We start from the raw sequence: 55,559 nt of genomic DNA, 5'->3' as shown, positions 1-55,559 counted from the left end.
TCCCTTGGAGCAGCTTCCGGCACGCCTGGAAGAGCTTGACCCCGACGTTGACTTGAATGTCATCTGCCGGACCGGCGGACGTTCCTTCCGGGCCACCACGTGGTTGAATCAAAACGGTTACAGTGCCTTCAACGTCGTTGGCGGCATGGGTGCCTGGTTTGAGGCCGAAAAGCCCATGGTTTCCGCCACCACGGAAGCTCCGCGCGTCCTCTGATTCCGCGGGCCTTGATTCATTGTTCGCATCAACTTCTCAGACAGGTCATCGATGATTTCCGTGCCCAATGACGACGCCCTGCCCCTGACGTTTCTTGGGCCCGAGGGGACGTTTACGGAGGCTGCCCTGCTGCAGGTTCCAGGCGCCGTGGACATGGCACGGGTTCCCTCGACCAACGCAGCCGCCGCGCTGGCCAAGGTGCGTTCCGGGGAAGCGTTTGCGGCCATGCTGCCCATCGAGAACTCCATTGAGGGCGGCGTGCCGGCAACCCTGGATGCCATTTCCAAGGGGATGGAGCTGCGCATCCTGCATGAAGTGGTGGTGCCGGTGAGCTTTGTGCTCGTGGCGCCCGCCGGTGTCGGGCTGGCAGACATCACCGCCGTGGGCACCCACCCGCACGCCTGGGCGCAAACACGCGACTGGTTTGGCGGACACCTGCCCCTGGCCAGCCATGTGCCGGCAAATTCCACGGCGGCCGCCGCCCACGCCCTGCTGGCCGGCACCGACGCGTTCCAAGCCGCAGTGTGCGCCCCCCTGGTTGCCGAGCAAACCGGACTGAACATCTTGGCCGCAGGCATCGAGGACAACCTCGGTGCCGTCACCCGGTTTGTGCTGGTGGGCCGGCCCGGCTCCCTGCCCGAACCGACGGGTGCCGACAAGACCACCCTGGCCATTCCCCTGCCGGAGGACCACCCCGGGGCGCTGATGGCCATTTTGGAGCAATTTGCCAGCCGCGGCGTGAACCTGAGCCGCATTGAATCCCGGCCCACCGGACAGTTCCTGGGCCACTACATTTTCAGTGTCGATGTGGACGGCCACATCCGGGATGCCCGCGTGGCCGATGCGCTGCGGGGCCTGCACCGGGTCAGCCCGGACATGCGCTTCCTGGGGTCGTATCCGCGGGCTGACCAGCAGCCGCCGCTGATCCGCCCCTACAACTCGGATGCAGCCTTCGGCGACGCTTCCGCGTGGGTGGAATCGCTGCTGGGATAGCTCCCCGGCGGGTGCGGAACTCCGTGGCTGGCTTGATGGGGGCTGGCAACGGCTTCGCGGGGCTTGGCCACGGTTTCATGGGGATTTGCCGCGGCGCGCCGCTTTCGCTGCGGGACACGCAAGCCTATGCTTGGCGTATCTGAACGTAAGCAGTTTTTTTGCGGGCTGAACCACTGGCCCAACAGGGAAGAGGCGAGTCAACCATGAATCCGCACGCAGGCGAGAACAGCAGCCAGGACGGCACCATTGTCAACCACGGCCGTGACGAGGGCCGTGACACGTCAGTGGGCGATGAGGGCGACGACGCCAACGAACTGCGCTTTGACGAAGAAGCACGACTCATCCGGGAACAGTCACACCGCCCGGAAACGGACTGACCCGCCGAGACGTTGCGTCGGGCCGCACGCCGTCGTATCAGGTGGCGGGGTCCTACGCCGGGTTGTTCGGCGCGGCAACCCGCACCAGCACCGCTTTGGGTTCCACACTGACCTTGACGGACGTGGCCGGTCCCGACGGGTCGCCGTCGATCTGTGTTTCCACCGGCATGACGGTGCGGATCGTCAGGTTCTGCGAACGGTAAAAATCAATGACCGGCAAATGGTTCTTGTGCTGGAACACCACCTTGCCCGCCATCGCCAACCAGCCCAGGGCGCTGCGGGGGCTGACAACCACAATGTCCAGAACGCCGTCGTCAATCAAGGCATTGGGCACAAAGTCAATGCCGCCCGGGAGCAGGCCGCAGTTGGCGAACATGACCGAACGGACCTTGCGCTGCTGGGCCGGCTCGTCGTCGAGGGCGATGCTCACCTTTTTGCGCGGTCCCGCCATGTGGCGCAGCCCCGCCTCGCTGTAGGCCAGCCAGCCGACATGCTGCTTCAGCTTGGAATTGGTGTCGTTCATGACATCGGCATCCATGCCCAGCCCGGCAATGACCATGAAGGAATGCCTGGAAACGGAGCCGGTGATCTCGTTTTCAATTTCCATCAGCCCGGCATCGATGTGGCGTTGGTGCCCAAACAAGGCAACCTGGACGCTGCCGGCAATGTCCGTGACATCCAGGTGCAGATTGCGGGCCAGCAAGTTCCCGGTACCCAGCGGGACAATGGCCAGCGGCACCTCGGTGCGGCGCAGGGTCTGGGCAACGGCGCGTACGGTTCCGTCGCCACCGCCCACAATGACGACGTCGGCCTTGGCCTCCAGGGCGGCCCCGGCCATGGCGAATCCCGGGTCCTCAGCTGTGGTTTCCAGGAATATGGGGGCGGGCCAGTCGGCCTTGGACACGGACCGGGTGATCAGCGCCTTTGCGTCGTTGACCCCATTTTTGGTGGGGTTGTAGATGAAGACCACCTGCTGTTTTGCCAGATGAATCTTGTGCGGGGAATCCGCCACAGCGCTGCGCGTGTGCTTTTGTGCGAGCTTGCGGACCCCCAGCCAGCTGATGGCAATAACGAGCACAAGGATGACCACAATAATGGCTACAAGAAGTTCAGTTGGCATGATTCACCAACCATATCCCGTGAAGTTGCATTGATTCGATAGGCTTAGGGCGTGATCGATGTACGAGACCTCTGCGAAAATCCCGAAAATTACCGTGCCAGCCAGCGTGCGCGCGGTGCCGAACCGTCTGTGGTGGACGCCATCATCGCCGCCGACAGCTCCCGGAAGTCGGCGATCACCTCCTTTGAGGCGTTGCGGGCCGAACAAAATGCCTTTGGCAAAAAGGTGGCCAAGGCCAAGGGTGAGGAAAAGCAGGCCCTCCTCGCCGAGGTCAAGGAGCTTTCTGCCGCTGTCAAGGCAGCCGGTGCCGCCTCCGACGCGGCCAGCGCCGAGCAGGATGCCCTGGTCCGCAGCATTCCCAACCTTGTTTCCGACGGCGTACCCGAAGGCGGCGAGGACGACTTTGTGGTGCTCAAGACTGTTGGCACGCCCCGCGAATTCCCCGACTTTGAGCCCAAAGACCACCTTGAAATCGGCGAACTCATTGGCGCCATCGACATGGAACGCGGCGCCAAGGTCTCCGGTTCACGCTTCTACTTCCTCAAGGGAGTGGGCGCCCGCCTGGAAATGGCGCTGCTGCAGCTGGCCATGGACCAGGCCATCGAAGCCGGCTTCACACCCATGATCACCCCCACGCTGGTGCTGCCCGAGACCATGGCCGGCACCGGTTTTGATGTGGAGCACGACGCCGAGATCTACCGTCTCGCTGACGACGACCTGTACCTTGTTGGCACCTCCGAGGTGGCCCTTGCCGGCTACCACGGCAATGAAATCATCAATGTTGACGAGCCCGTGCGTTACGCCGGCTGGTCGTCCTGCTACCGCCGCGAGGCCGGCTCGCACGGCAAGGACACCCGCGGCATCATCCGCGTGCACCAGTTCAACAAGGTGGAAATGTTTGTTTACACCGCTGTTGAAAAGGCTGCCGAGGAGCACCAGCGCCTGCTCGCCTGGGAAGAGGAAATGCTGGCCAAGGTGGAGCTGCCCTACCGTGTCATCGACACCGCTGCCGGCGACCTGGGCCTTTCCGCCGCCCGCAAATTCGACTGCGAGGCATGGGTCCCCACCCAGGACGCCTACCGTGAGCTGACGTCCACCTCCAACTGCACCACCTTCCAGGCCCGCCGCCTGAACATCCGTGAGCGCCAGGTGGCAGAAGACGGCGGCAAGGGCAGCACCCGTGCGGTTGCCACGCTCAACGGCACGCTTGCCACGACGCGCTGGATCGTTGCCATCCTGGAACACCACCAGAACGCCGATGGCTCGGTCAACGTCCCCGTCGCCCTGCGCAAATACCTGGGCGGCATGGAAGTGTTCCCGGTCCTGTAATTCCCAGGCCGTCTGCGGTTTGCCTGAACGCCGGGTTAATACTCACACTGTGCAAACAGCTGTGGGTATTAACCCGGCGTTCACGGCTTTAACAGTCAAAATATGTGCCAATGTCAGGCCAGTCTGTTTCACTGGAGATATGACTATGACAGTAAACAATGCAATCTCCGGCATCGATGACCGGACCAATGAAACCACCAAGTACCTTGTTGCCCTTGACGTGGACGGCACACTTGTCGACCATGACGGCATCATGACGGACGAAGTCCGGGACGCTGCGCGGGCCATCATCGACGCGGGCCACCACGTCGTCATCGCCACCGGGCGCTCCCTGGGCGCGCTGCTTCCCATCGCGGAGATGCTCGGCCTGCGCAGCGGCTACGGAGTGTGCTCCAACGGCGGTGTGACCATCCGCCTCGACCCCGAACTGGCTGACGGCTACGAGATCATCGAACGCGTGACCTTTGACCCGGCGCCAGCGCTGAATGCCTTGCGGGACGGTGTTCCCGGGGCCCGCTTCGCCCTTGAAGACGACGAAGGCAACTTCCTGTCAACGTCACGCTTCCAGGACGACAGCTTTGGCATCGAGGCCCGCGGCGTCGACTTCGGGCACCTGCTGCAGGCGAAGGCCGTCCGGGTGGTCGTCAACAGTGCCGAGGCAACCACCCAGGAGTTCGCCGATGCCATTGCCGCAGCGGGCCTGCACGGCGTCACCTACGCCATCGGCTGGAGCGCCTGGCTCGACATTGCCGCCGAAGGCATCACCAAAGCATCGGCGCTGGAAGTGGTGCGCGCCTCCCTGGACGTGGACTGTGCCCTGACGGTGGCCGTTGGCGATGGCTCCAATGACGTTGAAATGCTGCGCTGGGCTGCCCGCGGCGTGGCCATGGGCCAGGCAGGGGACGATGTGAAGGCTGCGGCCGATGAGGTGACGGCTTCCGTATACGACGACGGCTGCGCCGCCGTCCTGCGCAGCCTGGTCTAGTCCCAGCCGCCCGCTCCCTTAAGAGCGACCTTGGTGCAGGGCCTTCGTTTCGGTTTTGTCAATGCTTACATGGTGTTTGCGTTCCGTCTCCGAACCGACGCCGTTGATGGCGTCCAGCACGGCATTGAGCGGCATCAGTGGGAACAGGACCGTGCGCAGGAACATGAGCCATCCGTTGCGCCAGAATCCGGGGGCCGAGCCGTCCCGCAGTTTCACCAGCCGGGTGCCGGCCAGAAGCGTGCCAAGGGTGTTCCCGCCGGCACAGCAGAAGCCGTAAAACCAGGGGAACAGCAGCCACAGCGTGATGCCCACAAAGATGCCGGCTCCGATGCTTCCAGAGCCCTTGGTGGCGCTGGCGGCAACAGCGATGACCGGCACAAGCACCACCAGCATGTCCACCGCCCATGCGGCAACGATCCTGCGGTCCGTGGCGCGCACACCCCAACTGCCGTTGCGGAAGGGCGCGGTGCGGTTTCCGCTCCAGGCACCGATTCCGACCTGGGGCGACTGGGCGGGCGCGGTCACTGCAGTCCCTTCTCCACGAGGCCGGCGACGGCCTCGTGGGCCGTTGCCGCCGAGACCGGAGCCAGATCAAGTTTCACAGCGCCGTCCACGAGGTCTGACGACAGCGACAACAGCTGCCCGGCTGTTGTATACAGCGTGTAGTTGGCGAACGTTTCTTCCAGCAGGCTCACGCCCGTGATCGAGGTGACGCCCAGGGCGCCTGCCAGGACGGTGCCGGCCTGCTGCTGGAACTCCTCAACCGTGAACGAGGAGGGTTCCCCGTCCGCCGATTCCAGGCCGGCCGCATTGGCCAACTCCATGATGTGCCTGGGGAAATCGGCGCGGGCGGCCAGCATGAACGTGTGGGAGCCTGCGTTGTCCAACAGTTCTTCAAGGACCACGTCGCCATGGACGTAGCCGTACAGCCACACGGTTCCGGTCTCTTTTTTCAGCTCGGCCGTGACGATCCGTTCCCCGGTGCGCCGCAGTGCCATGACGCCGGTGATCTCCTCGTTGGCGGCTAGGCCGCTGGGCTGCAGGTCCTCACCAAGGATCTGCGGAAACGCGGCGCCGCTGGTGAGCAGGCCGCGCAGCGCCACATTGCATGCCAATTCCCGCTGATCTTGGTGCTCATCCAGCCAGGGCAGGGCAGTCATCTGTTCACGGTTGATGCCGTCCAGGGCAACGATGGCTTCATCGGTAAGCGTGGGAAGCTGGAAGTCCGGATCGTCGATGCGTCCCAGCACGGATTGGGCGCAGTTGTAGTCGCGCTCGGTCCACGTGATCTCAGGCTGTTCTGTCATGCGAAAAGCCCTCCAAGGCTCTTGACGGGATTGGACAGGAAGTCCTTGGCGCCGTCCACGGCGCCGCTGACGGCATTCTTTGCTCCATCAGCTACGTTACCAACCGCCGTCGTGGCACCCTTCCAGGCCTTGCTGGTTGTGTCTCCGATCCACTTTCCGGCGGCCTTGCCCCATTCGCTGTCGGCAATCATGTTGCCCAGAGCCCAGCCACCGGCAATGACGCCCGCGCCCACCAGCACTGCGACACCCACGGGGTTCGCTACGGCGCCGACAGCGATCAGAATGGACCCGGCCCCGCCTATGACGCCAAGTCCGCCGGCGATGCGGTCGCCGACCCCGCGCCATCCCTCGTGCCCGGGATCAAACATGTCTCGGATTCCGCTGTAAATACCGAGCGGGGCAAGAATCGGTCCGGCAAACCGCCCAAAGGCGCCAGCCAGTTTTCCGGCCTTGCCCAGGAACTGGCCTGTTGCGCCAAGCTTGCCCAGCAGGCCGCCCTCGGCCTGGAAGGTCTTGAAGGCGTTGTACGCCTGGCCAAACTGCTTCCACTGCTTGCCGGCGAGGAACTTGGCGTGGTCCTTGAAGTTGGCAATGAAGCCCTTGATTCCCAGGCCGATCCCTGTCGCCTTCCCGCCAAGCCCCAAGAATTCGAGGGTCTTGTCAATGAAGCTCTTGTCGTCGGCATTTCCTCCTCCGCCGGAGCCGCCGCTGCCGTCCATGCTTCCTGCGGAACTTGCCGTTTCCTGCTCCTGAGCGTTCTTGCGCAGCAGGTCTGCCGCCTCCTGCAACGACCGCGACGTCGCCGCAAGGGTCGGGCGGTGCGAGGAGTTCCAGGTTTGCCGGAACCGCTCGGCGTCCGGCCCCCGCCAGCCGCGGGGCTCGTTCACCGCGCTGGAGAGCGCCCGGGCCTGCTGAATCAGGGCGTGGGAGGCCTTGTCCATGGTCTTGGCGAAATCGCGCAAATCTGCGATGTCTGCACCTAAAAATCCGTCCACAGCAGTCCGTTCTGGTATGCGGCCCAGCCGCGTCCGGCACCAACCGGGCAATACCCGGGGGTGAAGTCAACAGCCGCCAGTCTATTGGCAGGGCAGTTGCCTTGCCATGGGCAGAACTGACCATGCAGGAGCCGCCTGCATCAGTCCAACGCGGTTTTGGTGGTCAGCACGAAGGGCGGCAGGGCCTGCCCTGAGATTTGTCCGGCGCCAGGAACCCGGGCATTGCGCATGGCATGTTGGATGGCGTGAATCAGCGTCGCGGGGTCATCGGCCGATTCAAAGGCCCAGAACGCCACGGGCGGAGTGCTGTCGCCAGTGGTGAGGCCATTTGGTTCGTGGCTGCCTTGGAAAACAACAGCAAAACGGCCACGCAATCCCAGCTTTGTGAGCTCCTTGGCCGCCAGCCGTGATGTTGGGCTGGAACCGTCCTGGGTTGTCACGGCCCGGATTGAGGCAGGATTCACCGTGTGCCACGGAAAAACGCGGGTACCGGCCTTTTGCACGTAGGAGGTGACGATCCCGCCGTCGAACACGAGCAGCTTGCGAAAGGCGAACGCAAAGGTGATGGCCCACAGCACCAGCCCCGTCAGGGCGGAAACAACGATGAACATGGGGATGTTCTCAAAACGGTCCGGCGTGCGGGTGGAGCGGGGGCTGCCAATGAACTCACCGATGACGCCGTAGATAAATCCGATGGCCAGGCAGGGCAGGAGCCAGCTCCACCGGATCCGCCGGGTTGAGGCGATGTACACAAGATTTCCCAGTTTGGGCCCCACCCGCTTTTCCGCGCGACGGACCAGCCAGTTACGGCCGTCCATCGGGTGCCGTCCCGTAGAGGTTGGGGAGGTCTGCGCGGGAGCGGGCGTCGGCTTCCGTCTCGGCCCGGGCGGCTCCCTCTTCACGGGCAATCAACGCTGCATCCGCGACCGGCGGATGCCCCAGAGCTATCCCGGAGTCGAGGTCAAACGGGATGTAGCCGGGGTCGTGCTCCGAGCCACCGTCAAACAAACTGGCAATCAGGATCACGACGTAAAAGGGGAAGAACGACCACAGGATTGCCCGCCAGCCGCCAATCCATGGCCCCGAGATGGTGCCGTCCTTGATCCGCACGCTGCGCATATGTGCGGCCCGGTCACCGGGCAGGCCCCACTTGCCCCAGATCATCCCGTAGATGTACAGCGCCGGGAACCAGGCCAGGGCGATCAAGACAATAAAGAAGCTGTCTTCGGGAGCATAATCCCGCAGTGCCGCACTGCTTTCCATGACCACCTGCACCACGACCAGAAGCAGTGAAAACAGCAGGAACGCGGCAAGGAACACGGCACTATCCAAGATGCGGCCCCAGAAATGGCGGGTCGCAGTGGCGCGCACATAGTAGTGCCCGGTCACGGTGTACTGCCGCACCGGGCGGCCGGTCAGGGAGTCCGCCAACCGGGTTGGGCCAGCAAAATTGGAGTTCTTGGACATGCCTGCCTCACAGGGAAAATATCGGACGGGGCAAGTCTAGGCTGAACCAACACAGCGCCGCGATGGGCTGAACTGCCCGGCGTCGTCTTTCCCGGGGGAAAGCAAAAGCGGCGCTCCCCGGGAAAGGGGAGCGCCGCCGTCGTGCTTAAGGCCGGAGTAATCAAATCTGAGGCTTAAATCAGTGGCCTTCGGTTGCTTCGAAGCGCTTGATGGAAGCTTCCAATTCCGCCTCGGCGGCGGCGCGGTCGGCCCAGCCCTCGGCCTTGACCCATTTGCCGGGCTCCAGGTCCTTGTAACGCATGAAGAAGTGCTCGATCTCCTTGACCAGGAATTCGTCCACGTCGGAGAGTTCCTGGATGTGGTCAAAGCGCTTGTCGTCAACGACACACAGCACCTTGGCGTCGCCGCCGCCGTCGTCGGTCATGTTGAACACGGCGATGGGGCGGGCGTCAACAACCACGCCGGGGTGCAGGTCAAAATCCTGCAGCATGACGAGGGCGTCCAGCGGGTCGCCGTCTTCGCCAAGCGTGTTGTCGAAGAAACCGTAATGGGTGGGGTACGCCATGGAGGTGAACAGCACGCGGTCCAGGCGGACGCGGCCGGTCTCGTGGTCAACTTCGTACTTGACGCGTGATCCGCGGGGGATCTCGATGGTGACGTCGTGCTTCATCGTTAGGCTCCTCAATCATGGTTTGCGCGGCCGGACGCGGCCTTGCGCAGGAATTCCGTCTAGTATGAGGATATAGGCGCTTTCCTTGCGCTAAAAACCCGTCCGGAACTTCCGGGCATATTATTGCCCAAATCCTGCCCTTGATTGTGCCGGGACCAGTCGCGAAGGAACTGCCTGCTCTATGGGACGCACGTCTAAAGCATTGACGGGCGGTTTGCTGATTTGTGCATTGGCAGCCGTGAGTGTTCCGGTCGGCCTGCAGGTGGTCCCCGCGTTCCTGCCGCAGGATCCGGCCGCCGTTGCCGTCCTGCCCGCAGCCCAGGCCGCTCCCACCTCCCTCGGCGAAATCTCCGGCGTGGGCCCGCTGGATTCCACGGCACCCCTGCCCGATGCGGACAAGCTGTCCGCCGGTTTGGACAAGGCGTTGATGTTCGACGGCGAGGGCACCTTCAGCATGTACGTCGCCGACGCCCTGACAGGCGAAGAACTCTTTTCCCAGGACGGCCAGGCGGCAAGGACTCCCGCCTCAAACCTGAAGCTGCTCACAGCGGGCGCCGCGCTCAGGACCCTTGGCACCGACGCCAGGTTCAGCACCGAGGCGGTGGCCGGATCCAGCCCCAATGAGATTGTGCTGGTGGCCGGCGGCGACTCCCTGCTCACCGCCGGTGCCGGCGCGGACGACTCCGCCATGGGGCACGCAGGCCTTGCGACCCTGGCAGGACAGACGGCCAAGTCGCTGGCAGGCGCCGGGGCCAAGGGGCCGGTGACCCTGACCATTGACGACTCCTTGTTTACCGGACCCGCGCTGAACCCGAAATGGGCCGACGGCGATGTGGATGCCGGTGAAATCGCCCCCATCTACCCGATGGCACTTTACGCGGGGCGCTTTGCCCCGGAAGTTTTGACTGGTCCGCGGCCCCAGGATTCGGCCGTGGCCGTGGCGGAGGCGTTTGCGCAGGCGCTTGAGGATGCCGGGGTGGCCACGACGGGCGCCATCACCCGGGGCAAGGCACCCGCCGCCGGCGGCGATGCTGCCGGCGGTGCGGATGCGAGCCAAACCGGGGCAGCGCAGTCTGGAACGGCAAAGTCTGGATCAGTGCAGCCAGGTGCGGTATTGGGTTCCGTGGAGTCCGCCACCGTCGCTGAGCAGACCCAGTACATGCTGTCCGAGTCGGACAACTATGTGGCGGAGGTCCTTGGCCGCATGGTGGCTGTGAAGATGGGCAAGGCCGCAAGCAACAGCGGCGCAGTGGCGGCCGTTCGCCAGGTGGCCGGCGAGCTGGGGATGCCCATGGACAGCATTGTCACAACTGACAATTCCGGCCTGGCCGCGGGGAACCTGATCAGCCCGCAGCAGTTGGTGAAGATGCTGTCCCTGATGCTGGCAGATCCCGCAGCCGACATTGGCCAGGCCCTTCCCGGGCTGCCCGTCGCCGGTCTCACAGGATCCCTGGAACACCGTTTTGTGACGGCGCCGGCACTTGACGGTGCCGGGCTGGTGCGTGCCAAGACAGGTTCCTTGAACCTGGTGACGTCCCTGTCCGGCTACGTCGTCAATTCCGAAGGGCGCCTGCTGGTCTTTTCCATCCTCGGCAACGGACTCACCGGCGGTGCCATTGCGGCCCGCCCCGTCCTTGACGCAGCCGCGGGCGTTCTGGCTTTGAGCTAGCGCCTGCGAACGGGCCGCCCGTCACCCGGCCAGTGCCTTTTCCAGGGTGTCGCCGCGCTGGGTGAGGTAGGTGCCAAGGGTCTTTGATTTCTCCGCAATCTCCTCCTGGGTCAAGCCGTCGCTGGCCGGTATCGACTCGGTGATGGTGGTCAGCAGTGATTGTGCGGTTCCATCGGCAAACACCTGGACATAGATCTCCTGGTATGCGGAGTCATAGGGCTTCTTGAAGGTATCCGACGCCACCCATGGACAACGATTCGTCCGGGCTGGCTGTGGCATTGCCGCTCAGCGCCATGTTGAGGTCCCACGAGATGACCGAGATCTTCTTCGTCGTCAGGTCGCAGCTGAGGTAGTAGTTTTGGCCGGGCCCGGCCATGTCGTCGGAGTTGGCCAGCAGGTTTTGGGTGGCCGTGTACTTGGCAAAGGAGTCCGCATCCACCCAGTCGGCCAGTCGGCGTCAAAGGTGGCGTCCTGGGTGTCAGTCGTGTTGAGCTGCTTGAACTGGTCCTCATACACCGAGAGGTCCTCACCCTGGTAGCTGAAGCTTGATTCCGCGCCGGCCTTGAAGACCACGCTGTCGCCATCATCGATGCTTTCCCCATAAGACTCATCGGGGTTCTCCAGCAGCAGACGCGTCTGGGTTGCCGAGCCATTCATCGAATAGGTTGTGCAGGCGTAGCGCTGGGTGGGCTGGTCCGTGGCTGCCATCCGGGTGCGACAGCGGCGGCAGGTCTGTGAAGGAATTCCGCGGCGTCTGCGTCATCGATCCATGCCTTTCGTGATGGCGGGCCCGGGAAGGGCTTGCGGTTGGTGATTGCCACGGTAGTTGCCCGGCGCGTGATTGCCGTTGAAATACCAATCAGCGTTTCTCAGTGTGGCTGACGAGTCTAAGCCGCCTCTATCCCCTTGCTGTGTGCCGGCTGTGAACCGCCAGCACGCTGTCAGGGATTTGTGGTCTGATGGTATCCATGACTCCGCAGCGCAGCCCCGCAACGAAACCGCCCACATCCAATGGCATGGTCAATTGGGAACTTGCCGCCAGGACGGCAGCCAACCTGGCCCCCGCAGGCCCTGCGCTGAACGGGTCCGAAATTTCCGAGGCGGTGGACAAGCTGCGTGCCGCGGCCGAAAAATCGGTCCCGTACGTCCACGAAATCAGCCGGCTTGAGGCTGCCAGGGACCTGCACGACTCCGAGGTGCTGGTTGTTGACAGGGCCTCCTGGGCCAAAGCCAACACACAAAGCTTCGCCGTCATGATGGATCCGGTGCTGCGGGCAGTGGCCGCCAAGCAAGACCAGTCGGCACAGGGGAACCGGAAAGTGCCGGGGACAGGGGCAAATCCGTCGTCCGGGAGTGCCGGAACGGCCTTGAGTGCCACTGTCACGGGCGCCCAGTTGGGTGGAGCGTTGGCGTTCCTTTCCAGCAAGGTCCTAGGCCAGTACGACCCGTTCGCCGCCATGGCACCGACTGCCTCGGAGCGGGCGCAGGCGTCGGGCGGGCGCCTGCTGCTTGTCGCGCCCAACATCATCACGGTCGAGCGCGACCTGAAAGTGGACCCTGCCGATTTCCGGCTCTGGGTATGCCTGCATGAGCAGACGCACCGGGTTCAGTTTGCGGCAGCACCTTGGCTGCGGCACCACATGCTCGGTGAGATTGAGAAGCTGGGCGCCTTGTTGGTGGGGGACTCGGAGAACTTTGGTGAACGCCTCCTGCAGTCAGCCAAGCAGCTCGGGCGGCCCGGAGCACGCAGCAAAGATGCGGCGCTGGAGAATCCCAGCCGCGGCGGCGTCCTGGACCTGCTGCAAAACCCGGACCAGAAGGCGGCGCTGTCCCACCTGACGGCAGTCATGAGCCTGCTTGAGGGGCACGCCAATGTGGTCATGGACGGCGTGGACCAAAGCATTGTGCCGACGGTCCGCACCATTCGGCAACGGTTCAACAGCCGCGGCAAGGACCGGGGAGCCATTGAAAAGTTCTTCCGAAACCTGCTTGGACTGGACGCCAAAATGCGCCAGTACAGCGACGGGGCCAAGTTTGTTCGGGACACGGTCGCGGTGGTTGGCATGGACGGCTTCAACAATGTGTGGACACAGGCGGAAAATCTGCCGACGGAACCGGAAATTCACAATGCCCGGCTCTGGGTTGAACGGATGGGCCTGTAAATGGACCCCTCGACCGCCTCGCCGGCGTCGACCCCCCGCGGGCCGCGCGGGCGCCTCGACCCGACAGTTGGAAAGGCCCGTGCCATGGTGGGCGGGCTGATGGGCTTAAAAACCACCGGCAGGAACCGGCCTGTGGACAACCCGCCGCTGGTGCTGGTCGGCTGCAGCGGCGGCCCTGACTCGCTGGCCTTGGCGGCCGTGTGCGCGTTCTTCGCCAGGCGCGGCGAGGTGCGTGTCGGCGCCGTCGTCGTTGACCACCAAATGCAGGCCGGCAGTGCCGACGTCGCCCGGTCCACCGCCGCCGCGCTGCGCGGCCTGGGCCTTGACCCGGTCGTGGTCAGGAGCGTTGACTTGGCGCACGACGGCGCCGGTCCGGAAGCAGCCGCCAGGGCAGCACGCTTTGCGGCGCTTGAGGCGGCGGCACATGAAATGGGCGCCCGCCACGTCTTGCTTGGACACACCCTCGACGACCAGGCGGAGTCGGTGCTGCTGGGACTCGCCCGCGGGTCCGGGACACGCTCCCTGGCTGGCATGCGCGAACGCCGAGGCATGTACCTGCGCCCCTTTTTGGGACTGCGCCGGGATGAGACGTTGGCCATATGCGAAGCCTTGGACCTCACGCCGTGGCATGACCCGGCCAACCAGGACCCGGCATATCTGCGGGTCAGGGTCCGCAACGTTGTCATCCCCCATCTCAACGCCGAACTCGGGCCGGGCATTGCCGAATCGCTGGCCCGCTCCGCCAATATTTTGGGCCATGACGCCGACTTCCTCGATGAGCTGGCAGGCGTTGAATACGAGAAGTTGGCGGTCCGCGGTCCCGCGGAAAACGGCCGATCCGAGGAAATTCTGCTGTCCGAAGACGGGCTCAGGGGATTGGCTCCGGCCCTAAAGATGAGAGTGTTGGCGCTGGCCGTCGTCGAACTTGGCGGTGCCCAGCCAAGCCTTGAGCGGCTGGCTGCGGCAGAAAAACTGTTGGCCAGAACGGGCTCCGCGGGCCCGGTGCAGTTGGCCGGAAAAGTCAGTGTGTTCAGGATTTCACGCAACCAGGGTGTTCCCCACGACGGCCCTGGCTATGGGAAGCTAGTTCTTAGACGCAGCACATAAGCGCCGCACAGTACTAAAACCAGTAACAAAACCTTCACAATCAGGAGTCATTGGTGGATTCACAAGACGTCCATGCCGATCTTAAGCACGTTCTTTATACCAAGGAACAAATCCAATCACGCGTCGCCGAACTGGCCGCACAGATTGATGCCGACTACCAGGACCGCGATGTCCTGCTCGTCGGTGTACTCAAGGGCGCCGTCATGGTGATGGCGGATCTTTCCCGCGCCCTGCACAGCCACGTCACCATGGACTGGATGGCGGTGTCCTCCTACGGTTCCGGCACCCAGTCTTCCGGTGTGGTTCGGATCCTGAAGGACCTCGAAACCGACCTGATGGGCAAGCACGTGCTGATCGTCGAAGACATCATCGACTCCGGCCTGACCTTGTCGTGGCTGCGCGCCAACCTCATGTCACGCGGGCCTGCTTCGGTTGAAATCTGCACCCTGCTGCGCAAGCCTAAAGCCGCGAAGGTCGAGATCGACGTCAAGTACGTCGGCTACGAGATCCCGAACGAATTCGTTGTTGGCTACGGCCTGGACTTCGCCGAGAAGTACCGCAACCTCGACTTCATCGGCACCCTGTCACCGCATATTTACGAGTAACACCCGCCGCAGGCGCCTGTTTTCCCGTGCGGGATTTTCCCGGTACGGGATGCGGGCACACGGTGGCTTGACGGTACGGCGCCAGGCTGCGCCGTACCGTCATTTAACGGCAAAATCCTGGCCAAACGGACAATTCGTTATGCCCTCAGGGAACTAAAGGCAATTCCCGTACGTGTAGCAAGGCGAACGGTGTAAAGCTATTAGCCGGGGACGTGTCGGAAGCGTCTTGTAAAAGTATGAATTGGTTGAGCGGGAGGGACGAGGCCTGGCCTCGAACACATGAAAGTCAAGAAACTCTTCAAAGGTCCATTTGTCTGGATCATTGTGGTGGTTGTGCTCATCGGGGCCGGCCTCTTCACACTGACTGGCAGCGGGACCAGCCGCATTGGAACGTCTGAAGCCCTGGACCTGCTCAAAACCGACAAGGTTGTCTCGGCCAAGATCTTTGGTTCCGAGGGCCGGGTGGACATGGTCCTCAAGGACGACTACACCACGGTTGAAGACCGCAAGGCCGGTAAGAACGTCCAGTTCTACTACGGCAGCTACCGGGCAACGACCATGGTCGACGCCATTGACAATGCGAAGCTGAAAACGTTCGATGACCAGCCGGCGTCGAACAACTTCTGGTCAAGCATGCTTTCGCTGCTGATTCCCTTCGTCTTGATCGGCTTGATCTTCTGGTTCCTGTTCTCCCGCATGCAGGGCGGCGGCAACAAGGTCATGCAATTTGGCAAGTCAAAGGCCAAACTGATGACCAAGGACCACCCGCAGGTGACGTTCCACGATGTTGCCGGCGCGGATGAGGCGGTGGAGGAACTCCACGAAATCAAGGACTTCCTGCAAAACCCCGACAAGTTCACTGCCGTTGGCGCCAAGATCCCCAAGGGTGTGCTCCTCTACGGCCCTCCCGGAACCGGTAAAACTCTGCTGGCCCGAGCGGTTGCCGGCGAAGCGGGCGTGCCGTTCTACTCCATCTCCGGCTCGGACTTTGTGGAGATGTTCGTCGGCGTGGGCGCCTCCCGTGTCCGCGACCTCTTCGAACAGGCCAAGACGAACTCCCCGGCCATCATTTTTGTTGACGAGATCGACGCCGTCGGCCGTCACCGTGGTGCCGGCATTGGCGGCGGCAACGACGAACGCGAGCAGACACTCAACCAGCTGCTCGTGGAAATGGACGGCTTTGACGTCAAGACGAACGTCATCTTGATTGCCGCCACCAACCGCCCCGACGTGCTTGACCCGGCACTGCTGCGCCCCGGCCGTTTTGACCGCCAGATTCCCGTCGAGGCCCCCGACCGCCTGGGCCGCGAGCAGATCCTGCGGGTGCACGCCGCGGGCAAGCCCATGGCCCCCGGCGTTGACCTGAACGCCGTTGCCAAGAAGACGCCCGGCTACACGGGTGCCGACCTGGCCAACGTACTCAACGAGGCCGCGCTGCTGACTGCCCGCTCCAACGCGCAGCTCATCGATGACCGCGCCCTGGACGAGTCGATCGACCGGGTCATGGCGGGGCCGCAGAAGCGCACCCGCGTCATGAAGGAACTTGAACGCAAGATCACCGCCTACCACGAGGGCGGGCACGCACTTGTGGCCGCCGCCATGCACAACACGGCGCCGGTCACCAAGATCACCATCCTGCCGCGTGGCCGCGCCCTGGGCTACACGATGGTTGTTCCCGAGGACGACAAGTACTCGATTACCCGCAACGAACTGCTGGACCAGATGGCCTACGCCATGGGCGGCCGTGTCGCCGAGGAAATCGTGTTCCACGACCCGTCCACGGGTGCCTCGAACGACATTGAAAAGGCCACCGCAACTGCCCGGGCCATGGTCACCCAGTACGGCATGAGCGAGCTCATCGGCGCCGTCAAGCTTGGTGCGGGTGCGGGGGAGCCGTTTGTTGGCGGCGGTGGCGGCCACGAACGTGACTACTCCGAATCGGTTGCCGCCCTGGTTGATGGAGAAGTGCGCAAGCTCATCGACCAGGCGCATGATGACGCCTATGCTGCCGTGATCGCCAACCGCGACATCCTGGACCGGCTGGCCCTGGAGCTGCTGGAGCGTGAGACCTTGAACCAGGCAGAAATTGCCGAAATCTTCACGGATCTCCGCAAACCTGCCGAGCGCAAGGTGTGGCTGTCCAAGGACTCCCGCCCCGTCTCCGACCTGCCCCCCGTCATCACGGACAAGGAGCGCCGCGAGGCCCGGGAAGCGGACCAGCCGGTACCCGAGACTGTTTCGCCCCAGGACCAGCTCGCCAACGCCCACCTTGACGGCGAGATCGATGCCCCGGGCAACCGTCCCGGCATTGAACTGGGCAAGGGTGACACCCCGCAGCTGCCGGGCCAGTAGCGCCTCCGCGATAGGATCACTTCCGTGACTGACTACGACGACGAACCTGACTTCGCTCAGGGCGGCACCACTGGTGCCGCCCCCGAGGTTGACGAGTACAAGGTGGACTTGGCGCGCATTGAGGCGGCTGTCCGCGAGATCCTGTTGGCCATCGGAGAGGATCCGGAACGCAGCGGGCTGCTGGACACCCCCAAGCGCGTGGCCAAGGCGTATGCGGAAGTGTTTTCCGGCATACACCAGGACCCGGCCGAGATCCTGGGCACCACCTTTGACATTGCCCACCAGGAAATGGTGCTCGTGAAGGACATCCCGTTCTATTCCACCTGCGAACATCACCTGGTCCCTTTCCACGGCAGTGCCCACGTTGGCTACATCCCGGGCGTGGACGGCAGGGTCACCGGCCTGAGCAAGCTGGCACGGCTGGTGGATCTTTTCGCCAAGCGCCCGCAGGTGCAGGAACGGCTGACCACCCAGATTGCCGACGCGATCGTTGAGCACCTCAAACCTGCCGGGGCCATCGTCGTCGTCGAATGTGAACACATGTGCATGTCCATGCGTGGCGTGCGTAAACCAGGAGCCAAGACCGTCACCAGTGCGGTACGCGGTTCGCTTCATGAGCCCGCAACCCGGGCCGAAGCCATGAGCTTGATTCTCGGAAGGTAACTAGACACACCATGGATTCCCTCGCAGCAGCACCCGGTACGGGTCCTGCCACCTCACCCCTGCCTGTCCTTCGGGCACGGCGATCAATGGCAACTTTTGCCACCCTGCCCAAGGACCGCATGGTGGTCATGGGGATCTTGAACTGCACCCCGGATTCCTTCAGCGACGGTGGCGAATACGACTCCACCGAGACAGCCATCGCGCACGGGCTGCGCATGTTTTATGGTGGCGCGGACATTATCGACGTGGGCGGGGAGTCGACCCGCCCGGGCTCATCGGCAGTGGATGAGCTCGAGGAGCAGCACCGCATCCTGCCTGTCATTACGGCGCTGGCCAAGGCCGGGGCGCTCATCAGCGTTGACACCCGGCACGCCACGACGGCTGCGCTGGCACTTGATGCCGGGGCAGGCTTGATCAATGACGTCTCCGGCGCCAACGTCCACGATGACATGATCGCGTTGATCGCTGAACGCCAGATCCCGTACGTGTTGATGCACAGTCGCGGCAATTCACGTTCCATGGATTCATTGACGCAGTACACGGACGTCGTTGAGGACGTGGTGCGCGAGCTGGGCGAGGTGCGCGAAAGGTTCTATGCGGCGGGCGTTTTGGCCGAAAATTTGATCCTGGATCCGGGCATCGGCTTCTCGAAGAATGCCGAGCAGAACTGGGAGTTGCTGGCCAACCTCCACACTGTTGCCGGCATGGGCAACAAAGTCCTGGTGGGCACGTCCCGCAAGCGCTTCCTCGGCTCGCTGCTGACAAGCGCCGGAAAGGCCGCCGCACCGAAGGAGCGCGACGACGCCACCTCGGCAACCACGGCCCTTGCCGGCGCCCAAGGCATTTGGGGGGTTCGCGTGCACGACGTCGGGGCGAGCCTTGACGCCGCCAAGGTCGCCGCAAGGCTGCTGGTCGGCAACAGCAAGCGCAATGCCCGGCTGACAGCCGCCCGCGAAGCGGAGCTTGCCGTCCAGGAAGCGCCCGCCGCGCAGGAAGTACAGTGACACGCTTGGACATCATCAAGCTGACAAGCGTCACCGCGATCGGCTACCACGGTGTGTTCGAGCATGAAAAGCGCGACGGCCAGCCATTCATCACCGACGCGGTGCTGCATCTGGACGTTTCGGCGGCAGCGGCCACGGATGATTTGAAACTGACCGCAAATTACGGAGCCGTGGCTGAGACCATCGTGGCCATGGTCACCGGTGAGGCGTTCGATTTGATCGAGACGCTGAGTGTTCGCATGGTCGAAAAAATTCTTGCCGACTTTCCCGCGGTCCAGGCCGTTGAAGTGACAGTCCATAAGCCGAAGGCTCCCATCCAGGTCCCCTTCGGCGATGTCAGCATCACAGTTTTCAGGTCCCGCGACGAGGTCCAACCCAGCACCACCGAAACAGCCGGCACCAGCACTGGCGAAACAAGCACCGCCGAAACGCCCGGCACCGCCGAAAGCAGCTCGTCCGACAAGAGCGCAGTTCCGGCCGGCCGTCCATGACTGCCGCCCGCGCGCTGACCCGGGCCATCCTGGCGCTGGGGAGCAACCTTGGCGAGCGTGAAGGCACGCTGCAGAGCGCCGTCGCGGATTTGGTGGACCGTCCCGAAGTGCGGCTGCAAAATGTTTCACCGGTGGTGACAACCAAGGCCGTGGGCGGTCCCGAGGGGCAGCCGGATTTCCTGAACATGGTCATCGCGATCGACACCACACTTTCCTCCACTGAACTTTTGCTGCACTGCCAGGCGGTGGAACTGGCCCACCACAGGACGCGGGAAGTGCGTTGGGGGGCCCGCACCCTTGACGTTGACATCATTACCTATGGCGCGGAAAGCAGTTCGGACCCGGCGCTGACCCTGCCCCACCCGCGCGCCGCCGGCCGGGCCTTTGTGCTTTTTCCGTGGTCCCTCATGGAACCCAACGCCACACTGGCCGGAGCCCCCGTGGCTGACCTGGCTGCCGCGGCACCGGACATGGCGGGCATCAGCCTTGACCAGGACGTGGCCCAGGACCGGGAGTCCGGGACGGCGTCAAGGAACCAGCACCGGCAGTAACTCCAAACCGGCAAAAACCCAGTACGGTTGAATGTGTAGTCCCAAAGCGAATCGATGAGGCAACAATGAGAAGCACAATGCGGACCATCCGGCCTGCATGGCTGGTGGCGGTGACAATCGTGCTGGCCGCCATCGGGTGGGCAGCCACCGAGCTGACCTCCCGCGCGAGCCTGGCCCTGCCGGTTTTGCCGCTGAGCTCCTTGATCACCATGGCACTGATCGCCATTGTGTGCTTGATCCTTGGACTCAAGGTCCGCCGCTGGCGGGACGGGAACCGCGACAAGGTTCTTGACCCGCTGCTGGCCGCCCGCACAGTCGTACTGGCCCAGGCCTGCGCCTATGCCGGCGCCGTGCTTTTTGGCTGGCACACGGGCATCTTGCTGGACCAGCTGCCCACCATCGCCCTGCGCGCCGACCTTGCCGTGATTTGGCAGATGGTGGCGCTCATGGCCGGTGCCCTCGTGATGGTCGCCATCGGTGTCATGGTCGAACGTTTTTGCAAGGTGCCGCCCGAGGACAGCGACCCGCCATCGACACCACGACCCAAGCGTGAAAGCCACGGAGAGGAAGAATTTGCCTAGGCAAAACCCCAGCTCCATCGACCCCGGGGACGTCACCTTCCTGAGGGTCTCGGAAAAGCTCATCAAAGCCCGATTCATTTCCAGCGGCATCGGCACCTTGATCTTCCTGGCCGTCACCGCAGTGCCACTGGTGCTCATGCTCACCGGCGTCTGGGGCGGCTACCCCGCCTGGCTGGCCTGGACGGCGCCGGCCGTCGTGGTCATCATTGCGGTCTGGGAAATGATCTTGATCCCCCGGCAGGTGCGCGCCATCGGCTACGCCGAACGCAATGAGGACCTGTTGATCCGCGGAGGCATCATGTTCCACCGCGTCATGGTGGTCCCCTACGGACGGATGCAATACGTCGACGTCACCATGGGCCCCCTCGAACGCATGCTCGGCCTCAGCACCATCCACCTGCACACGGCGTCGCCCGGGACCAACGCCTCGATCAACGGGCTGCCGGCAACTGAAGCCGCCCGCCTCCGGGAACAACTCTCTGCCCGCGGTGAGGCAAAATTGGCCGGCCTGTGAGCGAGAAACTTCACGACGACGAGCCAGCCTTCCGCACCGACAGCGGCGAATCATGGCATCGCGTGCACCCCGTCTCCCCGCTCGTTCGCGGCTGGGTGGCCGTTGCCGCCGTGATCTTCGTTTTTGGCAGGAACTCGCTTGAGTCCCTGTTCACCGGACGCCTCAGCGGCGGCAGCGGATCGCAGGGCGGCGGGGCACCAACGGTGGTCATTGCCGCGGTGGTGGGCGCCGCCGTCGTTATTTTCGGTGTCTCCTTTTTTCTGTCCTGGCGCTTCACCCGCTACCAGGTCACCAACGACCACGTGCACATCAATTCCGGGGTGATCTTCCGCCAACAGCGCAGGGCACGCATCGACCGGGTCCAGGCCATCGACGTGGTGCAGCCGCTGGTGGCACGGGCGTTTGGGCTCGCTGAGCTGAAATTTGAAGTGGCCGACGGCGGGAAGTCGGCCATGAAGCTGTCCTTCCTCAAGCTCGCCGAGGCCAAGCGGCTGCGGGCAGCCATTCTTGCCCGGGCCGCTGGAGTGGCGGTTGATCCGGAGGCGCCGGAGGACGTCCAGGAGGCCCCGGAAACGCATGTGCTGGCCCTTAAACCGGGCCGGATCATCGGGGCGGCGTTCTTCAGCAGCACCACAATCTTCGCCCTGGTCGTCGTGGCGGCGGCCGTGGTGGCCGTTGTGTGGAGCGGGGAGCCCGGCATCCTGGTTGCCGTTGTGCCGATCTTCATCGGCATCGCCGCCGCCTACTGGAAAATCATCACCTCCGATTTCAATTTCAGGGTTGCCGTTTCCCCGGATGGGGTGCGGCTGCATTACGGCATGTTGGAAACCCGTGCCCAGACCATCCCACCGGGCCGCGTCCAGGCCGTCGGCATCAGCCAGAGCCCGGTGTGGCGGCCGTTTGGCTGGTACCGGGTGCATGTGAACGTGGCAGGCTACGGCGCCGACCTTGGCGACAACGGCTCCCGGACCGTGCTGCTGCCGGCCGGCACCCTGGGCGAGGTCATGGCCGTGCTCGGCCTGGTGTTCCCGGACCCGGGCGTGGACAACCCCTTTGAGGTGTTTGCCGCGGGATTGCGCGGTCCCGGAGACACGGAAGGATTCGTCCACTCCCCGCGCCCTGCCCGCTGGATAGACCCGCTTACCTGGCGCCACAATGCCTTCAGGGCCACGGACACGGCCCTGCTGTGCCGCCACGGACGGATCTTCCGCCAGCTGCAGGTCGTGCCCCACGAACGCACCCAGTCGCTGGGGCTGCGCCAGGGCCCGCTCATGGCCGCCCTTGGCCTGGTCAACTTCGAGCTGCATTCCACGGCCGGACCCATCCGCCCGCTGGTGCGCCACATGTCGGTGGCCAACGGGCTGGCGCTGTTCAACGAACAAGCCGTCCGCGCCGCCACGGCACGGCGCATCCACCAAAACGAGAAATGGCTTGAGGCTGCCGGGGTGCCGGCGGCCCCGGCCGAAAGTACAGCAGAAGAACCCAGCAACAAGGAGCAGGAACGTGGCGATTAAACCGGGCCGCCTGGGCATTGGAATCATTGGCGCGGGCAAGGTTGGCGCCGTTTTGGGTGCCGCCCTGCGCGGCGCCGGGCACGCCGTCGTCGGTGTTTCAGCGGTGTCCGACGCCTCCAGGGAGCGGGCCGAACTGCTGCTGCCGGGGGTGCCGGTGCTTGAGGTGGCCGACATTGTGGAGCGGGCGGAACTGGTGCTCCTTGCCGTTCCCGACGATGTCCTGCCCGAACTCGTCAGCGGGCTTGGGGCCATGGGGGCGTGGCAGGTGGGGCAGCTGGTCGCCCACACCTCTGGGCGGTTTGGCGCGGGGGTTTTGGCCCCGGTCAAGGCCGCCGGCGGGATTCCCCTTGCGCTGCACCCGGCCATGACGTTCACCGGCATGAGCCTTGACCTGTCCCGGCTCCCCGACTGCAATTTTGGTGTCACCGCCGAGCCCGCCATGCTGCCAATCGCCCAGGCCCTGGTGGTTGAAATGGGTGCCGAACCGGTGGTCATTGCGGAGGCTGACCGCGTTTTGTATCACGCGGCCCTGGCCCATTCTGCGAACCACATGGTGACGCTCGTGGCCCAGGCGACACAAATTTTAGGTGACATCGGCGTGGAAGCACCGAACCAGGTGCTTGGCCCGCTGCTGCGGGCGGCCCTGGAAAATGCGCTGGCCTCGGGGGAGTCGGCACTGACCGGCCCGGTTGCCCGCGGTGATGTCGGCACGGTGGCGGCCCATTCGGCCGCGCTGCGCGAGCACGCCCTGGACACAGGCTCCAGCGACGTGCTCGAGGCCTACCTGGCCATGTCCGGCGCCACGGCAACCCGGGCGGCCAGGCGGCGGCTGCTCTCCGCCGAGGCGTATCTTGGTGTTCAGGCGGCACTGGCCAGCGACGACGTCGACCCCGGCACCGCCGAATCCTAGAATTTTGGGGCCTGTGCGGCGGCCGCGGACTTGTGGCGTGCGCAATTGCTGCCGCGTTTGCACGACTTTAAGAGAGTGAAGAACATGAGCATTTCATTGCTGACAACCATTGCCGAACTGAAGAAGCAGACGGCGATGCTGCTGCAGCTCAGGGCCCGGGACGGGGCCACAGCTGGGTCTGAAACTGGGGACCGGGGTTCGGGCGTTCGTGCCGGGACGCTGGGGCTTGTGCCCACCATGGGTGCCCTGCACCATGGACACGCCGAGCTTGCCCGGGCGGCCGTGGCGGAGAACTCGGTGGTGGTGGCCAGCGTGTTCGTCAACCCGCTGCAGTTCGGCGATGCCGGAGACCTGGCACGCTACCCCCGCACCACCGAGGCCGACCTGGCCCTGCTGGAGGCTGCCGGCGTTGACTTCATGTTTGCCCCGTCGGAGGCGGAAATGTACCCGGACGGCGAGCCGATGGTGCGTGTCACGGCGGGAAAAATGGGTGAGCTGCACGAGGGTGCCTCGCGTCCCGGGCACTTTGACGGTGCCTTGACTGTGGTGTCCAAGCTCCTGCACGTGGGCCTGCCCAATGTGGGGTTGGCCGCGCCGGACCTGGCCGGCCGTCCGGCCTACCGGGCCTATTTTGGCCAGAAGGACGCCCAGCAGCTGACCTTGGTGCGAAGAATGGTGGCGGACCTGAACTTTCCGGCGGACATTGTGGCCGTGCCCACCGTGCGCGACGACGACGGCCTGGCGTTGTCCAGCCGCAACCGCTTCCTGTCTGGACAGGAGCGGGACTCCGCCCTGGTCCTGTCCCGGGCCCTGGGGCTCTTGAAGGGTCGCGCCGACGCCCACGAACCCCTGGACCTCAGCTCCGTCGAGGAGCTGGTGCGCAGCGCACCCGGCGTGGAACTGGATTATTTGGAGGTCGTCGATCCGCGGACTCTTGCCGTGCGGGCCGAGAACTGCCAGGACACGCCGTTCACCGGCGAAGCCCTGGCACTCATCGCAGCCAAGGTGGGACCCGTGCGCCTCATCGACAACATGCCCCTGGGCTAAACAACTGAGCCGCAGAAGTGGTTGCTGAATCAACTTAAATTGATTGATTTAGCAACCACTTCTGCGGCTCAGTTGGTAAGGGGAGTGGGATTAGCGGGCGGAAAGCGCTGACGCCACCTCGGCTGTTGTCGGGTAGGCGGTTTGCGTGCCCTTCTTCGTCGCCGCCAGGGCTGCTGCGACCGAGGCGTAGCGGGCTGCGGCCACGAGCGTGTCCCCGTCCGCCAGGCGTGCGGCAACCGCTCCGGTGAAGGCGTCGCCGGCACCCGTGGTGTCCACGGCCGCAACCGTTGTTGGTGCAATGCGGACCACGGGTTCGGCCGTGTTGGCCGAATCCAGCACGACAGACCCGGCCGCCCCCAGGGTCACCAGGACCTTGTGGAGTCCGCGCCCGGAGAACTCTGCCACGGCGCCGTGCCACGCGGCGGGAGCAGCGTCCTCGGCAGGCATGGCAAAGCCGTCAAGGAATTGCGACGCCTCGTGGGCATTGACAAGCAGGACGTCCGTCAGCTGCGCCAGCTCCCCGGTGACCGGGGCGTACGGGGACAAGTTCAGCAGAACTGTTGCTCCGGCGTCGTGCCCGGCCTGTGCAGCAGCCAGGACGGTGTCCAGGGAAACCTCCAGGCACAGGCAGACGACGGCGGCGCCGGCAAACGCCGACGCGGGCATGTCGGCGGGCGAGAGCGTGCCATTGGCCCCGGCGGAGATGATGATGGTGTTCTCGCCGCCGCCGTCCACGGAGATGACGGCAACCCCAGTCGGCTCGGCGACGCGCCGGAGCTGGCTGACGTCAACGCCGGCACCCGTGGTGGAGGCCGCCAGCATGTCGCCGTTGGGGTCGTTCCCCACGGCGCCAAGGAGTGTGACATTGCCGCCCAGCTTGGCGGCGGACACGGCCTGGTTGGCGCTCTTGCCGCCGGGATTCACGGCAAAACCGTTGCCGTGCAGGGTTTCCCCTGGGGTGGGGAGCCTGTCGCAATAAATGGTGAGGTCGGCATTCAGCGAGCCGGCCACAACAATCTTGGCTGTGCCCATCTTTGCTGTGGTCACGGGGCAACCTCCGCATCGACGGGCTGGGGCACAAGCAGGGAGGCGGCGAAGGCTGCCGCCGTGATGGCCAGCGCAACCACCACCACCGTCAGGTAGGAGCCGTGGCCGCCCAGCGGGGCCGTGGCCACGAGAATCGCCGGCAGGACCAGGAAGCTGAGCCCGGCACCAAGGTTGAAGGCGCCGGCGTTCATGCCGGGCAGGAAACCGGGGTTGCCTTCGGGGGACAGGACCACGCCCAGGCCGTTGAGCATGATGTTCACGGTTCCGGCGTACATGATGCCCAGCAGGACGGTGCCGGCGATCATCCAGCCCAGGCTGTGGAGCCCGAGGAAGCCGATGATGGCAAGCGCCGCAATGCTGCCGAGCAGGCCGACCCGCAGCATCTTCGTGTATCCAAAGACCGGGGCCAGGCGTCCGGTGATGGGGCCGAAGAGCCAGCCAAGCAGGGCGTAGGGGGTCAGGATCAACAGGCTCATCTGGGTGGCGCCGATGCCAAATCCGGGATCCACCGCCTGCACAAACGCGGGCACAATGCCGTTGATCACGGCAAAGATGCCCGTCATGGTCAGGGTGGTTGTCAGCAGCGGCGCCCAGGTGGCGCGCTGGCGCAGGTGCACCGTCTCAACCATGGGGTGCTTGGACCGCTTTTCCACGGCCCAGAACGCCATGAAAGCAACGACGGCGACCACGGCCAGTGCCAGCGCGGTCACCAGCGGGCCTGCGGCCATGCCGCCCACCAGCTTGGTGGCTTCGTTCAAGGCTGTCAGCAGCGCACCGACGGCCACGACAATGAAGAACACGCCGAGCCAGTCCATTCTGGTGCCTTCGCCGGGCTTGCTCTCCGCGGCAAGGACGGCAATCAGGACGGTGGCGAGGGCGGCGATGACGACCATGAGCCAAAAGATGCTGCGGAAGCCAAAGTGTTCGGCGAAATAACCGCCCACGAAGGAGTCGATGCCGGCGATGCCGCCGTTGACGGCGGTGATCAGGCCCATCAGGGCGCCGTACTTCTTGGGGTCCTTCACGGCGGAGCGCAGCATGATCAGGCACAGCGGCACGGTGGGCCCGCTGACGCCCTGGATGATGCGGCCAACAAACAGCCAGGTGATGTCCGGGGCCATGGCGGAGATGACGGAGCCGACGCCCATCATGACCATCATGCCGATGAGTACCTTCTTGCGGCCGATGATGTCGCTCAGGCGCGGCAGGAACAGCGAGAACACCGCTGCCGCCGTGAAGAACCAGGTCTGCGACAGGCCGATCGAGGCCTGGTCCGTTTGCAGTTCCTCGCCCATGGTGACAAGGGCGGGGCTGAGCATGGAGGCGTTGAGCTGGAACGCCACGCAGGCCGTCAGCAGTGCGACCATGAGGGCTGTGACGTTGCCGGGCCTGCTGAGCACCCCGGGCTTTGTCAGCGGCGGTGACTGGCTCACAGCTCAACCTCGCCGATGCGTACGAGGGCGTCGGTGACAAGATTCCAGAACTTTTCGTGGTCAAGCGTTACCGCAACGCTGGTCTTGCAATCGGCCGGGGCAGGGGCGCGGAAATCGGCCACTGTCATGCCGAGCGTCAGGGTGCCCGTGAGTTCAATGTCGACGGGGACCCTTTGGGTGGTCATGACGGTGGGGTCAATGACATAGGCGACGGCGCACGGGTCATGAACCGGCGGGTAGTCGAAGCCCTGGGCATCCTTGTAGGTCTTCGTGAAGAACTCCATCAGTTCCATGACGAACTTGGCCGGCTTGGTGCCCACCGCGTCGATGGCTGCAACGACGTCGGGAGTGGCCAGCGCCTGGTGCGTGAGGTCCAGCCCGACCATGACAACTTCCCAGCCCGCGTTGAACACGATGTGGGCGGCCTCGGGGTCGATGATGATGTTGAATTCGGCCACCGGGCTCCAATTGCCCACGTGGTAGCCGCCGCCCATGAGGACAACTTCCTTCACGCGGTCAACGATGCGCGGCTCCTTGCGGGCGGCCATGGCAATGTTGGTCAGGCCGGCGGTGGGCACAAGGGTCACGGTGCCGGGATCGTGCGCCATGATGGTCTCAATGATGAGGTCGACGGCGTGGCGCGGGTCGAGCTCGATGGTCGACTGGGGCTGGGCGGGCCCGTCCATGCCGCTGTCGCCGTGGATGTCGGGTGCGGTTTCAATGCTGCGCACCAGGGGCCTGTCGCAACCGGCGGCGAACGGCACTCCCGTGATCCCGGCAATGGTTCCGACGGTCAGGGCATTGCGGGTGACTTTTTCCAGGGTTTGATTGCCCACCACGGTTGTCACCGCCAGCAGTTCAATGTCCGGGTTGCCGTGCGCCAGCAGCAGGGCGACGGCGTCATCATGGCCGGGATCGCAGTCCAGGATGATCTTGCGGGGGCCGGCGGCTGCGTTGTGCTGGGCTGCCTCGTTCAGGGCTGTTTGGCTCTGTGCCGTTTCGCTCGGGGCAGGGTGTAGTTCCGTGTTCACTTTTTCTCCACGTCGTTGGGGTGGTTCCGGGGGGCCGGGACCGTGCGCAAGGAACAGTCTGGCACTGGCATCCATGGAACGTCAAGCGCTTAACGTGATTCGCGTCAAGCGCTTGACGCGGTGCGCTGAAAGTGACGCCTGCGGCAGCGCTTGCGGCCACGGGCCGGCTGCACCGATACGATCTATTCCATGCAGCCGCCAACAATGCCCCAGTCCGGCCGTTCCGCGGCCACTCGCGTCACGGCCGCCATGGTCGCCGCCCGGGCCGGTGTCTCGGCGGCGACCGTCTCCCTCGTGACCAGCGGGAAAACTGCCGGCAGGGTGTCGACGGAGAACATCACCAAGGTTGACGCGGCCATCGCCGAACTTGGCTATGTGGTCAATGGGTTGGGCAGTTCCCTGGCCAAGGGCCGCAGCAACATTGTGTTCCTCGTGGCACCGGACGTCTCCAACCCGTTTTATGCAAAGGTCATCGCGGGCGTCCGGGAGGGCATCGGGAGTGAATTTCAGCTGCTGCTCTCGGTGACCGAGGCGGGGCAGATGCCCGAGCCCGAAGACGTGCGCAGACTGCTCGCCCTGCGGCCGGCCGGTCTGCTGGTCGACGCGCCCAGCGCGCGCTTCCTGACGGAGCTGCGGGCGACGGACCCCATGGTGCTTCTCGATGCCGCCGGGGTCGAAAGCGGTGCACCGGCAGTGAATTTTGATGTTGCCCAAGGCGCCCGCATGCTGGCTGCGCACCTGGCCGAACAGGGGCACACCAAGGTTTGTTACCTCGACAGTGCGACAGGCACCGAAACATTCAGGGTCCGCCGCGAAGCCTTTTGCCGGAAGGCTGGGCAGCTCGGCATTGACGTGGTGGCCACCGGTGCCACCACCATCGACGTCGGTGCCGCGGCGCAGGCCTTCACCAACGCCTGGCCGGACTGGTCGAAAAAGGGGGTGACCGCCGTCGTCTGTGCCACGGACACCCACGCGTACGGGGTGCTGCAGGAGGCCCGCGTCGCCGGCGTCGCCGTGCCGGAAACCCTGGCCGTGACAGGCTTTGACGACCTGCCATATTCGGAAACTTCCAACCCGGGGCTGACGACTGTGCACCTGCCCGCGACGGAGATGGGGCGCCTGGCGGGACAGCAACTCTTGCAGCTCATGGCGGGGGAGGGGGCGGCAGCTTCACCGCTGACGCTCGATGCCACCTTGGTGGTCCGCGGCTCCACAAGGTTGGCCGCCGGAGGGTGATGGCCACCAGCCCGGCCCATAAACCGCGGCACGGAGGCTTCACCCAGATTCACCAACTAAGCTGTTAACTCGTGAGCGCAGAAAATAACCCCACCCCTGAATCCAGTGACGCCTCCGAGCAGATGCTCGTCCGCATGGACAAGCGTGCCAAATTGCTTGAACGAGGCGGCCAGGCCTACCCGGTGGGGGTGGCACGGACCCACTCGCTGGAGGAAATCCGGGCCAAGCACCCCGACCTGGAACCCGACACCGCCACGGGCGAGATTGTTGGCGTCACCGGACGCGTGGTGTATGTCCGCAACAAGGGGAAGCTGTGTTTTGCCACCCTCCAGTCCGGAGCGGGTGCGCGCCTGCAGATCATGCTGTCCCTTGCCAACGTCGGCGAGGAAGCCCTCGCGGACTGGAAGTCCCTTGTGGACCTGGGCGACCATGTGTTCTTCAAGGGCGAGGTCATCAGCTCCCGCACCGGCGAACTCTCCATCATGGCCAGCGAATGGGCCATGGCCTCGAAGGCGCTGCGCCCGTTGCCCGTGCTGCATGCGGAATTGTCCGAGGAAATGCGGGTCCGCCAGCGTTACGTTGACTTGATTGTCCGTGACACGGCCCGTGAACAGGTCAAGACGCGCTCGGCCATTGTCAAGGCCATCCGGGACACGCTCCACGGCGAAGAGTACATCGAGCTGGAAACCCCCATCCTCCAGCTTGTCCACGGCGGAGCTTCCGCCCGCCCGTTCCGCACGCACCTGAACGCCTTTGACCAGCCCATGACGCTGCGCATCGCCATTGAGTTGTACCTCAAGCGTGCCGTCGTCGGTGGCATGGACAAGGTCTTTGAAATGGGGCGAATTTTCCGCAACGAAGGCGTTGACTCAACGCACAGCCCGGAATTCACCATGCTTGAGGCTTATGAAGCGTATGGCGACCAATTCACCATGGCTAAAACCATGCAGCGCATTATTCTGGCCGCGGCCGACGCCACGGGTTCGCGCGTCATTCAAACAGCCCGAGGCGAGATCAATCTCGACGGCGAATGGGCTTGGCTTCCCGTGTACAAGGGACTTTCAGACGCCGTTGGCGTTGAAATCACCCCTGCCACGACCGCCCAGGAATTGCGTGATATCGCGGCCCGGCATGAGATCGGAATTGACCAGGCCTGGGATGCGGAGAAGCTGGTCACCGAACTCTTTGGTGAAATTGTTGAACCTACACTTATTCAGCCAACATTTGTTTGCGATTACCCCCCGTCGGCCCAGCCGTTGGCGCGGCCACACCGCGAAAAGCCCGACTTGATTGAAGCCTGGGATCTTGTTATTGGCGGCACGGAAACAGGAACGGCCTTTTCCGAGCTCATTGACCCTGTCATTCAACGTGACCGCCTCACCCGTCAGTCACTCGCGGCCGCGGCAGGCGACCCTGAGGCAATGCAATTGGACGAAGACTTCCTGCGTGCCCTGGAATACGGCGCCCCGCCCATGGGGGGCCTCGGGTTGGGCATTGACCGGCTGGTCATGCTCTTCACGGGTGTTGGCATTCGCGAAGCCATTCTCTTCCCTTTGATGAAACCCGAGTAGGAGCGGCAAGGTTATGGAATATATTGCGGTTATCCTGCCTTCTTTAGGCGTAGGAGCCCTTTTCTACTTCGCCATGAAGGCAATATTCAATGCTGACAGGCATGAACGTGATGCGTTGGCACAGGCCGAACGTGACGCAGATGCCGACGCGGAACGCGGAGCATAAAAACCATTTCAGCGGTGCCCTTTGACGTGAATGAATTTTCCCAGCATAATTGTTATGAAGTATTCATCAAATCTATGTGAGGCGATTACTCCCCATGGCACAGAAAATTCACATCACGCTCGTTGACGATATTGACCACAGCACTGCGGACGAAAATGTCACCTTCGGTTTGGACGGGATCAACTACGAGATTGACCTGTCCGCGGAGAATGCAAAGTCATTGCGCGACGCATTGGCCACATATGTAGCAGCGGGACGCCGCGTTGGCGGACGGGCTGTCCGGGGCCGCGGCCCGGCCGCCGCAACAAAGGGCAGCAGCGATGTTGCGCAGATTCGCGCCTGGGCCCGTGACAACGGGTACACAGTGCACGAGCGCGGCCGCATCCAGGATGAGATTCGCGACGCGTACTACGCAGCACAGGGCTAGTCCCCAACTCCTCCCCGTTGGCAGGTCGCGAGCGACCCGTCAACGGGGCCCCCTCGGAGTTGTGGGCCCAGCCACCCTCCGGCTGCAGGCTGGCAAGGTTTTTTGGGGCGCACGCAACCCCGCAACGACGGCGGGATCACCTTGAATGGTGGTCCCGCCGTCGGCCTTTAAGCAGTAAGACTTCCGCCCGGATGCACACTTGCTATTTCCCCTGTGGCGAACACGCCCCCATAACGGCCGGGCACTGCGTAGCATCAAAGTACGCAGTAAGAGGAGTGTGGCGAAATGTTTGAGCGATTTACTGATCGAGCCCGACGTGTTGTTGTGCTGGCCCAAGAAGAGGCCCGCATGCTCAACCACAATTACATTGGCACGGAGCATATTCTGCTCGGCCTCATCCATGAGGGTGAAGGTGTTGCCGCCAAGGCCCTGGAGTCCTTGAACATTTCCCTTGACGGTGTCCGGGAACAAGTCCAGGAGATCATTGGGCAGGGGCAGCAGGCTCCCAGCGGGCACATTCCCTTCACCCCGCGCGCCAAGAAAGTTCTTGAACTTTCGCTGCGTGAGGCCTTGCAACTGGGCCACAACTACATCGGCACCGAGCACATCCTGCTCGGGCTGATCCGTGAAGGTGAAGGCGTTGCCGCCCAGGTGCTGGTGAAGCTTGGCGCCGATCTGGGCCGTGTGCGCCAGCAGGTTATCCAGCTGCTCTCCGGCTACCAGGGCAAGGAGCCCGTGGCCAGCGGCGGCGGGCAGCCCGAAGGCCAGCCTGCCGGCTCGGTGGTCTTGGACCAGTTTGGCCGGAACCTGACCCAGGCTGCGCGCGAAAACAAGCTTGACCCTGTCATTGGGCGCGAGCACGAGATGGAACGCGTCATGCAGATCCTCTCCCGCCGCACCAAGAACAACCCTGTCCTCATCGGTGAGCCCGGCGTGGGCAAGACCGCGGTGGTTGAGGGCCTGGCCCAGGCCATTGTGCGCGGCGACGTGCCCGAAACCATCAAGGACAAGCAGCTCTACACCCTTGACCTCGGCTCACTCGTGGCCGGATCCCGGTACCGAGGCGACTTTGAAGAGCGCCTGAAGAAGGTCCTCAAGGAAATCCGCACCCGCGGGGACATCATCTTGTTCATCGATGAAATCCACACGCTGGTTGGTGCCGGTGCTGCCGAAGGTGCCATTGACGCCGCTTCAATCCTGAAGCCCATGCTGGCCCGCGGCGAGCTGCAGACCATTGGTGCAACCACGCTGGATGAGTACCGCAAGCACATTGAGAAGGATGCTGCGCTCGAGCGCCGTTTCCAGCCCATCCAGGTGCAGGAACCAACAGTTCCGCTGACCATTGAGATCCTCAAGGGACTGCGCGACCGTTACGAGGCTCACCACCGCGTGTCCATCACCGACGGTGCACTGACCGCTGCGGCAACGCTGGCGGACAGGTACATCTCCGACAGGTTCCTGCCCGACAAGGCCATTGACCTCATCGATGAGGCAGGTGCGCGCCTGCGCATCCGCCGGATGACGGCCCCGCCGGAGCTCAAGGCCATGGACGTTGAAATTGCTGCCGTCAAGAAGCGCAAGGAAGACGCCATTGACGCCCAGGACTTTGAAGGCGCCGCGTCCTTGCGGGATGACGAACAAAAGATCATCACCGCCCGTGGCGAAAAGGAACGCCTGTGGAAGTCCGGAGGACTGGACGAAATCTCCGAGGTGGATGAGGAGCTCATCGCCGAAGTGCTGGCCAATTCCACCGGCATCCCCGTGTTCAAGCTGACCGAGGCCGAGTCCACGCGTCTGCTGAAGATGGAAGACGAAATCCACAAGCGCGTGGTTGGCCAAAACGAGGCCATCAAGTCCATTTCGCAGGCCATCCGCCGCACGCGCTCGGGGTTGAAGGATCCCAAGCGCCCCGGTGGCTCGTTCATCTTCGCCGGCCCCACGGGCGTTGGCAAGACCGAACTGGCCAAGGCCCTTGCTGAGTTCCTCTTCGGCGACGAAGACGCGCTCATCACGCTGGACATGTCCGAATACTCGGAGAAGCACACAGTTTCTCGTTTGTTCGGCGCCCCTCCCGGCTATGTTGGCTACGAGGAAGGTGGCCAACTGACCGAGAAGGTCCGCCGCCGCCCGTTCTCTGTGGTGCTCTTTGATGAGGTTGAAAAGGCCCACGCGGACCTGTTCAACTCCTTGTTGCAGATCCTTGAAGACGGTCGCCTGACCGACAGCCAGGGCCGTGTTGTTGACTTCAAGAACACCATCATCATCATGACGACCAACTTGGGAACGCGCGACATCTCCAAGTCGATCGCCACTGGCTTCCAGCAGGGTTCGGACACTCAAACCGGCTACAGCCGGATGCGGGCCCGGGTCACCCAAGAGCTCAAGCAGCACTTCCGCCCCGAGTTCCTGAACCGTGTTGATGACGTGGTGGTGTTCCCGCAGCTGACGCAGGAGGAGATCATCGAGATCGTTGACCTGATGGTTGCACGCCTGGAGAGCCGCCTGGCTGACAAGGGCATGGGCATCGAGCTCACGCCTGCAGCCAAGATCCTGCTCGCCACCAAGGGCTACGATCCCGCCATGGGTGCCCGGCCGCTGCGCCGCACGATCCAGCGCGAGATCGAGGACCACCTGTCCGAGAAGATCTTGTTCGGCGAACTCAAGGACGGCGACATTGTCACTGTGGGTGTTGAGGGCGAGGGCGACGACGCCAAGTTCACGTTTGTGGGCACGGCCAAGCCGACCATCCCCGAGGCAATCACAGCCTCGGCATCATGAAGCAAAGCAGTACTGAAGCAACGCTGTAACGCAGCAACGCACGGCGAAGGGCGCACAACCTAACTGGGTTGTGTGCCCTTCGCATTTGTTGTGGGTGCTGTTCCGGTGTGCGCGCCGACCGGCTTGCGGTCTGGACCGTGGCCGGGTCTGGCGGGGCGGCCGTCTGAGCCATAGGTTGGAAACTGTGAACATGTTCGCGGGAAAAGGCAAGGCTCCGGTTTCGCCCGGGGTGCTGGCACATGCCCGCCGCCTGGATCGGGGCAACGGGACGGAACGGACAATGTTCTTCAGCGATGCCGTATTTGCCATCGCCATGACGTTGCTGGCCCTTGACCTGAAACTGCCAGACCTGCCGGCAGACATCACCCGCGACGGAATCAACGAGATGCTGCTTGACAGGATCCCGTCACTTGCGGCATTTGTCCTGAGCTTTGTCATTGTGGGACGCACCTGGCTGACCCACCACCGCAGGTTCAACGGCATCAACGCCTACGACGCGAAACTGCAGGTGGGCAATTTGTGGATGCTCTTCTTCGTGGTGTTCCTGCCCGTGCCAACGTCGATCCTGTTCCAAGGCGGGCCGACAACACCATGGCCACCCGTCCTGTACGCGTTCACCGTTGCCGGACTGGTCCTGACTGGAAGCTGGACCTGGCGGCACGCCTACAGTGCCGGATTGATGCACGACTGGGTGGACGGGCCGCTGTATCGCCTGATACTGCACGGCGCCGATCCGGTGTGGGTGGTGTTTGTGCTCTCGATTCCTGTGGCGTTCGTGGATCCGGAGTGGGCCATGTACGCGTGGATAGTGCTGTGGCCGGTGTCAGTGGTGCACGGCAAATTGCAGCTGGCGAAATTTGTCCAGGCGGAGGAGGGCGTGTTGCCCACCCGTGCAGGAAACGCCGAGCAGGGGTCATAGACTGAAACGGTGACTGCCGATACCGCCCCCGCCATTGTCCTCCGGCCCGCCCGTACCTCAGACGTCCACGCGATCAAGGACCTGGTTGCGCCACTGGCCGAAAAGCGCATCTTGATTTCCAAGGAATCGGTCACCTATTTTGAGGCCATCCAGGAATTTCTCATCGCGGAGGTCGACGGGCGCACTGTTGGCTGTGGGGCGCTGCACGTCATGTGGGAGGACCTGGCCGAAATCCGGACCCTGGCCACCAGCGATGAATGGCGCAGCAAAGGGGTGGGCCGCGCACTCCTGGAGAAACTGCTCGAGAATGCGCAGGCGCTGGGCGTCGACCGCGTGTTCTGCCTGACCTTCGAGGTGGACTTCTTCGTGCGCAACGGCTTCACGGTGATGGCCGACCAGAGTCCTGTTGACCCTGCCGTCTACTCGGAACTGTTGCGGTCAGCCGATGAGGGCATTGCCGAGTTCCTTGACCTGGCCCGGGTCAAGCCCAACACCCTGGGCAACACGCGCATGATCCGGGCCCTGCCCGCCCTACCAGTGGGGAACTCTCCCGGGTAGTGTTCAGAGGGGGACCAAACCCAATCTGGTCCGCCACCAAACGCTGTGTGAATCGGAGGGTTTCGCCATGAAAAAGCTCATCAATGATCCCAAAACAGTTGTCGATGAATCTGTCGAGGGGTTCGGCCAGGCACACGCCGCCCACGTAAAAGTAAATTCCGACCCGCTGTACGTCACGCGCAAGGATGCCCCGCGCGAGGGCAAGGTTGGCTTGATTTCGGGAGGCGGCAGCGGCCACGAGCCGCTGCATGCGGGCTACGTGGGGTTCGGCATGCTGGACGCGGCCGTCCCCGGTGCCATGTTTACCTCGCCCACGCCCGACCAGATCATTCCCGCCACCCTCGCTGCGAACGCCGGTGCCGGCGTCGTGCATATCGTGAAGAATTACACAGGCGACGTCCTCAACTTTGAGACGGCAGCCGAAATGGTGGAGGCCGAAGGCGTATCCGTGCGCACCGTCCTGGTGAACGACGACGTCGCCGTGGAAGATTCGCTGTACACCGCCGGCCGGCGCGGCGTGGCCGGCACCGTCCTGGTGGAGAAGATCGCCGGGGCCGCCGCCGAGCGCGGGGACGACCTGGCCGGTGTTGCCGCCATTGGCAACCGGGTCAACGACAACGTCCGCAGCATGGGTGTCGCCCTCTCCGCCTGCACCGTCCCGCACGCGGGCGTGCCCAGTTTTGAGCTGGCCGACAATGAGATCGAGATCGGGATTGGCATCCACGGCGAACCGGGCCGCCACAAGATCCCCATGGAGAACGCCGACGGGATCACCGAGCGCCTCCTGGAGCCGATCCTGAGCGACCTCAAGCCGAGCCCGGGGGACAAGGTGCTGTTGTTCGTCAACGGTATGGGCGGCACCCCTGCCAGCGAGCTTTACATTGTGTATCGGCACGCGGCCAAGGTGCTGGAGGAAGCAGGCCTGGTGGTGGAGCGCTCCCTCGTGGGCAACTACATCACGGCGCTGGAGATGCAGGGCTGCTCCATTTCGGTGCTGCGCCTTGACGATGAATTGACCGAGCTGTGGGACGCACCTGTGAACACGCCGGCTCTGCGATGGGGGATGTAAATGCCAAACACAACACTGGATGCAGCCTGGGCCGCCGACTGGCTGCGCAAAAGCGCAGCCGTGGTGGCCGAAAATCGGGTCGCGCTGAGCGAACTGGACCGTGCCATAGGCGACGGCGACCACGGCGAGAACATGGATCGCGGCTTCAACGCCATCCTTGAAAAGCTCGACGCCGAGCCGCCCGCCACCCCGGGTGCGGCCTTCAAGCTTGCCGCCATGACCTTGATGTCCAAGGTGGGCGGGGCGGCCGGACCGCTGTATGGCACGGCCTTCCTGCGTGCGGCCACGGCGGCCGGCGACGCCGCCGAACTTGATGCGGCCACACTTGCCACAGCACTGGCCGCCGCCCGCGACGGCGTGGTCGCCCGCGGCAAGGCAGTCGTGGGTGAGAAAACGATGATTGACGCCTGGACGCCCGCCGTCGACGCTGCCGCGGCGGCGTCTGCCTCCGGCGCCGCCCCGGCAGAGGTGCTGGCTGCCGCGGCGACGGCCGCCGAGGCCGGTGCCGTCTCCACGGACCCCCTCATCGCGCGAAAGGGCCGCGCAAGCTACCTGGGGGAGCGGGCCATCGGCCATCGCGACCCGGGCGCCGCCTCTTCAGCGCTCATTTTGCGCGCCGCCGCACAGGCCGCCGGGGCGGACGCATGAGCGTCGGTCTCGTCATCGTCTCGCACAGCGACCAGCTCGCCGCAGGCGTCGTGGAACTTGCCGCACAAATGGCCCCCACTGTTGTCCTGGTTCCTGCCGGCGGCATGGACGACGGCGGCATCGGGACCTCCCTGGAAAAGGTCATGACAGCGCTGGGGCTGGCAGATACCGGCGACGGGGCCGTGGTCCTCACCGACCTCGGCTCGGCAGTCATGACAGCCGAATCTGCGCTGGAATTCCTGGGCAGCCCCGAGACTGTGCTGCTCGCCGACGCACCCTTGGTGGAAGGGGCCGTGGCAGCGGCCGTTGCGGCCCAGTCGGGTGCTTCCCTGGACGTTGTGTGCAAGGCAGCCGAGACTGCGTTGCACCCGGGCGCAGCCGTCGGCGGGGCCCCCGCCGGTGCACAGGCAGCGGCAGTCACGGTGTCCGACGTCGAACCCGGTCTTGAAGATGGGGGCGGGGACGAAAAGTCCGTGCAAGCCGTTGTCACGTTGATCAACCCGATGGGCCTGCATGCCCGACCGGCTGCCGTTTTGGCTGGAGAGCTGGGCGCCATGGATGTTGAGATTGAGATCAATGGCGTGGACGGGCAGTCGGTCATGATGTTGATGACCCTCGGCGCGGGACAAGGCGTGGAACTGAACGTGTCGGCGACGGGGCCCGACGCCCAACGGGCCGTGGACCTGGTCCGCAGCGAGGTTGAGGCGGGCTTCGGCGAACTCTGACGCCTCCGGCCGTTGCGCGGATGGTTGGGCCACTCGCGGGCAGTAAGATTTTTCGCCCGTTCCTCGTCCCTCGGACCGTGCGGTGAGAATCCATCCCCGCTCCGTGGCCCATCCATCCCTGCCGGCCGGTCCGGCCGTTCGCGCGCCGCATTCTCAATTGGGCAGCTGGTAGCCCGCTTCTGACATCGTGGCCAGGCCGTCGGTGAGCAGCCCGGCGAGGGCGCGCTCGAGCTGCGGCGCATGCGTGTTGAGGGCGTGCAGCTTCCCCAGTTCCTTCGACACCTCCGTGTGCAGCGCCGCGGCTTCCGCGTCCCACAGCAGGTCCGCGTGGACGGGGGAGCTGGCCGCGCGCAGGACCGCCATGACGGCGCCGCGAACCTGCCTGTCGGTACCGGCCCACGGCTGCCCCTTGGGAATGTAGCTTGGTTCGGGCTGGCCGGCGGCGATCCAGGCACATTTGTCCAAGACCGGGCAGTCGTTGCATTTCGGGCTGCGGGCGGTGCAAATGAGCGCTCCCAATTCCATCGCGGCGGCGTTCCACAGCACTGATTCGCCGGTGTCCCGCGGCAGCAGCTGCGCGGCCAGGGCCATTTCAGCCGCCGTCAATGCCGGGGCGGGCAGGGCCTGGCCAATGACAAGCCGGGCGTGGACGCGGCGGATGTTGGTGTCGACAACAGTGGTGCGCCGACCAAACGCAAACGCAGCAACTGCCGCTGCGGTGTAGGTGCCCACTCCGGGGAGTTCCAACAGCTCGTCATAGTTGTCCGGCACGGCACCGTTGTGTTTTTCAACGATTTCCGCCGCCGCGGCATGCAGCCGCAATGCCCTCCGCGGATAGCCCAGCCTGCCCCACGCACGCAGCACGTCTGCTGGCGCCGCTGCGGCGAACTCAGCCGGTGTTGGCCAGCGCTGCAGCCACTCCTCCCACACGGGCTGCACCCGGATTACGGGAGTTTGCTGGAGCATGATCTCGCTGACAAGGACACCCCATGCCGAGCAGCCGCCACGCCACGGCAGGTCCCGGGCCTCGCGCTGGAACCACTCGGTGATGCGTGCGTGGAGGACGCTGTGGGGCACGGTGGGCAAGGCAGGGCGGGGTGCGGTGGGCAAAGCAGGGCGGGGCATGTGTTTCCTTTGGCAGTTGGCTGCTGTACGAGCGGTCCATTCCCACTCGCAGGGCAAAGCCCTCCGGGGGCATCCAAATGCTGCGCCTGCGCAGATTGTCTCCAAATGCAACGTGGTCCGGAGAAACAGCCACGCATCGGCTCAATGATTTTGTGGATTGCAAGCAACAATTATCCGCCCCGTGAAAGTCTACCCACACACGCTCCACACTCCTTGCCGGACGCATTGCGTACCGGCATTTCTTGTTAAACCGTCCGTTGTGAGGTGCCATGGGGGGAAGCCCGGGATCGCGGAAAAGTTCGCTGCGGCGGTGGCCGGGCAAAGGGACGATGTCTTTGAAAGCGCCAGGTGAAATCCGAGCGGGAGGCAGCGTCCATCACACAGCGGCTGCGGCGGCGTGGTTTGCCGTGTCCCGCCCAAGCCTTGGATAAGCTTGGGAGGTGGGAACTACAGGAAAATCCGGAGCGGGCAGGACGCCCTCTTCCATGCCTGCCCCCAAGCCACGGGTATCGGCCAAGGTGTATCGCCGGCGCCGGTTGGTGGCGGTAATTTTGGTCCTGCTTGTCATCGGCGGGCTTGTGGCCGGCGGATTCTTCCTGGCAGGTCTTGTTGGTGGCACCAACAACGACGCCGGGACTGGGCCGGGTGCCAACGGCAGCACCGCGAAAGCCAAGCCTGCGGCGAAACCAGGCACGCCGCCGTCGGCCGTGTGCGACGAAGCGGGCATCAAGGTGGCGGCGGCCGTCGACAAGCCGGCCTACGGGCCGGAGGAGTCGCCCGTCCTGACCCTGCGCGTGACCAACTCCGGCAAGGCGCCCTGCGACATCAACGTGGGCACCAGCCAAATGGAATATAAAATCACCAGTGGCGATGACATCATCTTCAACTCCAAGAACTGCCAGCTGGACCCCACCGACCTGGTGAAGAACCTGGCTCCGGGGGCCTCGGAGTCCGCAAACTTTGTGTGGAAGGTGAACCGCAACGCCCCTGAATGTGCCGCTGTGGAGAGCCAGCCCGGGCGCGGCGGGGCCACATACGCGTTTGTGGCAACCCTCGGCAAGTGGTCAAGCGAAAAGGTCACCTTCACGCTCGAGTGACGACACGCTGCTGCAGGCCGCGGGGACCGGCTTATAGGAAGCGGTCCAGCAGGCTGGCCTCGGCAATGCGGGACAAGCCCTCGCGGACATTGCGGGCACGCAACTCCCCAATGCCGTCAACCATCATCAGCTCGTCAATGGTGGCCGCCATCAAGTTCTGCAGGCCGCCAAAGTGGTCGACAAGTCGTCCGGCAACTGCGCGGGGCACCGCCTTCAACCCAGACACCAAGCGGTAGCCGCGGGGCTGGATGATGGCGTCGAGGGAGTCGTTGCCGCTGGTCAGGCCCACGACGCCCGCAATGAGGCCCAGATCAATCAAGTCCGCCTGGTCGATCTCCTGCAGGGCCGCCACAGCGCCCTCAACGTCGGTTGAGCCGGGATCCGTGTAGTCGCGGATGACCATGTCGGCGCCCGAACCGCGGGTGGTTGAGAGTTCTTCCAATTGCAGGGAGAGCAGCCGCCCGTCAACACCGAGCTCAAGGACGTACTGCGCGATTTCCTCTGAAATCCTGCGCACCATTTCATGGCGTTGCAAGGTGACGGCCACGTCCCGGACGGTGACCATGGCCTCAATCTCCAGCGCCGAGAGCGAGCTTGTCACCTGGTCGAGGCGGGCACGGTACCGTTCCAGGGTGGCCAACGCCTGGTTGGCGCGGGCCAGGACCTTTTCGGAACCCTCCAGAACGTAGCGCAGGCCGTCAACGTAGAGGGCAATGATCTGCATTGACTGGCTCACCGAAACCACCGGCACGCCCGTCTGGATGGCAACACGCTCGGCCGTGCGGTGGCGGGTGCCTGACTCCTGGGTTTCAATGCTGGGATCCGGCACCAGCTGGACGGCTGCACGCAGGATTTTGGTGACGTCGCGGTCGCACACAATGGCGCCGTCCATTTTCGCCAGTTCACGCAAACTTGTGGCGGCAAAATCTATGCCAATTTCAAAACCGCCGGAGCACAGGCTGTCAATCGTCTTGTCTGAACCGAGCACAATCAGGGCCCCCGTGCGCCCGCGAAGAATGCGTTCCAGCCCGTCACGCAGCTGGGTTCCCGGCGCGACACGGGCGAGAGTGGCCTTCAGGGCCTCTTCGGGACTGCGAAGCATGGAGGATCCTTCTTTTCAAGCACGGGAATCCGCGCGAGTACCAATGCCCATAATAGTGGGGAATCCGCGGATCCATGGGCTGGCTTGTCCAATTCGACAGGACGTCTTCGTCCTTTTGGCCAATTATGCCCGATACAGGCCGAATATCGGCGGGTATTTTGGGGTTCAAACCCCTTGGGCCGGTCAGTTGCGGTGGGGCTCGGGGGCGCCGTGGAGGATGATTTCGGTGGCTTCGGCGATGTGTTCGATCTCCTTTACGGTGAAATCGGGCGGGATGGTCCCGGGGCCCGCCGCGCTGCGGGGGATCAGCGCGTAGGAGTAGCCAAGGCGGCTGGCCTCGTGAATGCGCTGGTTGATGCCGGGCACGGGCCGGACCTCCCCGGCCAGCCCCACCTCGCCAAACGCAACCATTTTGTTGTGGACGGGATTGTTGGTCTTGGCCGAAACAATGGACATGGCCACGGCCAGGTCCATGGCCGGCTCGCTCAACCTGGCCCCGCCGACAGTTGCCACATAACTGTCGTCGGCATCCAGGCGCAGCCCGGCCCGCTGCTGCAGCACGGCCAGCAGCATGCCAATGCGGGTGGAATCCAGGCCGCTCACCGTCCGCCGGGGTTGGGAACCCAACGCCGGCGTCAGCAGGGCCTGAACTTCGGCAAGCAGGGGCCGGCGCCCTTCCATTGTCACGGTGATGCAGGTTCCGGACACCGGCTGGCTCGTCCTGGACGTGAACAGTCCGCTGGGATCGGCCAGGCCTTCAATGCCGTCATCGGTGAGGTCAAAGCAGCCAACCTCGTCGGTTTGGCCGTACCTGTTCTTCACTGCGCGCAACAGGCGCAGCCGGGAGTGACGCTCGCCGTCGAACTGGCAGACGACGTCGACAAGGTGTTCGAGCAGGCGGGGCCCGGCAATGGAACCGTCCTTGGTCACATGCCCGACCAGCAGGGTGGTCATGTTCAGGCGCTTGGCCGCGGCAATGAGCGAGGCCGCAACCTCCCGCACCTGCGACACCCCGCCGGCGCTGCCGTCAATCATTGCGCTGCTGAAGGTCTGCACCGAGTCGACAATCAACAGGGCCGGCTGCACCGCCTCAACCTGGCCAAGGGCCGTGCCAAGATCGGTTTCAGCGCCGAGATACAGGGTTTCGGCCACGGCGCCAATGCGTTCGGCACGCAGCTTCACCTGGGCGGCGGACTCCTCACCCGTTAGGTACAGGACTTTTTTCGGTTCCCGCCCATGTTCGTTGCGGGCAAACTTTGCCGCCACGTCCAGCAGCAGCGTGGATTTTCCGACGCCGGGTTCCCCCGCCAGCAGGATCACGGCGCCGGGGACCATGCCGCCGCCCAATACGCGGTCGAGCTCGGGCACACCGGTGAGATTGTGGGCGGCCTGGGAGGCGTCCACCTCGGAGATCAGCTGGGCGGGGTTCACCACGGTTGTGGCAGCCGTCGTCCTGACGACCACTGTCCCGATTTCATCCAGGGTGCCCCACGCCTGGCATTCGCCACAACGCCCCACCCATTTGACGGCAGTCCAGCCGCATTCGGTGCAGCGGAAGTTTTGCCCGGCGTTCGTTTTTGCGGTCTTAGCGGTCTTTGTTGCCATGGTCCAAGCCTATCGCCGGGCACCGACACCGATGTCTGCCGCCCGCCGGGTCGTGTGTTTCCGCCCCGGCGAGGGCGGCAGCTAAAGTTTCGGCAGCAGCGACCTGGCTTCGGCGGGTTCCATTTTGGCTGTCTCCAAAAGGTCCACCATGAGCGTGCGGAACAGCAGCACGACAGCCTCACCCTCCATGCGCGTGATCTCCAACGCGCCCGGGTGCAGCCGGATGGCAATGTCGGCCAGCGAATCCCTGGCGTGGCTCAGCGTGGACCGGGACGTTGTGTCCGACAAGGCTGCGGCAAGCTCATCCACCGCCCCTGCCGTCCCGCTGAGCGCCTCGGCAAGGTGCACGGTGCCGGAGTCCGAAAGTGCCGCATTGTTGATCACGCTTGCCAGCCGCCGGGCCAGGACACGGCTTGACCGCATGGCGTAGTCCACATGGACCATCAGTTTCGTCAGGCCCTCAACTTCCTGCAGGTGCCGCCGGTACAGCGGGGACAGCCTGGCAATTTCAACCGAGGCGCGCAGCCCCTGGCGCATGGAGTCAATCCGCGGCTGTTGGCTGCGGGCGCGGACAAGGGCGTGCCAGGCGGTCGTGGAATCGTTGTACGACAAGGCGGAAGCACATTCCCGCAGCACCAGGGAGAGTTCGCCCAGAACTTCCTTGAGGTCATCCTTGGGCTCGCGGCGGGGATCCCTCGGCACCAGGAATGTTGCGGCCAGGGCGAAGCAGCCGCCAACGATGGCGTCAAGGCTGCGGGTGAATGGCCCGCCGGCCGGAATTGGCAGCAACACCACCAGCAGGGACTGCAGGGCCAGCTGGGTGGTGAAGATGGCGCCGCTGTCGAGGAACCGTGCCAGCAGGATCGACAGGAAAAGCACCAGGGCCGCCTGCCAGATGCCGGAGCCAAGCCAGTGCAGCAACATGTCGCCCACGGCAATGCCGATGGTGCAGCCAAGCCCCACTTCAAGCACGCGGCGCAGGCGTGGATCCCGTGAGAATCCCAGCGCGATAATGGCGCTCGTCGCGGCAAACAACGGTCCCTGGTGGCCCAGGACAAGCTCGGAGAAGTAATAGGCGGCCACGGCACAGACGGCCATCATCAGCGCCGGGAGCACCGAATTCCAGCTGCGGCGCAACCCCAAACGGGCACGCCGCTTCAGGAAAATGACTGTTTTGGCGGGCCTGTCCAGCTCTGGCATGGGAACCAGTCTATGTCAGAGCTGGACAGGGCCGGCGCGTCAGTCCATGCTGTCGTTCAAGCGGCCAAGAAGGTCGGCGAAACGGCGGACCTCGCCGGCGTCCCAGGTTGCCAGCCGCTCGTGCAGCAGGCGGCGGGCGTGCGACAGCGACGCGTCGTACTTCCTTTGCGTGTCCGCTGTCATGTCCACCAGCATGGCCCTGCCGTCGCTGGGGTCGGGGATGCGGCTGACCAGCCCGAGCTCTTCGAGCTGCTTGATGGTGCGGCTCATGACGGCCTTGTCCGCAGCCATCTCCTGCGCGAGCGCCACCTGCTGGGCCGGGCCTGATCTGGCCAGGATGGTGAGCACCTTGAAGCCCATCGGCTGCAGTTCCGGGTGGATGGCTGCGGCGCGCTTCCTGATGCTGTTCCGGGTCTTGACGACCATGGCACCAAACTGTTTTTCGACGTCCGCAATGGCGCCTGGCAGGTCCTGGCCGGTGGCAGGTGCGGGCGGGGGCAGCTCACGGGGATCGTTGGCGCAACTCATGTCAGCTCCGCGCCCCGGCATCCTCGGACTCAAGATCGCCCAAGGATTCAAAGCCGCCTGAGGTCTCAAGGCCGCCTGTGGTGGCCATATCGCCTGTGGTGTCCGGGGCGGAAGCCGCGGCCGGGCCGGGCGTGACCGCCACGAGGGCCTCGCTGACGTCAACGACATTCTGCTCGGCGGCCGACAGTTCCTGGTTCAGGCCGGCACTGGCTGCGGCGTCGCTCTTCTCGCGCTCGTCCCGGGTCTGGCTGCTCAACTCCAGGTTGGGCATGAAGACCACGGCCAGGATGGTGAGGATGCTCAGCGGTGCAGCGACCATGAAGACGAACGCCACGGAGTCACCGTAACTGGATTCGATGATGGTGCGCACCGAATCCGGCAGGCCGTGGACGGAGGGGATGCTGCCGCTGGCGAGGGCTGCGCCAATGTCCTTGCCCTTCTCGCCAAGTCCGGCGATGGCTGCCTGCAGTTCGGCTGACTTGCCGGCCATCAGGTCCACCACCTTGGTTGCCATGAGGGCACCCAGAACCGAGACGCCGATCGTTCCGCCAAGGGAGCGGAAGAACGCGATGCCGGAGCTTGCCACGCCGATCTCGGCGGGGGTGACGGCGTTTTGAACGATCAACACCAGGTTCTGCATGACCATGCCCAAGCCCGCACCCAGCAGGAACATGTAGACGGAGACCAGCACGAAGTTTGTGTCGTAGTGGATGGTGCCAAGAAGGTACAGGCCCACCAACTGGAGTACGGAACCGACGACCATGATGGCCTTCCATTTGCCGTACTTGGAAATCATTGCCCCGGCAACCGTGGAGATGATCAGCAGCCCCGCCATCATCGGGATGGTCATCAGCCCCGACTGGGTGGCGTTGGCGCCGCGGGCCAGCTGCATGTACTGGGCCAGGAACACGGAGGTGCCGAACATCGACACGCCCACGGAGATGGAGGCGACCACGGAGAGCGTAAATGTGCGGTTCTTGAACATGGTCAGCGGGATGATCGGCTCGGAAGCTTTGAGCTCCACGATGACGAAGGCAACCAGGGCCACTACTGCGCCGCCGACCATCACCAAGGTGGCGGTGCTGGCCCAGTCGAACTGGCTCCCGGCCAGGGAGACCCAGATCAAGAGCAGCGAGACGCCGGCAGAAAGAAGTGCGATGCCGGCGTAGTCAATGCTGACCTTGCGCTTGGGCTGGACGGGCAGGTGGAGGGTCTTTTGAATCAAGATGATGGCGATGGCAGCAAACGGCAGGGCCACGAAGAAGTTCCAGCGCCAGTTGATGGCGTCGGTGATGAAGCCGCCAATCAGCGGACCACCAACCGTGCCCAGGGCCATGACGGCACCGAACAGGCCCATGTACTTGCCGCGCTCACGCGGGGAGATGATGTCGGCCATGACGATCTGGGTCAGTGCCGTCAAACCGCCGGCGCCCAGTCCCTGGAAGACGCGCATGGTGATGAGCATTGACGTGTCCTGGGAGAAGCCGGCGATGGCCGAGGCGATCACAAACACCAGCAAGGACAGCTGCAACAGCAGCTTGCGGTTGGACAGGTCGGCCAGCTTGCCCCAGATGGGGGTTGAAATTGTGGTGGCCAGCAGGGTGGCCGTGACAACCCAGGTGTAGGCCGTCTGGGTGCCGTTCAAGTCCGAAAGGATGACCGGAAGCGACGTGGAGACAACGGTTCCGGCGAGGATTGAGACAAACATGCCCATGAGCAGGCCTGTCAGCGACTGCATCACCTGGCGGTGGGTCATGCCCGATTCGGACAGCCCGGGGGCGGTCTTTGCGGTGGTGGGTGTCTGGGACAAAAGGGCTCCAAAAAATAACGGATGATTGGTTGATGTATGTCAACTATATATATTTGCCTCCTGCAGGGCAACGCATTTTCTTGTGAACTGCATCAAGTGTGGAGGGTCCGGTGCGGTCTTGAGGACGGCGCATGGTGCCGCAAAAGTGGCAGGCATGTGACCGGCGTCGCGCTTGAATTCAAAGAATCCCCGCAGCGTTAACCTTCCGTTCACCCAGTGCTGGGTGTTGCTTCACCTGCGGCTCCTACGCTCAAGGAGTACGAGATCCCAAGACACCCATCGAAGAGGTAAAAAGCGTGAAGGCACTTCACATTGGCCGCGTGGCAGCAGTACTCACCGTCGGCGCATTGGCACTGACAGCTTGCGGCACCGACGCAGTGGTGGACTCCGGCAACGGCGCGTCGGCAAACGCCGGCCCCTCCGCCACCGGCACCCTGACCGGAACGGGCGCCAGCTCCATCTCGGCAGCCATGGACGCCTGGAAGGCCGGCTTCGAGTCCGGCAACCCCGAGGCCAAGATCCAGTACTCCCCTGAAGGTTCCGGCGCAGGACGCAAGGCCCTTATTGCCGGCGCGGTGCAGTTTGCCGGCTCGGATGCCTACCTGAAGGACGAAGAACTCGTCTCGGCCCAGGAGAAGTGCGGCCCCGACGGCGCCATCAACGTCCCCTGGTACATCTCACCGATCGCCGTCGCGTTCAACGTTGAAGGGGTCAAGGAGCTCAAGCTCGACGCCGACACCATCGCGAAGATCTTCCGCGGCGACATCAAAAACTGGAACGACGAAGCCATCAAGGCTGACAACCCGGATGCAACCCTGCCGGACCTGGCCATCACGCCCGTGCACCGCTCGGACAACTCGGGCACCACCGAGAACTTCACCGACTACCTTGCGGCAGCTGCCGAGACGGTATGGACGGATGAGAAGTCGGGCGACTGGCCCGCCGCATTGCCGGGCGAGAACGCCAAGGGCACCTCGGGGGTCGTCAAGACGGTCACCGAGACGGCCGGAGCCATCACGTACGCCGACGACTCGGCCGTGACGGATGCTTTGGGCAAGGCTGAGCTGAAGGTTGGCGACTCCTTTGTGCCCGTCACCGCGGAGGCAGCTGCCAAGGCCGTCGACGCAGCAACAGTCGTTGAAGGCCGCTCGGCCAACGACCTCTCCATGAAGCTGGACCGCAAGACCACGGCTGCCGGGGCCTACCCCGCGATCCTGGTTTCCTACGGCGTGTTCTGCGCCAGCTACCCGGACGCTGCCACTGCCGACCTGGTCAAGGCCTTCGGCACCTTTGTCCTCAGCGATGAAGGCCAGAAGCAGTCCGCGGATGCAGCCAAGAGCGCACCGTTGTCAGCCGAATTGGCGACCAAGGCCAAGGCCTCGATCGACTCCATCAGCGTCGCCAAGTAATCATCAGTAGAAGGCACTAGATTGTCCACCACAAAGCTCAAACCCAAAGCAGGAGCTGGGCAAGCCGGGACAGGCCGCATCGGAGACAAGGTATTCTCCGGTGCGGCCTTGGCCGCCGGTGCGCTGATTGTTGCTGTGCTGCTTGCCGTGGCCCTGTTCCTCGTTGTTCAGGCCATGCCGACCTTTGGCGCGCCAGCAAGCGAGATCACCGGGGGCGAAGGGTTCTTCGCCTACATCTTCCCGATTGTCATTGGCACGCTGATCGCAGCCACGATCGCCCTGCTCATCGCCACGCCCATCGGCGTGGCAGTGGCCTTGTTCATCTCCCACTACGCCCCCCGCAGCCTTGCCCGCGGCCTGGGCTATGTGGTGGACCTCCTGGCAGCCATCCCGTCAGTCATCTACGGCGCCTGGGGTGCCAGCTTCCTGGCGTCCCAGCTGAAGGCACCCTACGCGTGGCTGGCCGAGAACGCCGGCTGGATCCCCATCTTTGGCGGTCCCGCGTCGGGCACCGGCAAGACCATTTTGACGGCCGGCATTGTGCTGGCAGTCATGGTGCTGCCCATCATTGCCTCACTCACCCGGGAGATTTTCCTGCAGGCACCCATGCTGCACCAAGAAGCGGCGTTGGCGTTGGGTGCCACCCGATGGGAAATGATCCGCATGGCTGTTCTGCCCTTTGCCCGCGGCGGCATCATCAGCGCCGTCATGCTGGGACTGGGCCGGGCGCTTGGTGAGACCATGGCCGTGGCACTGGTCCTTTCCTCCGGGCCGTTGATCGCCTCCTTGATCCGTTCCGGCAACCAGACCATTGCCGCCGAGATCGCCCTGAACTTCCCGGAAGCCTTCGGCCTGCGCATGCACGAACTCATCGCGGCCGGCCTCGTGCTGTTCCTCATCACCCTGGTGGTCAACATGGTTGCCCGATGGATCATCAACCGCCACAAAGAATTCTCGGGAGCCAACTGATGGCCACGCTCATGACCGAACGCAAGCGCTCCGCGCTGACCCGCGGCCGCCTGCCCCGCTACACCCCCTATGTGATCGCCGTCAGTGCCGTCATTGTGGCCGCCGCGCTGATGTCCCTCATCGGCTTCCACGTCTTTGGCTGGGCAGTGCTTTCGGCAGTGCTTTTCGCCGCCGCCAACGTCACGGCGGCCGCAGTGGTGGAAGGACGCCGCAAAGCCACTGACAAGATGATGACCTCGCTGGTTGTTGGCGCCTTCCTCGTGGCCCTGCTCCCGCTCGTCTCGGTCATTTGGACGGTGCTTGTCAACGGTGTTCCCGGCCTGTTGACCCCCGGCTTCCTGAGCACCTCGATGAACGGGGTGACAGGCGCCGTCGACAATGCATCGGTGAACGACGGCACCCCCGTCCTTGGCGGTGTTTACCATGCACTCGTGGGCTCCGTGCTGATCACCCTCTGGGCCACCATCATCTCGGTTCCGGTGGGCCTGCTCACCGCCATTTACCTGGTGGAGTACAGCGGCGGCAACCGTTTCTCGAAGGTCATCACGTTCCTTGTCGACGTCATGACGGGCATCCCCTCGATCGTTGCGGGCCTGTTCGCGGCAGCCTTCTTTGCCATGATCCTGGGTCCGGGCACCAAGACCGGCTTCGTGGCCGCCGTCGCCCTTTCAGTGCTGATGATCCCGGTGGTGGTGCGCTCCAGTGAGGAAATGCTCAAGATTGTGCCCAACGAGCTGCGCGAGGCCGCGTACGCCCTGGGCGTGCGCAAATGGCGCACCATCCTGAAGGTGGTCATTCCGACGGCGATCTCGGGCATTGCCTCGGGCGTCACCCTGGCCATCGCCCGGGTCATCGGCGAAACCGCGCCGCTGCTGGTGACGGCAGGGTTTGCCTCCACGATCAACATGAACGTTTTCTCCGGGTGGATGTCCTCCCTGCCAACGTTCATCTACACGCAGATCATGACGCCCACCTCGCCGTCGAACCCCGACCCGTCCACCCAGCGTGCCTGGGCTGCGGCGCTGCTGTTGATCATCCTTGTCATGCTCCTGAACCTCGGTGCCCGCCTGGTGGCCCGCCTCTTTGCGCCGAAAACCGGCCGCTAAATTATTTGTGAATGGAACTTTAGTTATGTCCAAACGTATTGATGTCAGCGATTTGAATGTGTACTACGGTGATTTCCGTGCCGTGGAGGACGTCAGCATCACGCTCGACGCCAAGTCCGTGACCGCCTTCATCGGCCCGTCGGGCTGTGGCAAGTCCACGTTCCTGCGCACCTTGAACCGCATGCACGAGGTCATCCCCGGCGCCCGCGTCGAAGGCAAGGTCCTGCTGGACGGCGACAACCTGTACGCCGACGGCGTCGACCCGGTCACGGTGCGCAGCCAGATCGGCATGGTCTTCCAGCGGCCCAACCCGTTCCCCACCATGAGCATCCGCGACAACGTGCTGGCGGGCGTGAAGCTGAACAGCCGCCGCATGCCCAAGTCGGACGCCGACGCGCTCGTGGAGAAGTCGCTCCGCAGCGCCAACCTGTGGAATGAGGTCAAGGACCGGCTCGAGAAGCCCGGCTCGGGGCTCTCCGGCGGCCAGCAGCAGCGCCTGTGCATCGCCCGCGCCATCGCCGTGTCCCCGGACGTGATCTTGATGGACGAGCCGTGCTCCGCCCTTGACCCGATCTCCACGCTCGCCATTGAGGACCTCATCAACGAGCTCAAGGACGAATACACGGTCGTCATTGTCACGCACAACATGCAGCAGGCCGCCCGCGTCTCCGACAAGACCGCCTTCTTCAACATCGCCGGCACCGGCAAGCCCGGCAAGCTGATCGAGTTTGCCGAAACGGCCACCATCTTCAACAACCCGGCAGAGAAGTCAACAGAGGATTACGTCTCCGGCCGCTTCGGGTAGGGACGCGGGCCCAGCTGCCCGCTCCCAGCTTTTCAACGGACGACGGCGACACCCACCTCAGCGGTGGGTGTCGCCGTCGTCGAGCGGGTGCAGCTAGCGTGCGGTGCGTTTCCGGTGAATCATCGTCGCCGCAACGCAGCTGACCAGGCCAATGCCGCCCAGCCACAGGATCGCCGCCCAGCCGTACCAGCCCATGGGGGTGCCGGCCAGCAGGCTCCGGAGGGTCTCGATGATGGGCGTGAACGGCTGGTAGGTGGCGAAACCCTGCAACCAGGCCGGCATGGTGTCTGTCGCGACGAAGCCGCTGCTGACGTAAGGCAGGAACAGGAAAACGAAGTTCAGGCTGCCCGCCGCGTCGACGCTGAGCAGCAGCCCGGCGGCACAGCTCAACCAGGTGAACGCGGTTATCAGCAGCACCAGGTACAGCGCCGCCAGGATGTAGCGGTCCGCCGTGGCGTCGGGGCGGAAGCCCAGCAGGAGTGCCACCCCAAACACCGCGGCGCTGGCCACGAGGTTGCGCACCACACTGGCGACGACGTGGCCGAAAAGCACCGCCGGGCCGAAGATCGGCATCGTCTTGAACCGGTCGAAGGTGCCCGAGTGCATGTCCTGGGCCACCGAAACGGCGGTCGCGGCCGAGCCGAAGCCGGTGCAGAGGATCAACACGCCGGGGACCACGTAGTTGATGTAGCGGCCGTCGCTTTCAATGGCACCGCCGAAGACGACCACGAAGACGAGCATGATGGAGACGGGGATGGCCAGGGCCGTCACGAGCGCGTCGACGCTGCGCAACAGCCGCCGGGTTTCGCGCCCGACCATGGCGCCAATGTCGTTGAGGGGCCGGCTGGCGGTTGGCGCGGGGCGGGTGATCTGGAGGGAACTCATGCTGCATCTGCTTTCAGGTTGATTTTTGATTCCGCGGAGTTGCGGGCGGCGCCTGTCAGGGCCAGGAAGACGTCGTCAAGTGAGGGCTTGATGACAGCCACGCCGGTGATCTCCAGGGCGTGGTCACCGGCGGTTTTCAACAGTTCGCTGAGGGTTGCCGCACTGTTGGGGGCGCTAAATCGCAAGGTGAGGCTGCCGACGTCGTCCGCGGTAAATCCGGGCAGCAGCGTGCGGGCACGGGAATAGTCCTCCTGCCGGCCGAAGGTGAGCTCCACGCTGTCGCCGCTGAGCCGGGACTTCAGCTCGGTGGGGGAGTCGCTGGCGACGATGGTGCCTTGGTTGAGGACGGCCACCCGGTCGGCGAGCTGGTCCGCCTCCTCGAGGTATTGGGTGGTCAGCAGGATGGTGCTGCCGGCGGCGGCGAGTTCCTTCACAACGGACCACATGCGGGCCCGGCTGTGCGGGTCGAGGCCGGTGGTGGGTTCGTCGAGGAAGACGATTTGCGGGTTCGTGATGAGGCTGATGGCCAGGTCCAGCCGGCGCCGCATGCCGCCGGAATACAGGGCGACCCGGCGCTGGGCAGCATCCTGGAGTTCGAACCGCTCCAGTAATTCTTCGGTGCGACGCCGGGAGTCCGCCGGGTTGAGGCGGCCGAGCCGGCACATCATCATGAGGTTTTCCGCGCCGGTCTGAAAGTCGTCCACGGCCGAAAACTGCCCGGTCAGGCTGATGGCCCGGCGGACGGCGGCAGGGTTGGTTGCGACGTTGTGGCCGTGGACAAACGCGGCGCCACCATCGGGGCGCAGCAGCGTGCTCAGGATGTTGATGGTCGTGGTCTTGCCGGCCCCGTTGGGGCCCAGCAGCGCAAAGATCTCACCCTGCTGGACGTCCAGGTCGACGCCGGACAAAACGGTGTGCGCCCCGTGGGCCTTGCGCAGGCCCCGGGTTTGGATCATGGCTTCCATGCTCGTCTCCTCCTATTGTGTAAGGCGTAAACTGTATATGGCATACGCGGTTATGTGTAGAGTGTAAACAGTTCTTTGCTAGGCTGTCAACGAATGAATGCAGAATTGTTTGGCGGTGCGAAAGGCAGGCCATGACGGATCCACTGGAAAACGGCATCCCACACGCCGTGGCGTTGAGCTGGGGGCTGGCCGCAAACCCGCAACGCGGCCCCAAGCGGGAAATGAGCGTGGAACGCATCGTGGACACCGCCATGGCGCTCGCCGACGAGGGCGGGCTGGCTGCGGTGTCCATGGCCAAGGTGGCTGCCGAGCTGGGCTTCACAACGATGTCGCTGTACAGGTATGTGACCAGCAAGGATGACTTGCTGCTGTTGATGCAGGATGCGGCCTGTGCGTCGTTCATGATGCCGCCGATGGACAGTGTGCTCGGCTGGCGGCAGGGGCTGCGCGAATTTGCGCTGGCCTCGGTGAACGTGGTGCGCCTGCATCCCTGGTACCTGGACATTCCCATTGCCGGGGCGCCCGTGACGCCCGGCAATCTCGCCATCGTGGACTGGGGCTTGGGCTGCATGGCGGCGCTGCCGCTGGACGACCAGGAGAAAATGTCCACGGTTTTGCTGCTGTCCACCTATGGCCGTGAGGTTGGCGTGGTGGAGCGCGATGTGTCCAGGTCCCGTGAAGCGGGCGCAGTTGGTGCCGGTCTGGACGTGCCCGGGATACTTGGGCTGCTTGTGACCGAAGAAAGGTTCCCGCACCTGCACCGGATATTGCAGTCAGGCGCCTATACGGACAATGATCCGCCGGGGCAGGAACATGACGATTTCGACTTTGGCCTGGAACGCATCCTCGACGGCATTGCCCACCTGATCGCACAGCGGGAAGCCGACGGGCCGGTGGCCGCACCTGAGCCTGTCGCGGCGCGGGTCTACCCGCGGGACAAATCCGTTCGCGAGGCTGTCAAGGCCCGCCGGGAAGCGGAAACCAAGCTTCGTGAGGCGCTGAAGAAGGAACGCGAAGCCGTCAAGAAAGCCCTTGAACTTGAGGCGGCCGGCAAGAAGTGACGGGCCGTTGCCGGGTGAACGTTCACTTCGACGACGGCGATCCCGCCGAGCTCCCGGGCGCGTGGCTTACGCGGCGCCTCCATTGGCGTGCAGGACCTGGCCGTTGATCCAGCGGACAGGCCCGGCCAGGGTGGCGACGACATCCGCAATGTCCTCCGGCGTCCCCAGCCGCCCCATGGGGTTCAGGCCGGCAATGGTCTCGATGAGCTGCGCCGGCTTGCCCTCGCGGAACAGCGGCGTATCGGTGGGTCCCGGCGCAACCGTGTTGACCGTGATGTCACGGCCGCGCAGCTCGCGGGCCAGGATCAGGGTGAGTGCCTCCACGGCACCCTTGGACATCGCGTACGCTGCGTAGCCCGGCGACTGGAGGCGCGTGATGCTGGTTGAAAACAGCACGACCGCCCCGCCCGGGCGCACACGCCGGGCTGCCTGTTGTGCAACGACGGCCGTTCCCCGCACGTTGATGAGCTGAACCTGGTCGAAAACCTCCAGGTCCAGTTCGGCCACGGGTGCCAGTGGCATGATGCCTGCGGTGTGCACGACGACGTCGATGCCACCAAACTCCTCTTCCGCGCTGTCAAAAAGGGCTGCCATGGACTGTTCGTCCGCGACATCGCCACCCACGGCGATGGCGCGGCCGCCGGCGGAGTTGATCTCGGTGACGGTTTCTTCGGCGCGCACCCGATTCCCGCCGTAGTGGGCGACGACGGCCAGTCCGTCGGCAGCGAGCCGCCTGGCCACGGCGCGGCCGATTCCTCCCGAGGCGCCGGTCACGATTGCGCTGCGGAGCTGTTGCTGTTCCATTGCATCTCCTATATGAACGTTGAGTACATTTATGAGAATATGCGATAATGAACACCATGTCCATAAATTCTTTTTCAGCTGATCTCTCGCCGGTGCGTCCGGGCCGGGGCCGTCGGCCGGCCGCTGAAGTGCGGAAGAGGGTGCTTGCCGCCGCCGCTGAGCTGCTGTTCGATCAAGGCCTGGCCGCGGTCACCTTCGACAGGGTCGCGGCGCGCGCCGGTGCCAGCAAGACGACCCTGTACAAATGGTGGCCGAGTGCCGGAGCGTTGGCTGCCGAGGCTTACTTTAATCGGGTGGAACACACACTTGAGTTCCCGGATACCGGCGACATTGCGGCGGATCTGCGCACGCAGCTGCGCGCGTTCGTGCACCTGATGACAAGGGAAGGTGCTGGCTCCGTCATTGCGGAGCTGGTGGGTGCGGCACAAACTGATCCGGCGCTGCGGCAGGCGTTCTCCGTGTCCTACTCCCGCCCGCGGCGGGACTTGGCAATCGCGTACCTGCAGCGGGCCCGGGAGCGAGGGCAGCTCAGGGAAGGTTTTTCCCTGCAGATTATCGTGGACCAGCTCTGGGGGGCGTGCTACCACCGGCTCCTGATCCCGGATGAGCCCCTCACGATTGAATTTGCCGAGGAACTCGTCAGCAACGCATTGCTGGGAGCATCACCGGCGCAGCGGGACGCCTAGCTGAGCGGTGAAAGTGCCAGGACGAACAACGCCCCCAGCGACATGCAGGCAATGGGGGTCGCAATCCACGCGCCGGCAATCTTGGTCAACACCCGGCCGTTTGTTGCTGCGAAGCGCTGGTTCGCGCCGGCACCCGCGATGGCCGCCGTGACGGTGTGGGTTGTGGA

58 protein-coding genes (2 of these 58 cut by a window edge) are annotated in these 55,559 nt (G+C 64.2%); 36 read left to right on the top strand and 22 right to left on the bottom strand.

Features of this window, described 5'->3' with window-relative positions:
- The 3 genes from ACT3TS_RS07295 to ACT3TS_RS07285 form a co-directional block, all read left to right on the top strand.
- Positions 1-214, top strand: partial view of a rhodanese-like domain-containing protein gene (locus ACT3TS_RS07295; protein ID WP_444530836.1) — the 3' portion only. The gene continues 113 nt to the left of window position 1, outside the view; the window shows 214 of its 327 coding nt (coding positions 114-327); its start codon lies off the left edge, out of view; its stop codon occupies positions 212-214.
- Positions 215-265: 51 nt separating this feature from the next.
- Positions 266-1,207 (top strand): prephenate dehydratase, encoded by a 942-nt coding sequence (pheA, locus tag ACT3TS_RS07290; RefSeq protein ID WP_444530835.1) that lies wholly within the window; start codon positions 266-268, stop codon positions 1,205-1,207.
- Positions 1,208-1,410: 203 nt separating this feature from the next.
- A complete protein-coding gene (locus ACT3TS_RS07285; protein ID WP_444530834.1) occupies positions 1,411-1,584 on the top strand; it encodes a hypothetical protein in 174 nt (57 codons plus the stop codon).
- Positions 1,585-1,636: 52 nt separating this feature from the next.
- Here the strand turns inward: ACT3TS_RS07285 and ACT3TS_RS07280 are convergent, their stop codons facing one another.
- Positions 1,637-2,704 (bottom strand): diacylglycerol/lipid kinase family protein, encoded by a 1,068-nt coding sequence (locus ACT3TS_RS07280; RefSeq protein ID WP_444530833.1) that lies wholly within the window; start codon positions 2,702-2,704, stop codon positions 1,637-1,639.
- Positions 2,705-2,755: 51 nt separating this feature from the next.
- On the opposite strand from ACT3TS_RS07280, the gene serS reads away from it, so the two are divergent.
- Entirely contained in the window at positions 2,756-4,033 is a 1,278-nt protein-coding gene (gene serS / locus ACT3TS_RS07275; protein ID WP_444530832.1) for a serine--tRNA ligase, read from the top strand.
- A 139-nt stretch (positions 4,034-4,172) separates the two neighbouring features.
- On the top strand, positions 4,173-5,018 hold the full coding sequence (locus ACT3TS_RS07270) for an HAD family hydrolase (protein WP_444530831.1): 846 nt from the start codon (positions 4,173-4,175) through the stop codon (positions 5,016-5,018).
- A gap of 18 nt (positions 5,019-5,036) precedes the next feature.
- On the opposite strand, the gene ACT3TS_RS07265 is transcribed toward ACT3TS_RS07270, so the two are convergent.
- The 6 genes from ACT3TS_RS07265 to ACT3TS_RS07240 form a co-directional block, all read right to left on the bottom strand.
- Positions 5,037-5,543: an RDD family protein gene (locus ACT3TS_RS07265; RefSeq protein ID WP_444530830.1), complete on the bottom strand. Its 507-nt coding sequence runs from the start codon at positions 5,541-5,543 to the stop codon at positions 5,037-5,039.
- Positions 5,540-6,325, bottom strand: a complete 786-nt coding sequence (locus ACT3TS_RS07260; protein ID WP_444530829.1) for a hypothetical protein — start codon at positions 6,323-6,325, stop codon at positions 5,540-5,542. The genes ACT3TS_RS07265 and ACT3TS_RS07260 overlap by 4 nt, the downstream gene beginning before the upstream one ends.
- A complete protein-coding gene (locus tag ACT3TS_RS07255) occupies positions 6,322-7,320 on the bottom strand; it encodes a WXG100 family type VII secretion target (RefSeq protein ID WP_444530828.1) in 999 nt (332 codons plus the stop codon). Before ACT3TS_RS07255 ends, ACT3TS_RS07260 begins: the two co-directional genes overlap by 4 nt.
- 140 nt (positions 7,321-7,460) lie before the next feature.
- On the bottom strand, positions 7,461-8,138 hold the full coding sequence (locus tag ACT3TS_RS07250; RefSeq protein WP_444530827.1) for a hypothetical protein: 678 nt from the start codon (positions 8,136-8,138) through the stop codon (positions 7,461-7,463).
- The gene (locus tag ACT3TS_RS07245; RefSeq protein ID WP_444530826.1) at positions 8,125-8,787 is read right to left on the bottom strand and encodes a hypothetical protein; all 663 of its coding nucleotides are present in this window, start codon (positions 8,785-8,787) and stop codon (positions 8,125-8,127) included. The genes ACT3TS_RS07250 and ACT3TS_RS07245 overlap by 14 nt, the downstream gene beginning before the upstream one ends.
- 178 nt (positions 8,788-8,965) lie before the next feature.
- A complete protein-coding gene (locus tag ACT3TS_RS07240; protein ID WP_444530825.1) occupies positions 8,966-9,457 on the bottom strand; it encodes an inorganic diphosphatase in 492 nt (163 codons plus the stop codon).
- A gap of 181 nt (positions 9,458-9,638) precedes the next feature.
- Between ACT3TS_RS07240 and ACT3TS_RS07235 the strand changes: the two genes are divergently transcribed.
- Complete coding sequence (locus ACT3TS_RS07235) at positions 9,639-11,126, top strand: D-alanyl-D-alanine carboxypeptidase/D-alanyl-D-alanine-endopeptidase (protein WP_444530824.1); 1,488 nt, start codon at positions 9,639-9,641, stop codon at positions 11,124-11,126.
- A gap of 21 nt (positions 11,127-11,147) precedes the next feature.
- Here the strand turns inward: ACT3TS_RS07235 and ACT3TS_RS07230 are convergent, their stop codons facing one another.
- Together ACT3TS_RS07230 and ACT3TS_RS07225 are read right to left on the bottom strand one after the other, a co-directional pair.
- Positions 11,148-11,369 (bottom strand): hypothetical protein, encoded by a 222-nt coding sequence (locus tag ACT3TS_RS07230; protein ID WP_444530823.1) that lies wholly within the window; start codon positions 11,367-11,369, stop codon positions 11,148-11,150.
- The gene (locus ACT3TS_RS07225; RefSeq protein WP_444530822.1) at positions 11,338-11,565 is read right to left on the bottom strand and encodes a CotH kinase family protein; all 228 of its coding nucleotides are present in this window, start codon (positions 11,563-11,565) and stop codon (positions 11,338-11,340) included. Before ACT3TS_RS07225 ends, ACT3TS_RS07230 begins: the two co-directional genes overlap by 32 nt.
- A 529-nt stretch (positions 11,566-12,094) precedes the next feature.
- Between ACT3TS_RS07225 and ACT3TS_RS07220 the strand changes: the two genes are divergently transcribed.
- From ACT3TS_RS07220 to panC, 13 genes are all read left to right on the top strand, one after another.
- A complete protein-coding gene (locus ACT3TS_RS07220; protein WP_444530857.1) occupies positions 12,095-13,288 on the top strand; it encodes a zinc-dependent metalloprotease in 1,194 nt (397 codons plus the stop codon).
- Positions 13,289-14,395, top strand: a complete 1,107-nt coding sequence (tilS, locus tag ACT3TS_RS07215; protein ID WP_444530821.1) for a tRNA lysidine(34) synthetase TilS — start codon at positions 13,289-13,291, stop codon at positions 14,393-14,395. It abuts the gene before it with no gap.
- 53 nt (positions 14,396-14,448) lie between these two features.
- Positions 14,449-15,000, top strand: a complete 552-nt coding sequence (gene hpt, locus ACT3TS_RS07210) for a hypoxanthine phosphoribosyltransferase (RefSeq protein ID WP_444530820.1) — start codon at positions 14,449-14,451, stop codon at positions 14,998-15,000.
- A gap of 279 nt (positions 15,001-15,279) precedes the next feature.
- On the top strand, positions 15,280-17,352 hold the full coding sequence (ftsH, locus tag ACT3TS_RS07205; RefSeq protein ID WP_444530819.1) for an ATP-dependent zinc metalloprotease FtsH: 2,073 nt from the start codon (positions 15,280-15,282) through the stop codon (positions 17,350-17,352).
- A gap of 24 nt (positions 17,353-17,376) precedes the next feature.
- Positions 17,377-18,015 (top strand): GTP cyclohydrolase I FolE, encoded by a 639-nt coding sequence (gene folE / locus ACT3TS_RS07200; protein ID WP_444530818.1) that lies wholly within the window; start codon positions 17,377-17,379, stop codon positions 18,013-18,015.
- Positions 18,016-18,026: 11 nt separating this feature from the next.
- A complete protein-coding gene (gene folP / locus ACT3TS_RS07195; protein ID WP_444530817.1) occupies positions 18,027-19,019 on the top strand; it encodes a dihydropteroate synthase in 993 nt (330 codons plus the stop codon).
- Positions 19,016-19,510, top strand: coding sequence for a dihydroneopterin aldolase (folB, locus tag ACT3TS_RS07190; protein ID WP_444530816.1), 495 nt, complete (start codon positions 19,016-19,018; stop codon positions 19,508-19,510). Before folP ends, folB begins: the two co-directional genes overlap by 4 nt.
- The gene (gene folK, locus ACT3TS_RS07185; protein WP_444530815.1) at positions 19,507-20,061 is read left to right on the top strand and encodes a 2-amino-4-hydroxy-6-hydroxymethyldihydropteridine diphosphokinase; all 555 of its coding nucleotides are present in this window, start codon (positions 19,507-19,509) and stop codon (positions 20,059-20,061) included. Before folB ends, folK begins: the two co-directional genes overlap by 4 nt.
- A 65-nt stretch (positions 20,062-20,126) precedes the next feature.
- Positions 20,127-20,642, top strand: coding sequence for a DUF3180 domain-containing protein (locus ACT3TS_RS07180; protein WP_444530814.1), 516 nt, complete (start codon positions 20,127-20,129; stop codon positions 20,640-20,642).
- Complete coding sequence (locus ACT3TS_RS07175; protein WP_444530813.1) at positions 20,635-21,156, top strand: PH domain-containing protein; 522 nt, start codon at positions 20,635-20,637, stop codon at positions 21,154-21,156. Before ACT3TS_RS07180 ends, ACT3TS_RS07175 begins: the two co-directional genes overlap by 8 nt.
- Positions 21,153-22,670: a PH domain-containing protein gene (locus ACT3TS_RS07170; RefSeq protein ID WP_444530812.1), complete on the top strand. Its 1,518-nt coding sequence runs from the start codon at positions 21,153-21,155 to the stop codon at positions 22,668-22,670. Before ACT3TS_RS07175 ends, ACT3TS_RS07170 begins: the two co-directional genes overlap by 4 nt.
- A complete protein-coding gene (locus ACT3TS_RS07165) occupies positions 22,660-23,580 on the top strand; it encodes a Rossmann-like and DUF2520 domain-containing protein (protein ID WP_444530811.1) in 921 nt (306 codons plus the stop codon). The genes ACT3TS_RS07170 and ACT3TS_RS07165 overlap by 11 nt, the downstream gene beginning before the upstream one ends.
- Positions 23,581-23,664: 84 nt before the next feature.
- Complete coding sequence (gene panC, locus ACT3TS_RS07160; RefSeq protein WP_444530810.1) at positions 23,665-24,627, top strand: pantoate--beta-alanine ligase; 963 nt, start codon at positions 23,665-23,667, stop codon at positions 24,625-24,627.
- Positions 24,628-24,717: 90 nt separating this feature from the next.
- Here panC and ACT3TS_RS07155 read toward each other — a convergent pair whose 3' ends face one another.
- The 3 genes from ACT3TS_RS07155 to uriH are packed head-to-tail and all read right to left on the bottom strand — an operon-like array spanning position 24,718 to position 28,084.
- The gene (locus tag ACT3TS_RS07155; RefSeq protein ID WP_444530856.1) at positions 24,718-25,659 is read right to left on the bottom strand and encodes a ribokinase; all 942 of its coding nucleotides are present in this window, start codon (positions 25,657-25,659) and stop codon (positions 24,718-24,720) included.
- 11 nt (positions 25,660-25,670) lie between these two features.
- Positions 25,671-27,107 carry a uridine transporter UriT gene (gene uriT, locus ACT3TS_RS07150; RefSeq protein ID WP_444530809.1) on the bottom strand — a complete coding sequence of 479 codons (1,437 nt, stop codon included), beginning with the start codon at positions 27,105-27,107 and terminating at the stop codon, positions 25,671-25,673.
- Positions 27,104-28,084, bottom strand: a complete 981-nt coding sequence (uriH, locus tag ACT3TS_RS07145; protein ID WP_444530855.1) for a uridine-preferring nucleoside hydrolase UriH — start codon at positions 28,082-28,084, stop codon at positions 27,104-27,106. Before uriH ends, uriT begins: the two co-directional genes overlap by 4 nt.
- Positions 28,085-28,327: 243 nt before the next feature.
- Between uriH and ACT3TS_RS07140 the strand changes: the two genes are divergently transcribed.
- The 10 genes from ACT3TS_RS07140 (at position 28,328) to dhaM (ending at position 38,235) form a co-directional block, all read left to right on the top strand.
- A complete protein-coding gene (locus tag ACT3TS_RS07140) occupies positions 28,328-29,374 on the top strand; it encodes a LacI family DNA-binding transcriptional regulator (protein ID WP_444530808.1) in 1,047 nt (348 codons plus the stop codon).
- A gap of 122 nt (positions 29,375-29,496) precedes the next feature.
- Complete coding sequence (gene lysS, locus ACT3TS_RS07135; protein WP_444530854.1) at positions 29,497-30,945, top strand: lysine--tRNA ligase; 1,449 nt, start codon at positions 29,497-29,499, stop codon at positions 30,943-30,945.
- A 13-nt stretch (positions 30,946-30,958) separates the two neighbouring features.
- Positions 30,959-31,111, top strand: a complete 153-nt coding sequence (locus ACT3TS_RS07130) for a hypothetical protein (protein ID WP_444530807.1) — start codon at positions 30,959-30,961, stop codon at positions 31,109-31,111.
- A 94-nt stretch (positions 31,112-31,205) separates the two neighbouring features.
- Positions 31,206-31,538 carry a histone-like nucleoid-structuring protein Lsr2 gene (locus ACT3TS_RS07125; protein ID WP_444530806.1) on the top strand — a complete coding sequence of 111 codons (333 nt, stop codon included), beginning with the start codon at positions 31,206-31,208 and terminating at the stop codon, positions 31,536-31,538.
- Between the two features lie 285 nt (positions 31,539-31,823).
- Positions 31,824-34,316 carry an ATP-dependent Clp protease ATP-binding subunit gene (locus ACT3TS_RS07120; RefSeq protein WP_444530805.1) on the top strand — a complete coding sequence of 831 codons (2,493 nt, stop codon included), beginning with the start codon at positions 31,824-31,826 and terminating at the stop codon, positions 34,314-34,316.
- Positions 34,317-34,506: 190 nt separating this feature from the next.
- Entirely contained in the window at positions 34,507-35,235 is a 729-nt protein-coding gene (locus tag ACT3TS_RS07115) for a TMEM175 family protein (RefSeq protein ID WP_444530804.1), read from the top strand.
- A gap of 9 nt (positions 35,236-35,244) precedes the next feature.
- Entirely contained in the window at positions 35,245-35,793 is a 549-nt protein-coding gene (locus ACT3TS_RS07110) for an amino-acid N-acetyltransferase (protein WP_444530803.1), read from the top strand.
- 67 nt (positions 35,794-35,860) lie between these two features.
- Entirely contained in the window at positions 35,861-36,862 is a 1,002-nt protein-coding gene (dhaK, locus tag ACT3TS_RS07105; protein ID WP_444530802.1) for a dihydroxyacetone kinase subunit DhaK, read from the top strand.
- Complete coding sequence (dhaL, locus tag ACT3TS_RS07100) at positions 36,863-37,510, top strand: dihydroxyacetone kinase subunit DhaL (protein ID WP_444530801.1); 648 nt, start codon at positions 36,863-36,865, stop codon at positions 37,508-37,510.
- Positions 37,507-38,235, top strand: a complete 729-nt coding sequence (dhaM, locus tag ACT3TS_RS07095; RefSeq protein WP_444530800.1) for a dihydroxyacetone kinase phosphoryl donor subunit DhaM — start codon at positions 37,507-37,509, stop codon at positions 38,233-38,235. Before dhaL ends, dhaM begins: the two co-directional genes overlap by 4 nt.
- Before the next feature lie 153 nt (positions 38,236-38,388).
- Here the strand turns inward: dhaM and ACT3TS_RS07090 are convergent, their stop codons facing one another.
- The gene (locus tag ACT3TS_RS07090; RefSeq protein ID WP_444530799.1) at positions 38,389-39,360 is read right to left on the bottom strand and encodes an A/G-specific adenine glycosylase; all 972 of its coding nucleotides are present in this window, start codon (positions 39,358-39,360) and stop codon (positions 38,389-38,391) included.
- Positions 39,361-39,845: 485 nt separating this feature from the next.
- Between ACT3TS_RS07090 and ACT3TS_RS07085 the strand changes: the two genes are divergently transcribed.
- The gene (locus ACT3TS_RS07085; protein WP_444530798.1) at positions 39,846-40,457 is read left to right on the top strand and encodes a hypothetical protein; all 612 of its coding nucleotides are present in this window, start codon (positions 39,846-39,848) and stop codon (positions 40,455-40,457) included.
- Positions 40,458-40,488: 31 nt separating this feature from the next.
- Here ACT3TS_RS07085 and disA read toward each other — a convergent pair whose 3' ends face one another.
- The 5 genes from disA to ACT3TS_RS07060 all read right to left on the bottom strand — a co-directional run bounded on the left by disA (position 40,489) and on the right by ACT3TS_RS07060 (position 46,648).
- Complete coding sequence (disA, locus tag ACT3TS_RS07080) at positions 40,489-41,559, bottom strand: DNA integrity scanning diadenylate cyclase DisA (RefSeq protein ID WP_444530797.1); 1,071 nt, start codon at positions 41,557-41,559, stop codon at positions 40,489-40,491.
- A 183-nt stretch (positions 41,560-41,742) separates the two neighbouring features.
- Positions 41,743-43,164, bottom strand: coding sequence for a DNA repair protein RadA (gene radA / locus ACT3TS_RS07075; protein WP_444530796.1), 1,422 nt, complete (start codon positions 43,162-43,164; stop codon positions 41,743-41,745).
- An 81-nt stretch (positions 43,165-43,245) separates the two neighbouring features.
- Positions 43,246-44,364: an FUSC family protein gene (locus ACT3TS_RS07070; protein WP_444530795.1), complete on the bottom strand. Its 1,119-nt coding sequence runs from the start codon at positions 44,362-44,364 to the stop codon at positions 43,246-43,248.
- A 39-nt stretch (positions 44,365-44,403) separates the two neighbouring features.
- A complete protein-coding gene (locus ACT3TS_RS07065) occupies positions 44,404-44,892 on the bottom strand; it encodes a MarR family winged helix-turn-helix transcriptional regulator (RefSeq protein WP_444530794.1) in 489 nt (162 codons plus the stop codon).
- 1 nt (position 44,893) lies between these two features.
- Positions 44,894-46,648, bottom strand: a complete 1,755-nt coding sequence (locus tag ACT3TS_RS07060) for an MDR family MFS transporter (protein WP_444530853.1) — start codon at positions 46,646-46,648, stop codon at positions 44,894-44,896.
- A 350-nt stretch (positions 46,649-46,998) separates the two neighbouring features.
- Here ACT3TS_RS07060 and pstS point away from each other — a divergent pair, with 350 nt between their 5' ends.
- From pstS to pstB, 4 genes are read left to right on the top strand one after another with little or no spacing between them, the layout of a single operon-like run.
- Positions 46,999-48,111: a phosphate ABC transporter substrate-binding protein PstS gene (gene pstS, locus ACT3TS_RS07055; RefSeq protein WP_444530793.1), complete on the top strand. Its 1,113-nt coding sequence runs from the start codon at positions 46,999-47,001 to the stop codon at positions 48,109-48,111.
- A 21-nt stretch (positions 48,112-48,132) separates the two neighbouring features.
- Entirely contained in the window at positions 48,133-49,080 is a 948-nt protein-coding gene (pstC, locus tag ACT3TS_RS07050; RefSeq protein ID WP_444530792.1) for a phosphate ABC transporter permease subunit PstC, read from the top strand.
- Positions 49,080-50,186 (top strand): phosphate ABC transporter permease PstA, encoded by a 1,107-nt coding sequence (pstA, locus tag ACT3TS_RS07045; RefSeq protein ID WP_444530791.1) that lies wholly within the window; start codon positions 49,080-49,082, stop codon positions 50,184-50,186. The genes pstC and pstA overlap by 1 nt, the downstream gene beginning before the upstream one ends.
- A gap of 25 nt (positions 50,187-50,211) precedes the next feature.
- Entirely contained in the window at positions 50,212-50,991 is a 780-nt protein-coding gene (gene pstB / locus ACT3TS_RS07040) for a phosphate ABC transporter ATP-binding protein PstB (RefSeq protein WP_444530790.1), read from the top strand.
- Positions 50,992-51,084: 93 nt separating this feature from the next.
- Here the strand turns inward: pstB and ACT3TS_RS07035 are convergent, their stop codons facing one another.
- Both ACT3TS_RS07035 and ACT3TS_RS07030 read right to left on the bottom strand, forming a co-directional pair.
- Entirely contained in the window at positions 51,085-51,876 is a 792-nt protein-coding gene (locus ACT3TS_RS07035; RefSeq protein WP_444530789.1) for an ABC transporter permease, read from the bottom strand.
- Positions 51,873-52,841: an ATP-binding cassette domain-containing protein gene (locus ACT3TS_RS07030; RefSeq protein WP_444530788.1), complete on the bottom strand. Its 969-nt coding sequence runs from the start codon at positions 52,839-52,841 to the stop codon at positions 51,873-51,875. The genes ACT3TS_RS07035 and ACT3TS_RS07030 overlap by 4 nt, the downstream gene beginning before the upstream one ends.
- 131 nt (positions 52,842-52,972) lie before the next feature.
- On the opposite strand from ACT3TS_RS07030, the gene ACT3TS_RS07025 reads away from it, so the two are divergent.
- Complete coding sequence (locus tag ACT3TS_RS07025) at positions 52,973-53,902, top strand: TetR/AcrR family transcriptional regulator (protein ID WP_444530787.1); 930 nt, start codon at positions 52,973-52,975, stop codon at positions 53,900-53,902.
- A 66-nt stretch (positions 53,903-53,968) separates the two neighbouring features.
- On the opposite strand, the gene ACT3TS_RS07020 is transcribed toward ACT3TS_RS07025, so the two are convergent.
- Entirely contained in the window at positions 53,969-54,706 is a 738-nt protein-coding gene (locus ACT3TS_RS07020) for an SDR family oxidoreductase (RefSeq protein ID WP_444530786.1), read from the bottom strand.
- A 56-nt stretch (positions 54,707-54,762) separates the two neighbouring features.
- Here ACT3TS_RS07020 and ACT3TS_RS07015 point away from each other — a divergent pair, with 56 nt between their 5' ends.
- Positions 54,763-55,392: a TetR/AcrR family transcriptional regulator gene (locus ACT3TS_RS07015; RefSeq protein ID WP_444530785.1), complete on the top strand. Its 630-nt coding sequence runs from the start codon at positions 54,763-54,765 to the stop codon at positions 55,390-55,392.
- Here ACT3TS_RS07015 and ACT3TS_RS07010 read toward each other — a convergent pair.
- A protein-coding gene (locus ACT3TS_RS07010) for an inorganic phosphate transporter (RefSeq protein ID WP_444530784.1) crosses the window boundary here: on the bottom strand, positions 55,389-55,559 show its 3' end. It continues 840 nt past the right edge of the window; the window shows 171 of its 1,011 coding nt (coding positions 841-1,011); its start codon lies off the right edge, out of view; it ends in the stop codon at positions 55,389-55,391. The genes ACT3TS_RS07015 and ACT3TS_RS07010 overlap by 4 nt on opposite strands.

The sequence above is a fragment of the Specibacter sp. AOP5-B1-6 genome, from assembly GCF_052376555.1.
Taxonomy (GTDB): Bacteria; Actinomycetota; Actinomycetes; order Actinomycetales; family Micrococcaceae; genus Specibacter.
The sequence above is the reverse complement of the archived record's forward strand: the minus strand, read 5'-3'. Positions and strand labels throughout refer to the sequence as shown.

Excerpts from the sequence above, each read along its gene's own strand:
- ACT3TS_RS07140 (WP_444530808.1), top strand. The coding sequence starts at position 28,328 with ATGCAGCCGCCAACAATGCCCCAGTCCGGCCGTTCCGCGGCCACTCGC.
- ACT3TS_RS07155 (WP_444530856.1), bottom strand. The coding sequence starts at position 25,659 with ATGGGCACAGCCAAGATTGTTGTGGCCGGCTCGCTGAATGCCGACCTC.
- pheA (WP_444530835.1), top strand. The coding sequence starts at position 266 with ATGATTTCCGTGCCCAATGACGACGCCCTGCCCCTGACGTTTCTTGGG.
- ftsH (WP_444530819.1), top strand. The coding sequence starts at position 15,280 with ATGAAAGTCAAGAAACTCTTCAAAGGTCCATTTGTCTGGATCATTGTG.
- ACT3TS_RS07025 (WP_444530787.1), top strand. The coding sequence starts at position 52,973 with ATGACGGATCCACTGGAAAACGGCATCCCACACGCCGTGGCGTTGAGC.
- ACT3TS_RS07180 (WP_444530814.1), top strand. The coding sequence starts at position 20,127 with ATGAGAAGCACAATGCGGACCATCCGGCCTGCATGGCTGGTGGCGGTG.
- pstA (WP_444530791.1), top strand. The coding sequence starts at position 49,080 with ATGGCCACGCTCATGACCGAACGCAAGCGCTCCGCGCTGACCCGCGGC.
- ACT3TS_RS07090 (WP_444530799.1), bottom strand. The coding sequence starts at position 39,360 with ATGCCCCGCCCTGCTTTGCCCACCGCACCCCGCCCTGCCTTGCCCACC.
- ACT3TS_RS07220 (WP_444530857.1), top strand. The coding sequence starts at position 12,095 with ATGACTCCGCAGCGCAGCCCCGCAACGAAACCGCCCACATCCAATGGC.
- dhaL (WP_444530801.1), top strand. The coding sequence starts at position 36,863 with ATGCCAAACACAACACTGGATGCAGCCTGGGCCGCCGACTGGCTGCGC.
- folP (WP_444530817.1), top strand. The coding sequence starts at position 18,027 with ATGGATTCCCTCGCAGCAGCACCCGGTACGGGTCCTGCCACCTCACCC.
- ACT3TS_RS07065 (WP_444530794.1), bottom strand. The coding sequence starts at position 44,892 with ATGAGTTGCGCCAACGATCCCCGTGAGCTGCCCCCGCCCGCACCTGCC.
- dhaM (WP_444530800.1), top strand. The coding sequence starts at position 37,507 with ATGAGCGTCGGTCTCGTCATCGTCTCGCACAGCGACCAGCTCGCCGCA.
- ACT3TS_RS07060 (WP_444530853.1), bottom strand. The coding sequence starts at position 46,648 with ATGACCCACCGCCAGGTGATGCAGTCGCTGACAGGCCTGCTCATGGGC.
- ACT3TS_RS07240 (WP_444530825.1), bottom strand. The coding sequence starts at position 9,457 with ATGAAGCACGACGTCACCATCGAGATCCCCCGCGGATCACGCGTCAAG.
- ACT3TS_RS07070 (WP_444530795.1), bottom strand. The coding sequence starts at position 44,364 with ATGCCAGAGCTGGACAGGCCCGCCAAAACAGTCATTTTCCTGAAGCGG.
- radA (WP_444530796.1), bottom strand. The coding sequence starts at position 43,164 with ATGGCAACAAAGACCGCTAAGACCGCAAAAACGAACGCCGGGCAAAAC.
- ACT3TS_RS07130 (WP_444530807.1), top strand. The coding sequence starts at position 30,959 with ATGGAATATATTGCGGTTATCCTGCCTTCTTTAGGCGTAGGAGCCCTT.
- tilS (WP_444530821.1), top strand. The coding sequence starts at position 13,289 with ATGGACCCCTCGACCGCCTCGCCGGCGTCGACCCCCCGCGGGCCGCGC.
- ACT3TS_RS07030 (WP_444530788.1), bottom strand. The coding sequence starts at position 52,841 with ATGGAAGCCATGATCCAAACCCGGGGCCTGCGCAAGGCCCACGGGGCG.
- ACT3TS_RS07115 (WP_444530804.1), top strand. The coding sequence starts at position 34,507 with ATGTTCGCGGGAAAAGGCAAGGCTCCGGTTTCGCCCGGGGTGCTGGCA.
- lysS (WP_444530854.1), top strand. The coding sequence starts at position 29,497 with ATGCTCGTCCGCATGGACAAGCGTGCCAAATTGCTTGAACGAGGCGGC.
- folK (WP_444530815.1), top strand. The coding sequence starts at position 19,507 with ATGACTGCCGCCCGCGCGCTGACCCGGGCCATCCTGGCGCTGGGGAGC.
- ACT3TS_RS07035 (WP_444530789.1), bottom strand. The coding sequence starts at position 51,876 with ATGAGTTCCCTCCAGATCACCCGCCCCGCGCCAACCGCCAGCCGGCCC.
- ACT3TS_RS07235 (WP_444530824.1), top strand. The coding sequence starts at position 9,639 with ATGGGACGCACGTCTAAAGCATTGACGGGCGGTTTGCTGATTTGTGCA.
- pstB (WP_444530790.1), top strand. The coding sequence starts at position 50,212 with ATGTCCAAACGTATTGATGTCAGCGATTTGAATGTGTACTACGGTGAT.
- ACT3TS_RS07015 (WP_444530785.1), top strand. The coding sequence starts at position 54,763 with ATGTCCATAAATTCTTTTTCAGCTGATCTCTCGCCGGTGCGTCCGGGC.
- dhaK (WP_444530802.1), top strand. The coding sequence starts at position 35,861 with ATGAAAAAGCTCATCAATGATCCCAAAACAGTTGTCGATGAATCTGTC.
- ACT3TS_RS07120 (WP_444530805.1), top strand. The coding sequence starts at position 31,824 with ATGTTTGAGCGATTTACTGATCGAGCCCGACGTGTTGTTGTGCTGGCC.
- ACT3TS_RS07250 (WP_444530827.1), bottom strand. The coding sequence starts at position 8,138 with ATGGACGGCCGTAACTGGCTGGTCCGTCGCGCGGAAAAGCGGGTGGGG.
- panC (WP_444530810.1), top strand. The coding sequence starts at position 23,665 with ATGAGCATTTCATTGCTGACAACCATTGCCGAACTGAAGAAGCAGACG.
- ACT3TS_RS07020 (WP_444530786.1), bottom strand. The coding sequence starts at position 54,706 with ATGGAACAGCAACAGCTCCGCAGCGCAATCGTGACCGGCGCCTCGGGA.
- ACT3TS_RS07125 (WP_444530806.1), top strand. The coding sequence starts at position 31,206 with ATGGCACAGAAAATTCACATCACGCTCGTTGACGATATTGACCACAGC.
- ACT3TS_RS07280 (WP_444530833.1), bottom strand. The coding sequence starts at position 2,704 with ATGCCAACTGAACTTCTTGTAGCCATTATTGTGGTCATCCTTGTGCTC.
- disA (WP_444530797.1), bottom strand. The coding sequence starts at position 41,559 with ATGCTTCGCAGTCCCGAAGAGGCCCTGAAGGCCACTCTCGCCCGTGTC.
- ACT3TS_RS07260 (WP_444530829.1), bottom strand. The coding sequence starts at position 6,325 with ATGACAGAACAGCCTGAGATCACGTGGACCGAGCGCGACTACAACTGC.
- ACT3TS_RS07270 (WP_444530831.1), top strand. The coding sequence starts at position 4,173 with ATGACTATGACAGTAAACAATGCAATCTCCGGCATCGATGACCGGACC.
- ACT3TS_RS07285 (WP_444530834.1), top strand. The coding sequence starts at position 1,411 with ATGAATCCGCACGCAGGCGAGAACAGCAGCCAGGACGGCACCATTGTC.
- ACT3TS_RS07085 (WP_444530798.1), top strand. The coding sequence starts at position 39,846 with ATGCCTGCCCCCAAGCCACGGGTATCGGCCAAGGTGTATCGCCGGCGC.
- ACT3TS_RS07245 (WP_444530826.1), bottom strand. The coding sequence starts at position 8,787 with ATGTCCAAGAACTCCAATTTTGCTGGCCCAACCCGGTTGGCGGACTCC.